The sequence below is a fragment of the Affinirhizobium straminoryzae genome, from assembly GCF_007004135.1.
GTDB lineage: Bacteria > Pseudomonadota > Alphaproteobacteria > Rhizobiales > Rhizobiaceae > Neorhizobium > Neorhizobium straminoryzae.
On record NZ_VJMG01000021.1, the window covers coordinates 1 to 55,229 of the forward strand.

Annotated in this window: 53 protein-coding genes and 1 pseudogene (1 of these 54 running past the window's edge); 34 read left to right on the forward strand and 20 right to left on the reverse strand. The window is 64.9% G+C overall.

Features of this window, described 5'->3' with window-relative positions; all coding sequences use genetic code 11:
* Positions 1-20: 20 nt before the first annotated feature.
* The 3 genes from FNA46_RS08955 to FNA46_RS08965 are packed head-to-tail and all read left to right on the forward strand — an operon-like array spanning position 21 to position 3,345.
* Positions 21-1,883 (forward strand): pseudouridine synthase, encoded by a 1,863-nt coding sequence (locus FNA46_RS08955; protein ID WP_425468700.1) that lies wholly within the window; start codon positions 21-23, stop codon positions 1,881-1,883.
* Positions 1,884-1,888: 5 nt separating this feature from the next.
* Positions 1,889-2,449: a 16S rRNA (guanine(966)-N(2))-methyltransferase RsmD gene (rsmD, locus tag FNA46_RS08960; protein ID WP_143124850.1), complete on the forward strand. Its 561-nt coding sequence runs from the start codon at positions 1,889-1,891 to the stop codon at positions 2,447-2,449.
* Between the two features lie 11 nt (positions 2,450-2,460).
* Positions 2,461-3,345, forward strand: coding sequence for a patatin-like phospholipase family protein (locus FNA46_RS08965; protein ID WP_143124851.1), 885 nt, complete (start codon positions 2,461-2,463; stop codon positions 3,343-3,345).
* A gap of 75 nt (positions 3,346-3,420) precedes the next feature.
* On the opposite strand, the gene FNA46_RS08970 is transcribed toward FNA46_RS08965, so the two are convergent.
* Positions 3,421-5,226: a monovalent cation:proton antiporter-2 (CPA2) family protein gene (locus FNA46_RS08970; RefSeq protein WP_143124852.1), complete on the reverse strand. Its 1,806-nt coding sequence runs from the start codon at positions 5,224-5,226 to the stop codon at positions 3,421-3,423.
* Positions 5,227-5,337: 111 nt separating this feature from the next.
* On the opposite strand from FNA46_RS08970, the gene FNA46_RS08975 reads away from it, so the two are divergent.
* The 6 genes from FNA46_RS08975 to lpxK all read left to right on the forward strand — a co-directional run bounded on the left by FNA46_RS08975 (position 5,338) and on the right by lpxK (position 11,080).
* Entirely contained in the window at positions 5,338-6,684 is a 1,347-nt protein-coding gene (locus FNA46_RS08975) for a TldD/PmbA family protein (protein ID WP_143125021.1), read from the forward strand.
* Position 6,685: 1 nt separating this feature from the next.
* Positions 6,686-7,486: a 3'(2'),5'-bisphosphate nucleotidase CysQ gene (locus tag FNA46_RS08980; protein WP_143124853.1), complete on the forward strand. Its 801-nt coding sequence runs from the start codon at positions 6,686-6,688 to the stop codon at positions 7,484-7,486.
* A gap of 60 nt (positions 7,487-7,546) precedes the next feature.
* Positions 7,547-7,786, forward strand: coding sequence for a DUF4170 domain-containing protein (locus tag FNA46_RS08985; protein ID WP_143124854.1), 240 nt, complete (start codon positions 7,547-7,549; stop codon positions 7,784-7,786).
* Between the two features lie 127 nt (positions 7,787-7,913).
* Positions 7,914-9,230 carry a lipid IV(A) 3-deoxy-D-manno-octulosonic acid transferase gene (gene waaA, locus FNA46_RS08990; protein ID WP_143125022.1) on the forward strand — a complete coding sequence of 439 codons (1,317 nt, stop codon included), beginning with the start codon at positions 7,914-7,916 and terminating at the stop codon, positions 9,228-9,230.
* Entirely contained in the window at positions 9,227-9,958 is a 732-nt protein-coding gene (locus FNA46_RS08995; protein WP_143124855.1) for an HAD family hydrolase, read from the forward strand. Before waaA ends, FNA46_RS08995 begins: the two co-directional genes overlap by 4 nt.
* 84 nt (positions 9,959-10,042) lie before the next feature.
* Entirely contained in the window at positions 10,043-11,080 is a 1,038-nt protein-coding gene (gene lpxK / locus FNA46_RS09000; protein WP_143124856.1) for a tetraacyldisaccharide 4'-kinase, read from the forward strand.
* Between the two features lie 27 nt (positions 11,081-11,107).
* Here lpxK and FNA46_RS09005 read toward each other — a convergent pair whose 3' ends face one another.
* Together FNA46_RS09005 and mutL are read right to left on the reverse strand one after the other, a co-directional pair.
* On the reverse strand, positions 11,108-11,344 hold the full coding sequence (locus FNA46_RS09005; protein WP_143124857.1) for a DUF2093 domain-containing protein: 237 nt from the start codon (positions 11,342-11,344) through the stop codon (positions 11,108-11,110).
* Positions 11,345-11,449: 105 nt separating this feature from the next.
* Positions 11,450-13,336, reverse strand: a complete 1,887-nt coding sequence (gene mutL, locus FNA46_RS09010; protein ID WP_143124858.1) for a DNA mismatch repair endonuclease MutL — start codon at positions 13,334-13,336, stop codon at positions 11,450-11,452.
* Between the two features lie 306 nt (positions 13,337-13,642).
* Here mutL and FNA46_RS09015 point away from each other — a divergent pair, with 306 nt between their 5' ends.
* Positions 13,643-15,322 (forward strand): response regulator, encoded by a 1,680-nt coding sequence (locus FNA46_RS09015; protein WP_143124859.1) that lies wholly within the window; start codon positions 13,643-13,645, stop codon positions 15,320-15,322.
* A gap of 87 nt (positions 15,323-15,409) precedes the next feature.
* A complete protein-coding gene (locus FNA46_RS09020; RefSeq protein ID WP_143124860.1) occupies positions 15,410-16,768 on the forward strand; it encodes a putative bifunctional diguanylate cyclase/phosphodiesterase in 1,359 nt (452 codons plus the stop codon).
* Positions 16,769-16,876: 108 nt separating this feature from the next.
* Here FNA46_RS09020 and FNA46_RS09025 read toward each other — a convergent pair whose 3' ends face one another.
* The 5 genes from FNA46_RS09025 to FNA46_RS09045 all read right to left on the reverse strand — a co-directional run bounded on the left by FNA46_RS09025 (position 16,877) and on the right by FNA46_RS09045 (position 20,950).
* On the reverse strand, positions 16,877-17,509 hold the full coding sequence (locus FNA46_RS09025) for a PRC-barrel domain-containing protein (RefSeq protein ID WP_143124861.1): 633 nt from the start codon (positions 17,507-17,509) through the stop codon (positions 16,877-16,879).
* Positions 17,510-17,710: 201 nt separating this feature from the next.
* On the reverse strand, positions 17,711-18,595 hold the full coding sequence (locus tag FNA46_RS09030) for an SMP-30/gluconolactonase/LRE family protein (protein ID WP_143124862.1): 885 nt from the start codon (positions 18,593-18,595) through the stop codon (positions 17,711-17,713).
* The gene (locus tag FNA46_RS09035) at positions 18,592-19,230 is read right to left on the reverse strand and encodes a 2-dehydro-3-deoxy-6-phosphogalactonate aldolase (protein ID WP_143124863.1); all 639 of its coding nucleotides are present in this window, start codon (positions 19,228-19,230) and stop codon (positions 18,592-18,594) included. The genes FNA46_RS09030 and FNA46_RS09035 overlap by 4 nt, the downstream gene beginning before the upstream one ends.
* Positions 19,227-20,165, reverse strand: a complete 939-nt coding sequence (locus FNA46_RS09040) for a 2-dehydro-3-deoxygalactonokinase (protein ID WP_143124864.1) — start codon at positions 20,163-20,165, stop codon at positions 19,227-19,229. The genes FNA46_RS09035 and FNA46_RS09040 overlap by 4 nt, the downstream gene beginning before the upstream one ends.
* Positions 20,165-20,950: an SDR family NAD(P)-dependent oxidoreductase gene (locus FNA46_RS09045; RefSeq protein ID WP_143124865.1), complete on the reverse strand. Its 786-nt coding sequence runs from the start codon at positions 20,948-20,950 to the stop codon at positions 20,165-20,167. The genes FNA46_RS09040 and FNA46_RS09045 overlap by 1 nt, the downstream gene beginning before the upstream one ends.
* A 120-nt stretch (positions 20,951-21,070) precedes the next feature.
* Between FNA46_RS09045 and FNA46_RS09050 the strand changes: the two genes are divergently transcribed.
* From FNA46_RS09050 to FNA46_RS09100, 11 genes are all read left to right on the forward strand, one after another.
* Entirely contained in the window at positions 21,071-21,880 is an 810-nt protein-coding gene (locus FNA46_RS09050; protein ID WP_143124866.1) for an IclR family transcriptional regulator, read from the forward strand.
* Positions 21,881-22,085: 205 nt separating this feature from the next.
* Positions 22,086-22,817, forward strand: coding sequence for a helix-turn-helix transcriptional regulator (locus FNA46_RS09055; protein ID WP_143124867.1), 732 nt, complete (start codon positions 22,086-22,088; stop codon positions 22,815-22,817).
* Between the two features lie 383 nt (positions 22,818-23,200).
* Positions 23,201-24,382: a P-loop NTPase gene (locus FNA46_RS09060; protein WP_143124868.1), complete on the forward strand. Its 1,182-nt coding sequence runs from the start codon at positions 23,201-23,203 to the stop codon at positions 24,380-24,382.
* A gap of 141 nt (positions 24,383-24,523) precedes the next feature.
* Positions 24,524-25,495, forward strand: a complete 972-nt coding sequence (locus tag FNA46_RS09065) for a magnesium transporter CorA family protein (RefSeq protein ID WP_143124869.1) — start codon at positions 24,524-24,526, stop codon at positions 25,493-25,495.
* A 13-nt stretch (positions 25,496-25,508) separates the two neighbouring features.
* Positions 25,509-27,422 carry a potassium transporter Kup gene (locus FNA46_RS09070; RefSeq protein WP_143124870.1) on the forward strand — a complete coding sequence of 638 codons (1,914 nt, stop codon included), beginning with the start codon at positions 25,509-25,511 and terminating at the stop codon, positions 27,420-27,422.
* A gap of 177 nt (positions 27,423-27,599) precedes the next feature.
* Entirely contained in the window at positions 27,600-28,733 is a 1,134-nt protein-coding gene (locus FNA46_RS09075) for a cell wall hydrolase (RefSeq protein WP_143124871.1), read from the forward strand.
* Positions 28,734-28,960: 227 nt separating this feature from the next.
* The gene (locus tag FNA46_RS09080) at positions 28,961-29,311 is read left to right on the forward strand and encodes an AtpZ/AtpI family protein (protein ID WP_143124872.1); all 351 of its coding nucleotides are present in this window, start codon (positions 28,961-28,963) and stop codon (positions 29,309-29,311) included.
* Between the two features lie 61 nt (positions 29,312-29,372).
* Positions 29,373-30,125 carry a F0F1 ATP synthase subunit A gene (locus tag FNA46_RS09085; protein WP_143124873.1) on the forward strand — a complete coding sequence of 251 codons (753 nt, stop codon included), beginning with the start codon at positions 29,373-29,375 and terminating at the stop codon, positions 30,123-30,125.
* A gap of 66 nt (positions 30,126-30,191) precedes the next feature.
* On the forward strand, positions 30,192-30,419 hold the full coding sequence (locus FNA46_RS09090; RefSeq protein WP_010026583.1) for a F0F1 ATP synthase subunit C: 228 nt from the start codon (positions 30,192-30,194) through the stop codon (positions 30,417-30,419).
* A gap of 84 nt (positions 30,420-30,503) precedes the next feature.
* On the forward strand, positions 30,504-31,112 hold the full coding sequence (locus tag FNA46_RS09095) for a F0F1 ATP synthase subunit B (RefSeq protein WP_143124874.1): 609 nt from the start codon (positions 30,504-30,506) through the stop codon (positions 31,110-31,112).
* A gap of 6 nt (positions 31,113-31,118) precedes the next feature.
* Entirely contained in the window at positions 31,119-31,604 is a 486-nt protein-coding gene (locus FNA46_RS09100; RefSeq protein WP_143124875.1) for a F0F1 ATP synthase subunit B, read from the forward strand.
* Between the two features lie 382 nt (positions 31,605-31,986).
* Here the strand turns inward: FNA46_RS09100 and FNA46_RS09105 are convergent, their stop codons facing one another.
* Complete coding sequence (locus FNA46_RS09105; protein ID WP_143124876.1) at positions 31,987-32,640, reverse strand: ribonuclease HII; 654 nt, start codon at positions 32,638-32,640, stop codon at positions 31,987-31,989.
* Positions 32,641-33,079: 439 nt separating this feature from the next.
* Positions 33,080-34,237 (reverse strand): PA0069 family radical SAM protein, encoded by a 1,158-nt coding sequence (locus FNA46_RS09110; protein ID WP_143124877.1) that lies wholly within the window; start codon positions 34,235-34,237, stop codon positions 33,080-33,082.
* A 131-nt stretch (positions 34,238-34,368) separates the two neighbouring features.
* On the opposite strand from FNA46_RS09110, the gene FNA46_RS09115 reads away from it, so the two are divergent.
* The gene (locus FNA46_RS09115; protein ID WP_143124878.1) at positions 34,369-34,884 is read left to right on the forward strand and encodes a glycosyl transferase; all 516 of its coding nucleotides are present in this window, start codon (positions 34,369-34,371) and stop codon (positions 34,882-34,884) included.
* Between the two features lie 6 nt (positions 34,885-34,890).
* Here FNA46_RS09115 and moaB read toward each other — a convergent pair whose 3' ends face one another.
* The 4 genes and pseudogenes from moaB to FNA46_RS09135 form a co-directional block, all read right to left on the reverse strand.
* On the reverse strand, positions 34,891-35,442 hold the full coding sequence (gene moaB, locus FNA46_RS09120; RefSeq protein ID WP_143124879.1) for a molybdenum cofactor biosynthesis protein B: 552 nt from the start codon (positions 35,440-35,442) through the stop codon (positions 34,891-34,893).
* 3 nt (positions 35,443-35,445) lie between these two features.
* A complete protein-coding gene (locus FNA46_RS09125; RefSeq protein ID WP_143124880.1) occupies positions 35,446-36,321 on the reverse strand; it encodes a 4-(cytidine 5'-diphospho)-2-C-methyl-D-erythritol kinase in 876 nt (291 codons plus the stop codon).
* A 277-nt stretch (positions 36,322-36,598) separates the two neighbouring features.
* A pseudogene (locus FNA46_RS09130) lies at positions 36,599-38,407 on the reverse strand (tetratricopeptide repeat protein); the annotation flags it as partial.
* Positions 38,408-38,553: 146 nt separating this feature from the next.
* Entirely contained in the window at positions 38,554-39,570 is a 1,017-nt protein-coding gene (locus tag FNA46_RS09135; RefSeq protein ID WP_143124882.1) for a polyprenyl synthetase family protein, read from the reverse strand.
* 104 nt (positions 39,571-39,674) lie between these two features.
* Here FNA46_RS09135 and FNA46_RS09140 point away from each other — a divergent pair, with 104 nt between their 5' ends.
* Together FNA46_RS09140 and FNA46_RS09145 are read left to right on the forward strand one after the other, a co-directional pair.
* Positions 39,675-39,905, forward strand: coding sequence for a putative signal transducing protein (locus tag FNA46_RS09140; protein WP_143124883.1), 231 nt, complete (start codon positions 39,675-39,677; stop codon positions 39,903-39,905).
* Entirely contained in the window at positions 39,898-40,662 is a 765-nt protein-coding gene (locus FNA46_RS09145) for a tRNA1(Val) (adenine(37)-N6)-methyltransferase (RefSeq protein ID WP_143124884.1), read from the forward strand. The genes FNA46_RS09140 and FNA46_RS09145 overlap by 8 nt, the downstream gene beginning before the upstream one ends.
* A gap of 19 nt (positions 40,663-40,681) precedes the next feature.
* On the opposite strand, the gene FNA46_RS09150 is transcribed toward FNA46_RS09145, so the two are convergent.
* Positions 40,682-42,025 carry an Nramp family divalent metal transporter gene (locus FNA46_RS09150; RefSeq protein WP_143124885.1) on the reverse strand — a complete coding sequence of 448 codons (1,344 nt, stop codon included), beginning with the start codon at positions 42,023-42,025 and terminating at the stop codon, positions 40,682-40,684.
* Positions 42,026-42,242: 217 nt separating this feature from the next.
* Between FNA46_RS09150 and FNA46_RS09155 the strand changes: the two genes are divergently transcribed.
* Both FNA46_RS09155 and FNA46_RS09160 read left to right on the forward strand, forming a co-directional pair.
* Positions 42,243-43,112: a S49 family peptidase gene (locus tag FNA46_RS09155; protein ID WP_143124886.1), complete on the forward strand. Its 870-nt coding sequence runs from the start codon at positions 42,243-42,245 to the stop codon at positions 43,110-43,112.
* A 15-nt stretch (positions 43,113-43,127) separates the two neighbouring features.
* A complete protein-coding gene (locus tag FNA46_RS09160; RefSeq protein WP_143124887.1) occupies positions 43,128-43,319 on the forward strand; it encodes a hypothetical protein in 192 nt (63 codons plus the stop codon).
* A 102-nt stretch (positions 43,320-43,421) separates the two neighbouring features.
* On the opposite strand, the gene FNA46_RS09165 is transcribed toward FNA46_RS09160, so the two are convergent.
* Positions 43,422-43,733: a type II toxin-antitoxin system RelE/ParE family toxin gene (locus FNA46_RS09165; protein ID WP_143124888.1), complete on the reverse strand. Its 312-nt coding sequence runs from the start codon at positions 43,731-43,733 to the stop codon at positions 43,422-43,424.
* Positions 43,730-44,008 (reverse strand): hypothetical protein, encoded by a 279-nt coding sequence (locus tag FNA46_RS09170; protein ID WP_143124889.1) that lies wholly within the window; start codon positions 44,006-44,008, stop codon positions 43,730-43,732. The genes FNA46_RS09165 and FNA46_RS09170 overlap by 4 nt, the downstream gene beginning before the upstream one ends.
* Positions 44,009-44,309: 301 nt before the next feature.
* Between FNA46_RS09170 and FNA46_RS09175 the strand changes: the two genes are divergently transcribed.
* On the forward strand, positions 44,310-45,245 hold the full coding sequence (locus FNA46_RS09175; RefSeq protein ID WP_185969788.1) for a glycine--tRNA ligase subunit alpha: 936 nt from the start codon (positions 44,310-44,312) through the stop codon (positions 45,243-45,245).
* A gap of 40 nt (positions 45,246-45,285) precedes the next feature.
* On the opposite strand, the gene FNA46_RS09180 is transcribed toward FNA46_RS09175, so the two are convergent.
* From FNA46_RS09180 to FNA46_RS09190, 3 genes are all read right to left on the reverse strand, one after another.
* A complete protein-coding gene (locus FNA46_RS09180) occupies positions 45,286-46,011 on the reverse strand; it encodes a pentapeptide repeat-containing protein (RefSeq protein WP_143124891.1) in 726 nt (241 codons plus the stop codon).
* Between the two features lie 64 nt (positions 46,012-46,075).
* Positions 46,076-46,477: a response regulator transcription factor gene (locus FNA46_RS09185; protein WP_143124892.1), complete on the reverse strand. Its 402-nt coding sequence runs from the start codon at positions 46,475-46,477 to the stop codon at positions 46,076-46,078.
* 62 nt (positions 46,478-46,539) lie between these two features.
* Complete coding sequence (locus tag FNA46_RS09190; protein ID WP_143124893.1) at positions 46,540-48,552, reverse strand: sensor histidine kinase; 2,013 nt, start codon at positions 48,550-48,552, stop codon at positions 46,540-46,542.
* 198 nt (positions 48,553-48,750) lie between these two features.
* Here FNA46_RS09190 and FNA46_RS09195 point away from each other — a divergent pair, with 198 nt between their 5' ends.
* The 6 genes from FNA46_RS09195 to FNA46_RS09220 form a co-directional block, all read left to right on the forward strand.
* Entirely contained in the window at positions 48,751-49,302 is a 552-nt protein-coding gene (locus FNA46_RS09195; RefSeq protein ID WP_143124894.1) for a LemA family protein, read from the forward strand.
* Positions 49,303-49,338: 36 nt separating this feature from the next.
* Complete coding sequence (aroA, locus tag FNA46_RS09200; RefSeq protein ID WP_143124895.1) at positions 49,339-50,610, forward strand: 3-phosphoshikimate 1-carboxyvinyltransferase; 1,272 nt, start codon at positions 49,339-49,341, stop codon at positions 50,608-50,610.
* Positions 50,611-50,614: 4 nt separating this feature from the next.
* Positions 50,615-52,549 carry a DUF2207 domain-containing protein gene (locus FNA46_RS09205; protein ID WP_143125023.1) on the forward strand — a complete coding sequence of 645 codons (1,935 nt, stop codon included), beginning with the start codon at positions 50,615-50,617 and terminating at the stop codon, positions 52,547-52,549.
* Between the two features lie 102 nt (positions 52,550-52,651).
* Positions 52,652-54,802: a glycine--tRNA ligase subunit beta gene (gene glyS / locus FNA46_RS09210; RefSeq protein WP_143124896.1), complete on the forward strand. Its 2,151-nt coding sequence runs from the start codon at positions 52,652-52,654 to the stop codon at positions 54,800-54,802.
* Positions 54,803-54,906: 104 nt separating this feature from the next.
* On the forward strand, positions 54,907-55,158 hold the full coding sequence (locus FNA46_RS09215; protein ID WP_143124897.1) for a type II toxin-antitoxin system ParD family antitoxin: 252 nt from the start codon (positions 54,907-54,909) through the stop codon (positions 55,156-55,158).
* On the forward strand, positions 55,151-55,229 hold the beginning of the coding sequence (locus tag FNA46_RS09220; RefSeq protein ID WP_143124898.1) for a type II toxin-antitoxin system RelE/ParE family toxin. Its footprint extends 221 nt past the window's final position; 79 of the gene's 300 nt are visible here — the first part of the coding sequence; the start codon lies at positions 55,151-55,153; its stop codon lies off the right edge, out of view. The genes FNA46_RS09215 and FNA46_RS09220 overlap by 8 nt, the downstream gene beginning before the upstream one ends.

A 55,229-nucleotide genomic window follows, 5' to 3' on the forward strand; every position in this document is an offset into this window, starting at 1 on the left:
CGCGTCCCGCGCCTGCGGCCTTGCGGGCCGCAGCGCCGGCCGCCGAGGCGACCGATGCCACCGCCGGCAAGCCGGAGCGCATCTCCAAGATTCTCGCCCGTGCCGGTGTCGCCTCGCGCCGCGACGTGGAGCGGATGATCATGGACGGCCGCGTGCGCCTCAATGGCCAGGTTCTCGATACGCCCGTGGTCAATGCCACGCTTTCCGATCGCATCGAGGTGGATGGCGAGCCGATCCGCGGCATCGAGCGGACGCGCCTGTGGCTCTACCACAAGCCGGCCGGCCTGGTGACGACCAATTCCGATCCGGAAGGCCGCCCGACCGTGTTCGACAACCTGCCGGAGGATCTGCCGCGCGTGATGTCGATCGGCCGCCTCGATATCAATACCGAGGGCCTGCTGCTGCTGACCAATGACGGCGGCCTGTCGCGTGTGCTCGAACTGCCGACCACCGGCTGGCTGCGCCGTTACCGCGTGCGCGCCCATGGCGAGGTGACGCAGGAGGCGCTCGACAAGCTCAAGGAAGGCATTGCCGTCGACGGCGTGCTCTACGGTGCGATCGACGCGACGCTCGACCGCCAGCAGGGCCACAATGTCTGGATCACCATGGGTCTGCGCGAAGGCAAGAACCGCGAGATCAAGAACGTGCTCGGCGCGCTCGGCCTCGATGTCAACCGCCTGATCCGTGTCTCCTACGGTCCGTTCCAGCTCGGCGACCTGCCGGAAGGCCATGTGGTGGAGGTGCGCGGCCGCATGCTGCGCGACCAGCTCGGCCCGCGCCTGATCGAGGAATCCAAGGCGAATTTCGAGGCGCCGGTCTACAGCAACCCGGTGGCCGACGACGAGAAGCCGCAGCCGAAGGGCCCCTCTGCCGGTCGCGACGACAAGCCCTGGGGCGCCGAGGAGCGCCGCGAGGGACGTGGGGATCGCGATGGTGACCGTTTTGGCGGCAAACCGTCGCCAAAGGGCAAGGGTCCCGCCAAGGGCAAGGATTTTGACAAGCGCGGCGGCAAGTTCGGTGGCGACGGTTTCGGCGAGGACAAGCCGAAGAAGCGCCTGCCGCTCGGCACTGCCCGTACCGCCAATGTCTGGATGGCGCCCGGTGCGCGTCCGACGGCCGATGGCGGCGCCAAGAAATCGGCGCGAGCCGAGGCCGAGCGCCTGTTCAGCAAGGGCGGTGAGGCCCCACGCCGTGCCTCCAGCGTCAATGTGAACCGCGTCGAAGGCGACAGCGACTGGATCCGCGCCGAGGCGCCCGCGCGCCGTCCGCGCGACGAGGATGAAGGCGGCTTCGGTCGTCGTGATCGTGGCGACCGTGCTGACCGTGGCGATCGGCCGGAGCGGGGCGAGCGTCGTGATCGCGGGGATCGTCCGGATCGTGGCCCACGCCCGGATCGGGCGGAGCGCAGCGACCGTTTCGAGCGCGGGGAGCGCAGCAGTGATCGCAGCGAGCGCAGCTTTTCGGACCGCCCGCGGGGCGATCGCAAGCCGCGCGAGGACGGCGATCGTCCGCGCTCCAAGCCCTATGGCTCAGGGGCCGGTCCCGGTCGTTCGGCGCGTGAAAACGCAGAACGTGCTTTCAGCCGGCCGGAAGGCGGGCGTCCCGAGGGGCGTCGCGCCGAGGGGGAACGCGGTGGCTTCGGCAGCAAGCCGGCCGGTGGCAAGCCGTTCGGCGGAAAACCCTCCGGCGGCAAGCCGGGCGCAAAGCCCTTCGGTTCCAAGCCGTCGTTTGGTGGCAAGCCCGTAGGCGGCAAGCCGTCCTTTGGAAGTAAGCCGGGCGGTGGCAAGCCGGGTGGCGGCAAGCCGGGTGGGCGTCCGGCGGGCGGTCGCGGGCCGGGGTCCGGTCCAAAGGGCGGTTCGCGTTCGAGAACACCGAGAGGGTAAGCGCCGTGCGGATCGTCGGTGGTGAGTTTCGGGGCCGGTCTCTGGCCACGCCCAAATCCAGCGCGATCCGGCCGACCATCGACCGGACGCGCGAAAGCCTGTTCAACATCATCGGCCATGTCTATCCCGAAGCGATCGAGGGCACCCGCGTCGTCGATCTCTTCGCCGGCACCGGCGCGGTGGGGCTGGAAGCCCTGTCGCGCGGCTGTCGCAGCGCGCTGTTTGTGGAAAACAGCGTCGAGGGCCGCGGCCTGTTGTGGGAAAACATCGAAAGCCTGGGCCTTCACGGCCGCGCGCGCATCCTGCGCCGGGATGCGACCCGGCTTGGGCCGGCCGGTACGATGGAACCCTGCCATTTTCTCTTTGCCGATCCGCCCTATGGTCAGGGGCTTGGAGAGGCGGCGCTGCTTTGTGCGCATCAGGGCGGCTGGCTGATGCCCGAGGCGCTGGTGGTGCTGGAAGAGCGGGCGGATGTGACGCTGGCCGTCGATCCCGTCTTCCAGCCGCTGGAGCAACGCATGTTTGGCGATACCCGGATCGACTTCTTCCGCTACCGGCCCGCCTGAGGACCAGGACCATGAGCACCCGGCTGTCGCTGCCCGTCGAGATGAAGCGCCCGCTCGGAACCAAGCCAAGGGTCGGGCTGGCGCTCGGCGGCGGCGGTGCCCGCGGCATCGCCCATATCGCCGTCATCGAGGCGCTGGACGAGATGGGCGTGAAGCCCGTGGCCATTGCCGGCTCCTCCATCGGCGCCATCTTCGGCGCCGGCATGGCCGCCGGCATGAGCGGCGCGGAGATCCGCGACTACACGGTGGAAACGCTCGGCAATCGCGGCACGGTGCTGGGCCGCCTGTGGTCGCTCGGGCCCGACAGCATGCGCGACATGGTGGGCGGCTTTCGCCTGGGCCATTTCAACCTGGAACGCATCCTCGCCGGCTTCCTGCCGCCGCAGGTGCCCGACACATTCGAGGCGCTGCCGATTCCGCTGAAGATCGCGGTCACCGATTATTACGGCCAGGCGGAGGTGATCGTGGAGGAGGGGGATCTGCGCACCGCCATCGCCGCCTCGGCCGCCATTCCCGGCCTCTTCATGGCCGTGCGCATCAATGGCCGCATCATGGTGGATGGCGGCATCTTCAACCCGGTCCCTTATGAGCACGTGGCCGATGCCGCCGACATCGTGATCGGCGTTGATGTGGTCGGCGGGCCGGAGGGCGATGGCACGCATCCGCCGAACCGGCTGGACAGCATGTTCGGCGCCAGCCAGCTGATGATGCAGGCCTGCATCGCGCTGAAGCTCAGGCTGCATCCGCCGCACCTCTTCCTGCGTCCGCCGGTCAACCGGTTCGGCGTGATGGATTTCCTCAAGGTGCGCGAAATCCTCGATGAAAGCGAAGGCATCAAGGACGAAGTCAAGCGCGGGCTGGACAGCCTGTTCGAAGCGGCCGCAGCGCCGCTCTGACGCCGTTCCGGTCGCGCCCTGCGACCGGTGATCGAGGCTGCGCGATGGCGCTCCCTCGGTCACCCGCGCCCCACATCAGATGGTGTCGGCCTCTTCCTCGGCCTCCGTAGCGTCCCGCACCGGCGTGCGCTTCGGCTTTGTCAGAGGCTCCGGGCGAACCGGGCGGGTGTGCAGCATGTGCAGCCCCGCCGTGATGCCCTTGGCGGCCTGGATCTGCAGGCGCTCCTCGTCGCGGCGGCGGATATCGTCGCCGATCTCGGCTGCCTCGGCTTCGGACTTGTCGAGCCCCTCCAGCATCTTGCGGCCGAACAGAAGACCGGATTCCAGCGTTTCGCGCAGTTCGTATTCCACCTCGCGGGCCCTCAGCGACAGCGAATGGATGCGGTCATAGGAGCGGACGAACAGGCGTGTTTCGGGGAACTCGGCGCGGATCAGGTCCACCACCTTGTCGGTGATCTCCTGCCTGTGGGTGCAGACGGCGACGATCTTGGCGCGTTCGATGCCGGCAGCGACCAGCACCTCTCGGCGCGTGCCATCCCCGAAATAGATGCGGAAGCCGAAGGTGGCGGCCTGTCGGATGCGATCCGGCGAATCGTCGATCACGGTCACGTCGCTGCCGCCGGCGAGCAGGATCTGCGCGGCGATCTGGCCGAAGCGGGAAAAGCCGACCATCAGCACGTCCGCGCCCGCTCCCTCGAAATCCTCGGCGATCTCCTCGCGGGTCTCGCGTACCATCAGACGCCGCGACAGCGCCGTGCCGAGTGGCGTCAGCGCCATCGACAGCGTGACGCTGGCAATCAGCAGCGAGGCGGTGGCCGGCGTCAGCAGGCTGGCGGATACGGCGGTGGTGAACAGCACGAAACCGAATTCGCCGCCCTGCGGCAGGAGGGCTGCGATGCTGACGGCATCGTCGTGGTTGGATCCCCATAGCCGCGACAGGGCGTAGAGGATGACTGCCTTGACGACCATGAAGAGCGGCACGCCGACGAGGATCAGAACGAGGTTGTCGAGAATGGCGTCGAGCTGCAGCGACAGGCCGACGGCGATGAAGAACATGGCGAGGAGCAGGCCGCGGAACGGCTCGATATCCGCCTCCAGCTCGTGGCGGTAGGAGGATTCCGCCAGCATCACGCCGGCGAGAAAGGCGCCCATGGCCATGGAGAGGCCGGCAAGCTGCATCAGGATTGCCGCGCCCAGCACCACGAGCAGGGCGGCTGCCAGCATCACCTCGCGCGCGCCGGTGCGGGCGATCACCTGGAACATCGGCGTCAGCAGATAACGGCCGGCGAGAATCAGCAGGCAGATGGCAACCGCCGCCTTGGCGAAATCGATGAAGAAGGTGTTGGCATGTGGTTCCGATCCGGCGCCGAGCAGTGTCACCAGTGCAAGAAGCGGCACGATGGCGAGATCCTGGAACAGCAGGATGGAGAAGGCGCGCCGGCCATAGAGCGTGTTGGATTCGCCGTTATCGGCCAGGATCTGCAGCGCAAAGGCGGTGGACGAGAGCGCCAGGCCGAAACCGGCAATCACGCTGCCTTGCCAGCTGGCGATGCCGGTCAGCCATGCCAGCCCGGTCAGCGCCAGGCCCGACAGCACCACCTGGGCGGTGCCGAGCACGAAGATGTCGCCGCGCATCTGCCACAGGCGCGACGGTTTCAGCTCCAGACCGATGATGAAGAGCAGGAAGACGACGCCCAGTTCCGAGACATGCAGCACTTCCTGCGGATCATTGATCATCCGCAGCACCGGACCGAGCACGATGCCGGCCGCGAGATAGCCCAGCACCGTGCCGAGACCGAGTTTCTTGAACAAAGGTGCAGCCAGGACGGTGCCGGCCAGCAGCAGAAGCGTTTCGTTCAACATCGGGTCGGTGGTTGCCATGCGGCCTCTCGGATTCTGCATCGCGGCAAGAATCACCTTGCCGCTCTTGATGCTTTCTTTCGTCCACAATACATGGTCTGGCAACGAAAGGCTCATCCCATGTCGTCTGAAATGCCCTCCGCAATTGATTCCAGTGCCCTGCTGTCCCGCGCGGCCGAACTTATCGATCTGGCCAGGAAGGCAGGCGCCGATCAGGCGGATGCCGTCGTGGTGCGCTCCCGCTCCCGCTCCGTCAGCGTCCGCCTCGGCAAGGTGGAAAATACGGAGGCCTCCGAAAGCGACGATTTTTCGCTGCGCGTCTTCGTCGGGCGGCGGGTCGCCAGCGTCTCGGCCAATCCGGGCTTCGACCTGAAACAGCTTGCCGAACGGGCGGTTGCCATGGCCAAGGTCTCGCCGGAAGATCCCTATGCCTGCCTGGCGGACGAGGCCAGGCTCGCCCGATCCTTCCCCGACCTCGATCTCTATGATCCGACCGAAGTGCCGACCGAGGCGCTGACCGAGGCGGCGTTGGCCGCCGAACAGGCGGCGCTGTCGGTGGCGGGCGTCACCAATTCCTCCGGCGCCGGCGCCTCCGCCGGCTCGGGCGGCCTCGTTCTCGTCACCTCGCATGGCTTTTCCGGCAGCTATATCGCCAGCCGCTTCGGCCGCTCCGTCAGCGTGATTGCCGGCGAAGGCACGAAGATGGAGCGCGATTACGATTATGACAGCCGCCTCTATGTCGCCGATCTCGATCCGGCAGAACTGATCGGCCGCCGCGCCGGCGAGCGCACCGTCCGGCGCGTCAATCCCCGCCAGGTGGACACCGGCAGCAATGTGACGGTCGTCTTCGATCCGCGCATCGCGCGCGGCTTCGTCGGGCATATCGCCGGCGCGATCAACGGCGCATCGGTCGCCCGCAAGACGAGCTTCCTGCGCGACCGGATGGGCCAGCAGGTGCTGAAGGCCGGCCTCAACATCACCGACGATCCGCTGATCGTGCGCGGCTCTTCCTCACGCCCCTTCGATGGCGAGGGCGTGACCGGCGAGCGGATGGTGATGATCGAGGACGGCGTGCTGAAGCACTGGTTCCTGTCCACCTCCACCGGCCGCGAACTCGGCCTTGAGACCAACGGGCGCGGCGTGCGGGGCGGCACCTCCGTGTCGCCCGCCTCCACCAATCTGGCGCTTGAGCCCGGCGAGATTGCGCCGGAGGACCTGATCCGCGGCATCGGTAACGGCTTCTACGTCACCGAACTGATCGGCCAGGGCGTCAACATGATCACCGGCGAATACAGCCGCGGTGCGACCGGCTTCTGGATCGAGAACGGCGAGCTGACCTTCCCCGTTTCGGAAGTCACGATTGCCTCCAATCTCAAGGACATGTTCATGCGCATGACGCCGGCAAACGACATCGATCGCAAGTACGGCGTTGCCGCACCGACGATTGCCATCGAGGGCATGACGCTGGCAGGGCGCTGAGGTGACGGACACGACCGCGAGCGACTGGACAGAGGACCTCGACCTGATCCGCCGCGCCGCGCGCGAGGCGGGCGACGTGGCGCTCGGTTATTTCGGCCGCTCGCCCGAAGTCTGGTGGAAGAACGAGGGCCGCTCACCGGTCAGCGCCGCCGATTTCGCCGCCAACGACCGGCTGGAAACGCTGCTGAGGACCGCACGCCCCGCCTATGGCTGGCTGTCGGAGGAAACCGACGATGATCCCGCGCGGCTTGCCTGCGAGACGCTGTTCGTTATCGATCCGATCGACGGCACGCGCGCCTTCATCAATTGTGAGGCAACCTGGTGCGTCAGCGTCGCAGTCGTGCATCTGGGGCGTCCGGTGGCGGGCGTTCTCTATGCGCCGGCCCTTGGCGAGGAATTCGTCGCAGTGGCGGACGGAGCGGCGCTGAAGAACGGCGTGGTGATCCGCACCTCGGAGCCGCGTGCGCAGGAGCTGCGCCGCATCGCCGCGCCCGAGGAGATGCTGCGCCGGTTCGAGCCGGGCTTGCGCAGCACGCTGCAGCGCATCCGCCACGTCCCCTCGCTGGCCTACCGGCTGGCCATGGTGGCGGATGGTCGCATTGACGGCACGGTGGTCATGCGCAACAGCCACGACTGGGATCTCGCCGCCGCCGATCTGATCCTCGAACGGGCCGGCGGACGCCTGGTCGGGCTCGACCGGCTGCCGCTTGCCTACAACCGGGATGCAGTGACCCACGGCGTGCTCTGTGCCGGTGCCGAACATCTGCTGGAAAGCCTTGTCCACGGCCTTGCATCGGGTTGACCTTTGGTGCGGAATGCCGCAGGAGAAGGGGGCGGGGGAGTTGATAAAAAGAGGCATAGAATGACCGTGCAGGGCGACAAGAAACAGCTTCTTCATCTCGTTTTCGGCGGTGAGCTGGAAAGTCTTCAGGGCCTGGATTTCAAGGATCTGAACGCGCTCGATATCGTCGGCATCTTCCCCGATTACGCCAGTGCTCTGGAAGCGTGGAAGAGCAAGGCGCAGATGACGGTTGACAACGCACACATGCGTTATTTCATCGTCCACATGCACCGGCTGCTCGACCCCGACAGCAAGGCCTGAGCGCCGCACGGGCGTCGGCCCTGACGCGGACGTGGCGCGTTTTTGACGCAATTGCGACGCATACACCAATGCAATTTCGGGCTGTGAACGGGACGATGCGGATGAGGGGTGATCGAGGGCGATGGCAGTGAGCAACGGCTTGGCGCGCATGGCCCTGTTCGGATACCGCGTGGCCGGTATCTGTGCCTATCCGCTGGCGTCCCCCTACCTTGCCTATCGCACGCTGAAGGGCAAGGAAGAGCGGCAGCGGCGGCTGGAACGCTTCGGCTATCCCAGCGTGCCGCGCCCGCATGGGCCGCTCATCTGGGTGCATGCGGCAAGTGTTGGCGAAACGCTGGCGGTCATTCCGCTGATACGCGAGCTGCGCCGCCGCGAAATCCATGTTCTGCTCACCACCGGCACCGTAACGTCGGCCGCCCTCAGCCGCACCCGGCTGGGCGACGAAGTCATCCACCAGTATGTGCCGCTCGACGTAAAGTTTCCGATCAAGCGCTTCATCGCCTACTGGCGTCCGGATGCGGCGATCACCGCAGAATCCGAGATCTGGCCCACCACCATGGCCGAACTCTCCCGCCGAAACATCCCGCAGATCCGCGTCAATGCCCGCATTTCCGACCGCTCCTACGAGCGCTGGAGCAATCGCAGCAAGATCGCCGAACTGCTGTTCGGGCGCCTTGCGCTGGTCGTGGCGCGCTCCGATCTCGACGCCGAGCGCTTCCGTGATCTGGGCGCCTGGCCGGTGGTGATCTCCGGCAATCTGAAGGGCGATACCGATCCACCGCCAGTGGATGAGGCGGTCCTTGCCGGCTACCAGTCGCAGGTCGGTGACCGGAAGACCTGGGCGGCGATCTGCACGTTCGAGGGCGAGGAAGAGGCGGCCGCCTTCGTGCATCGCGCCATCAAGCCGCGCAACCAGCAGCTCACCATCATCGTGCCACGCCATCCCGAACGGGGCGATGCGATCGAGGCCATGCTGCGCGAGAAGGGGCTGACGGTCGCCCGGCGCTCCCGCAACGATGTCATCACCCCCGAAACCGATATCTTTCTCGGCGACAGCATCGGCGAAATGGGGCTTTACCTGCGCCTCACCGAGATTTCCTTCGTCGGCCGCTCGCTGACGGCGGAAGGCGGGCAGAACCCGCTCGAATCGGCCATGCTCGGCTGCGCGGTGCTTTCCGGCCCCAACGTTCAGAATTTCCGCGAAACCTATCAGCAAGTCATCCGCAAGGGGGGTGCCCGCATGGTGCGCGACACCGAAATGCTGGCCAAGGCCGTGCATTACCTGATGACCAACGAGGTGGCCCGCCGCAAGATGATCGATTGCGGCCACGAGGCCGTGCAGGACATGCGCGGCGCTCTTTCCACCACGATCAAGGCGCTGGAACCCTATCTCAACCCGTTGACGGTGGCCGCCCGCTTGCGTCCGGCCGGCGGAGGCGCATGACCACAGACATTTCCGAGATCGCCGGCATCCTGTTCGACAAGGACGGCACGCTTCTGAGCTATGACGAGAGCTGGGGCCCGGTGAACCGCGAGGCGGCCCGCATCGCGGCCGCCGGGGGCGATTCCGCGCTGGAGGAGCGTATGCTGCGCGCCGCCGGCATGGATCCGGTGAGCGGACGCACGGCGGCTGACAGCCTGTTTGCCGCCGGCACGGCGGCGCAGATCGCGGCCGGCTTCGTGGCGGCCGGTTCGCCACTTGCCGTCGGCCCGCTGACGCAGGCGCTGGACGATCTTTTCGTGCGGGGTGCGCAGCATTCCGTACCGGTGACGGATCTGGCCGCCTTGTTCGCCCGGCTGAAGGCGCGCGGCTTTCGGCTCGGCGTCGCTTCCAGCGACAACGAACGCTCGATCCGCGAAACGGCGGAGCGGCTGGGCTTTCTCGATCATCTCGATTTCATCGCCGGCTATGACAGCGGCCATGGCTGCAAGCCGGAGCCCGGCATGGTGCTCGGCTTCTGTCGCGCTGTCGGCCTTCTGCCCTCGCAGGTCGCCATGGTCGGCGACAACAATCACGATCTGCACATGGCAGCGGCTGCCGGCTGCGGCTTGAAGGTGGCTGTGCTCACCGGAACGGGATCGGTTGCAACGCTTCAGGCGGCGGCCGATTGCGTGCTGGACGACATCACCGGGCTGGAAACGCTGCTGCCCGCCGGTCTCCCGCCGGCCTGATCCACGCCCGTCCGACGCCCGGGCTGCGGGTCGTCTTGTGGATTGCATGTATCATCGGTCGCCGAAAGAGAAGGAGGACGAGCCATGGTTTCGAAAGCGCCCTCCTTCTGGTGGCAAAGATCCGGCTGGCAGGCCTTCGGGCTCTGGCCGCTGTCGCGTCTCTACGGCCAGATTGCGGGGCGCCGCATGGCGCGCAAGGTGCGGCCTTCGGTGTCCGTGCCGGTCTTCTGCGTCGGCAATTTCACCGTGGGCGGGGCGGGCAAGACGCCGACGGCGATTGCCATTGCCCGCGCGGCAAGGGCACGCGGCCTGACGCCCGGTTTCCTCAGCCGCGGTTATGGCGGACATCTTCGCCAGACGGTGCTGGTCGATCCGGCCCGGCATGGCGCCGATGCCGTGGGTGACGAACCGCTGCTTCTAGCCCGCGAGGCGATGACGGTGGTTTCCCGTCGCCGGCTGGATGGGGCGAAGCGGCTGGTGGCGGAAGGCTGCGATCTCATTATCATGGATGACGGCTTCCAGAGCGCCCAGCTGGTGCTCGATTTCGCTCTTGTGGTGATCGATGCCCGCCGCGGCATCGGCAACGGCCATCTGGTGCCGGCCGGACCCGTCCGCGCGCCGCTGTCCGAACAGCTGCGGCAGATGTCCGCGCTGCTGAAGGTCGGCGAGGGGGAGGGGGCCGATCCGGTCGTGCGCCTTGCCGCACGCGCGGCCAAGCCGTTGCGCGTCGCAAGCCTTGTGCCACGCCCGGATGCGGCGATTGCCGGACAGCGCGTTCTGGCCTTTGCCGGCATTGCCGATCCCGCAAAATTCTACCGCACGGTGGCCGCGATCGGCGGCACGGTGGCCGCCCAACGCTCCTTCCCGGATCACCATCCCTTCACGGAGGCGGAGCTTCTCGACCTGATCGGCGCGGCGGAGCGCGACAGCCTCGTTCCCGTCACCACCACCAAGGATGCCGCACGGCTTGCCGGCCGCAAGGGAGCGGCCGAACGCCTGCTGGCGCTTGCCCGCGTGGTGGAGGTGGACATGGTGTTCGACGATCCGCACGCTCCCGGGCTGATGATCGAGGAGGCCATCGCCCATTGCCGCCGACGGTTGCTGGAAAACGGCAAGGGGTAGCCTTGGGCCGCGATGCGACGGCGTATGTCAGCCGCGCGACTGGTTGGGAAGAATGCCGGCGCGCTTGTCGGCTTCCAGCGAGGCCGCGCAATCCACATAGGCTTCCTGCCGCGCCACGCTCCAGTAGCGCAGTTCGTCGACGGGGATCGCCACGCCGGTGATGGCGCAGGGGACATGGGAGCCGGCCGTCAGGATCTGGTAGTCGCCATCGAGGTAACGGATCTTGGCCTCGCGGTTTCCACCCCCTTCGAATCGGTTCATCATACGTCTCCTGCGAAAAATCATGGTCCTCATCTACAGCATCGGGCCTGAAACCGCATCCTGCAAATCGCACCGGATCGCTCGGGCTGGCGATGCTTGCCACAGGTGTCAGCTGCGGCCGAACAGCCGCTCGATATCGCTCAGCTTCAGCTCGATATAGGTCGGCCGGCCGTGGTTGCACTGGCCGGAACCGGGGGTCGCTTCCATCTCGCGCAGCAGCGCGTTCATCTCCTCGGGGCGCAGCCGGCGGCCGGAGCGCACGGATCCGTGGCAGGCCATGGTGGCGGCCACATGCTCCAGCCGGCTCTTGAGCCCGCTTGCGGTGTTCCACTCGCCGATCTCGTCGGCAAGATCGCGGATCATCGCGGTCGCATCCACCTCGCCGAGCAGGGCCGGCGTTTCACGTACGGCGACGGCACCCGGGCCAAACCGCTCGATCACCAGACCCAGCCGCTCCAGATCGGCCGCATGCATGGTCAGACGGTCGCAATCCTCTTCCGGCAGGTCGATGATTTCGGGGATCAGCAGCACCTGCGAGGGCAGCCGCTCCGCTTCCAGCGCCTTGCGCATGGCCTCGAAGACCAGCCGCTCATGGGCGGCATGCTGATCGACGATGACCAGCCCGTCCTCGGTCTGGGCGACGATATAATTGGCATGAAGCTGCGCGCGGGCAGCCCCCAGGCGGTGGCGAAGCGCGGGCTCCGAGACGGCCGTGTCGGGTGTGGCCTGTGCCGGAACCGGCATCGCGTCGGCCCGTGCGCTGGGCGTCATCAGCGCATCGAAGGCGGACTGGCGCTGTTCGGCAAAGCCGTTTGCCTGCGGCATGGCCATCGGCCGGTAAAGCGAGGTCTCCGCCGTCCAGCCGACATTGGCCGGTCGCGGCGGCATGGACCCGCTGCCGAAGCTGCGGACCGGGCCGGCATCCGATCCTGACGGGACGCCGCCGCCAGGGCCGAAGCCGGGGCGAAAGGCGCGCATCAGGCCGCTGGCGCCGGTGGTGGCAGCCCGGTCGCCTTCCCGCGCGAGTGCCTCGCGCAGTGCGCCGACGATCAGCCCGCGCACCAGGCCGGGATCGCGGAAACGCACATCCGCCTTGGCCGGATGCACGTTGACATCGACCAGCGCCGGATCGAGCGCGATCGAGAGTACGGCGACCGGATAGCGCCCGGCCGGAATGGTTTCCGCATAGGCGCCGCGAATGGCCGAGAGGATCAGCTTGTCCTGCACCGGCCGACCGTTGACGAAGGCATATTGATGGGTGGAATTGCCGCGGTTGAAGGTCGGCACGCCGGCAAAGCCGGACAGCGTGACGTCCTCGCGCTCGGCGCGGATCTCGATGGCATTGTCGCGGAACTCCGCGCCCAGCACCTGCGCCATGCGCGCCAGGGGATCGCCGGGGGCGGCGGGAAATTCGAGCGTCGACCGGTCGCTGCCCGACAGCACGAAGCGCACCTGCGGAAAGGCAATTGCCATGCGCTTGACCACCTCGGTGATCGCGCCGGCCTCGGCCCGCTCGCTTTTCAGAAATTTCAGCCGGGCCGGTGTCGCAAAGAAAATATCGCGCACCTCCACCACCGTGCCCTGATTGGCCGCCGCCGGCCGTGCCGGGGTCAGGCGTCCGCCGGTGAGCGAGATCTCCACGCCCGTCTCGGAGCCCGCCGTCCGGCTGGTGATCGACAGCTTGGCGACCGAACCGATCGAGGGCAGGGCCTCGCCGCGAAAGCCGAGCGTGCGGATATCGTCCAGCGTCTCGGAAATCTTCGAGGTGCAGTGGCGGCGCACGGCGAGATCCAGATCGACGGCATCCATGCCGCAGCCATTGTCGGTGATGCGGATCAGGCTCTTGCCGCCGCCGGCGGTGGCGATCTCGATGCGGGTCGCGCCGGCATCGATGGCGTTTTCGATCAGTTCCTTGGCGGCACTGGCGGGGCGTTCGATCACCTCGCCGGCGGCAATCTGGTTGATCAGCGTTTCGGGCAACTGTTTGACGGGCATGCCCCCATTGTCGGGGATTCGACGCGACAAGAAAAGGCCCCGTGTCGAATTGTGGAAAAGGTTGCGCCGCCCGCTGCGTCGCAACCCGATCATTGAGCGTTAAGAGCAACTTAACGTGAAGCCGATATTGCTTCACAACGAGATGGCAAACGGCAGATTCGCACGCTTCGGCGACGGACATGCCGGCCGAACAGGTGGTGCGCCCGTGCGGTGGCCGCAAACAGGAAGCAAGAGGATGCAAGCGGTACGGATCGACAGTCGGCCCCCGGCAGCGGGTGCCTCCCGCGAGACAGGAAGCGCCTTGCGATGACGCAGACGGGCGCGCATCCGGACGGGCTGGCGCAGGCGGCCCTGCTTGACCTTCTGACGGAGGCGATGTCCGGTGCCGTACTCATCTACGACCGGAACGACACGATCGTCTTTGCCAGCACGCAGCTGCGCGCCTTTCTGCCTGCCCTGCCGCTGATGCCGTCTCCCGGCACGCGACTCAAAGATTTCCTGTCTCTGGTCTACGATCATGGCGGCTACTTCCCCGATGTCACCGGGCGTCTGCGTCATCCGCCGATGGGACGCGAGGAGTGGATCACCACCGAGATTGCCAGTCTCTGGCGCGAGCGTTCCGAAACCGTGGAGCGCCAGGCGCTTGATCGGTGGATGAGCCTCAGCAAGCGACGCATGCCCTCCGGCTACGGCCTCTGTCTGTTCCGCGACGTCTCCGAGCACAAGAAACGCGAGGACCAGTGGCGGTCCGATCTCGAGCGGGTACAGATCACAGAGGACATTCTCGACAACCTGCCCTTCCCGATCCTGGTGATGGATCGCAATTTCACCTATGTCGCAGTCAACAAGGCGACCTGCTCATTCTACAATCTCGCCGCGGACGAGATTCTCGGGCGCAAGAATGATGACATCCATCCGCCGGAGCTGGCAGCCCGCATCGATCGGGCCAGCCGGCAGGTCCTGGAGACTGGCATCCCTTTCTCCATCAGCGAGCAGGTGATCCGCCCCGACGGCAGCCGCACCGCCGTGCTGACCCGCAAGCTGCGGGCGGGCAAGCCCGGCCGCTATTTCGTGGTCACCGCCATGGAAGATATTTCAGAGGTTCTCTCGACCGGAGAGCAACCCGAATGGGTGTTCAACGGTTTGGAGGGCGTCGACTTCGTGCATTCCGACATGCGCCTCAAACGTTCCGAGCAGCCGGCGGCCGTGCCGGCGGAACGGACGGGGCGCCGCCGCGTGCTGCTCGTGACCGATGACGGCAAGGTGGAGGCGGACGGCGTGTCGCTTCTGCTGCGCGCCGGCTTCGATGCGACCGCGGCCCGCGACCTCAGGGAGCTGCGCGGCATCCTCGACATCGCCCGCGAGCGGCAGGTGGACATCGATCTCGTGGTGGTTGATTCGGCCATGGATATCGAATGCCTGGAAGAGGCGGAGGCCTCCGGCATCGATGTCCTGGTTCTGGAAGCCTTCCAGGTGGAGCGCGAGCTTCTGGTGGCTGTGCAGCGGCGTCTGGCGCGTCCGCGTCCCGCGCCTGCGGCCCGCAAGGCCGCCGAGGACGACTGGCAGATCTCATCGGTTGCCGCAATCGACGTCCTGGTGGCGGAGGACAATGAGGTCAACCAGATCGTCTTCTCGCAGATCCTCGAAGGCTTCGGCTATCGCTATGCCATTGCCTGCGATGGCGAGGAGGCGGTGCGCCTGTGGCGGGATCTCAAGCCGCGAATCGTGCTGATGGATATCACCCTGCCGATGCTGAACGGCTTCGAGGCTGCATCGCGGATCCGCGAGCTTGAAAGCGGAGGCGAGCGCACACCGATCATCGGCGTGCTGACGCCGGCCGTCGAGGGAGACCGCGACGCCTGCTGGGCTGCCGGCATGGATGACGTGGTGCTGAAGCCGCTGAGTCCCGATGCGCTGGACGAGAAGTTCCGTCGCTTCATGGGCGCCGGCGACCGCGAGACACGCCGGCGTGGCGAAGGGCGCTGAGACTGCACGCGTTTGTGATAAGCGCTATGCATTTGTTAATCTTTTGGCAGCATTCTGCGCGAAAACCCGACATGCGTGGAGCGCGTAATGACATCGGCCGGCCGTTCGTTGCCGCAGGTCAGCCAGAACGAATTGCAGGCCATGGCCTATCGCGATCCGCTGACTGGTCTTGGCAACCGCTACCGGCTGCGCGACAAGGTGCGGCTGATCGCTGCCGAACGCGCCGATGATCCCGCCCCCTTTACCGTCGGCATCGTCAACCTCGATGGCTTCAAGCCGATCAATGACCTGTTCGGTTCGCAGGCCGGCGATGACATTCTCTGCCAGGTGGCGCATCGCCTGAAGGCCTGCATTCCCGATGGCGCCACCGTGACACGCCACGACGGCGACGAGTTCGCCTTCCTGCTGCCGCTCGTCTTCGAAAAGACCAGCGCAGAACGTCTCGGCCAGATGATCAAGGAGGTGCTGTCTGCGCCTTACGATCTGGGAGACCGCAATGTGCGGCTGTCGGCTTCCTTCGGCTTTGCCGTCTATCCCTTTGCCGGGGAGGAGTTCGAGGAACTGATGAAGAGCGCCGAAACCGCGCTCTATCGCTCCAAGCGTCGCGGACGCGGCCAGATCACTGTCTATTCCCGCGAGATTGCCCAGGAAATGAAACGCTCCACCCAGCTGGAGCAGGCGCTGCGCAATGCCATCATTGCCGATTCGGTCGAGGTGCATTTTCAGCCGATCGTGCGCATCCGCGATGCTTCGGTGGTCGGTTTCGAGGCGCTGGCACGCTGGAACGATCCCGATCTCGGCTTCGTGTCGCCGGCCGTCTTCGTGCCGCTTGCCGAGGAACGCGGCTTCATCGATGCCCTGTCGGATACGCTGCTGCGCAAGGCGGCGGAGGCAGCACTCTCCTGGCCGCGCGAACTCTTTCTGTCCTTCAATCTTTCTTCCGCGCAACTGATGGACCCCGGCACCGCCGGAACGATTCTGGCAACGCTTGGCCGCGTCGGGCTTGATCCCGCCCGGCTGGAGCTGGAGATCACCGAAACCGCCGTCATGACCTCGGCCGATACCGCCGAGCGCATCATTGCGGAGCTGCGCCAGTCGGGTGTGCGTATTTCGCTCGATGATTTCGGCACCGGGCAGTCAAGCCTCGGGCGGCTTCGCGATTTTACCTTCGACAAGGTAAAGATCGACCGTGCCTTCATTTCCCGCATCACCACCGATCGCGCCTCCGAACATATCGTCAAGGCGATCATCGCCATGTGCGATGGCCTTGATCTGCAGGTGGTCGCCGAAGGCATCGAGGAATGGGCGGATGCGGAAAAGCTGAAGACGCTCGGCTGCGCCATGGGGCAGGGATATTACTATGGCCGCCCGGTGGATGCCGCCGCGACGCTGCGCTACCTCCAGACCCATCACCGCGATTTCCTGCCGACCCAGGAAACCGCCTGACACCTTTCCCGATTCACCAAACGACGAAGGGCGGCGCCGTAGCGCCGCCCTTGTCCGTATGTGCCCTGGTCAGGCGGAGCGTGGCACGCTCCAGACCACCGATGCGGATTAGGGCTTCGGGGTCGTCGACGGGGTTGTGGCGCCGCCGGCCGGGGCCGTGGTGGTGGCTGCACCACCGGTCGAAGACGTGGTGGTGTTGTCGGTCTGCTGCTGGTCCAGCGTCTTGAATTCCGGCGCGGCCTTCAGCGATTCAGCCGTTTCCATGGTCGTCAGGCGGACCTTGTTGTTGTTGTCTGCGTCGCGGCTGATGTTGATCTTGCTCATCGGCACGGCGACGTTCTTTTCGCCGATGCCAAGGAAGCCGCCGACGCCGACCACGGCTGCGACGATGCCGCCGTTTTCTTCCAGGATCAGGTCGTTGACGTTCCCGATGCTCTTGTCTTCACCGTTGTAGATGCTCTGGCCGATATAGTCGTTGGCGCTCACCTGCGTTTCCGTCTGCCGGGTCAGGTAATCCTGCGCGGCGGCGCTGGTGGATGCAGCGCCCATTGTGCCTGCTGCGGACGAACCGGTTGCCGGAGCCACAGCGCCATTGCCGGTCGCCGGCATGGTGGTATCGGTCTGGGCGTTCGGAGCGGCAGGCGTTGCCGAGGGAGCCGTCGTCTGGGCCAAGGCCGGTGCAACGGCGGTGGAAGCCATCAGGATGGCTGCTGCTGCCATGGTACCAAGGGTCTTTTTCATAACGAACCTACCTTTGTTCAATCCGGGTTGCTCCGACGCGCAGGGTGGAGGATCGCGTCGGTTCGACAGGGAAATGCCTGTCCGCGAGGATGGTTCCGAGGCGGGCTGCCAAAAAAATAGGCGAAAACGCCGGAACGTTTTCGCCTGTCGAAGGTTAGGGGCAACCCGCCACATGCGCGGATTTCCCCTGTAAAAACAATGTCAGAGACGATAGGCCGGTTCGACACGCCCGTTCACCGTGATGCCGAGATCGAAGAGGAAGCCGGCCTTGGTGTCGGAGGCCCGTTCGTCTGCGCTGGCACCCTCATATGCGGTTGTCACCGCCATGCGGTCTGCGGATTTGCCGAAGAAGGCCGGGCATGAGGCGCGCGATGTCGGGACGCTGTAGCGGGCCACGTGACGTCCGTCCGGTGCATACCGGTCCACAGCCCCGGCACCCCAGCGGGCGTTCCAGAGATAACCGTCCGCATCGCAGACGGATCCATCCGGACCGCCATCGGCGCCGGCAGGCACGAAGACGGTTGCCTCGCCGACCGGCAGCCCGGTTTCGGCATCGAGCGGCAGCCGCATGATGTTGCCGATGCGGGTGTCGGTGTAATAGCCCGTCGCACCGTCGGGGGAGAAGCAGATCGAATTCGGAATGCTGATGCCGGTGACGATGCGGGTCACCGCGCCCTTTGCCACGTGATAGATCGAGCCCGCGCCATTCTGGGCCTTCAGCCCCATGGTGCCGATCCACAGCGCACCGGAGGCATGCACACGCCCGTCATTGGAGCGGTTGCCCATATGCGCCGGCTCGAGTTCCACATAGGGAGTAAAGCCGCCGCTGGCGATGTCGCGGATCATCAGGCCCTGTTCTGTCGCGATCAACTGGCGATCCGCATCAATGCGGGCCAGCACACTGGCCTTGAAGGGCAGGGGATGAACGCGCCTTGCACCGCTTGCAAGGTTCAGTTCGTGCAGTTCCTTGCCGAGAATGTTGAACCACCACAGCGTATCGGTCGCCGCATCATAGGTCGGGCCTTCGCCGAGTTCTGAGGCATGGTCGGAGAGGATGGTTCCGGCGAAGTCGTGGATCTCGCTCATCGCACCGCCTCCAGCGCCCGGTCATAGGCCTCGATCGTCACCCTGGCGCGACGGATCACCTCGTTGGCGCTCATGCCCGCCTTGTAGAGGCTGGAGCCGAGACCGAAGGCGGTGATGCCACCCTTCACATAGTCTTCAAAGTTCGTGTCGGACACGCCACCGACCGCGGCAATCACCAGCTCCTTCGGCAGCACGGCGCGGATCGCGTTGATGCCGGAAGGGCCAAGCACGCTGGCGGGGAAGAATTTCAGGCCCGTTGCGCCGGCGCGTGCGGCAGACAGCGCTTCCGTTGCCGTAAAGCAGCCCGGCAGCGTCACCATGCCGCGCGCCGCAGCAGCCTCGATGACCGCCGGCTCGACATTGGGGCTCACCATCAGCCTGCCGCCGGCGGCATCGAGTGCGTCGACATCCTCGACGGTCAGCACGGTACCGGCGCCGATCAGGCAGTCCGCCGGCGCCAGCCGCACGGCGGTTTCGATCGACCGGAACGGATCGGGCGAGTTCAGCGGAATCTCGATGGCGGTGAAGCCGGTTTCGATCAGGCCGCCGACGATGGCTTCAGTCTCTTCCGGCTTGATGCCGCGGAGAATGGCGACCAGCGGCCGCTGCATGGAGGGAAAGGGAATGCGGGTCATGCGGGTATCCTTGCATGGCTGAGGAAAAGCGATTGGGCGGCGGCGGCAAGGCCCTGCCGCACGGCAAGATCGGCGTCGATCGTCTCGAAGGCAAGGCCAAGGGCTGCAAGGGCGCCTTCGTAGAGGCCCTGCAGCCGGCCGGAGGCAACGAGCCGCACCAGATCCGGGCGCCGGCCGGCCGCATGGATGCCGCCGGCGATTTCCGCCCCGATCAGCGTGCCGGAGAGGCGGGCGGCAGCGCCGGTGGCATCAAGCCCGTGCAGCAGCTGGCCGGAGCGCGCGGTAAAGATCAGGCTTGTCAGCAGTGCCGGCTCGGCCGCGGCCTTGACGACGGCGGCCTGGAAGGCCGGGTGGCTGGCGTCGAAGGCTTCCGCACCCGCCACCGCATGCTTCAGGATTGAATGCTTGGTGATCACGTCGAAGACTTCGCCGGTCATGAAGGAGGCGAAGCTGGTGACGCGGCTGTCTTCCACATTCACCCATTTCGAATGGGTGCCGGGCATGCAGACCAGCGCCTTGCCGGTGGAGGAGGGGCCGAGCGCGCCGAGCAGCTGGGTTTCCTCGCCGCGCATCACATCCGGTGCGGTTTCGGCGCGCTGGGCAATGCCGGGCAGAATGCGGATGTCGCGCGTTTCGCCGGGCACGCGCACGGCGCCGTCGAGAACGGCGGCGAGCGGCGCCGGGGCATCGACATAGCCGGCCTCCACCCAGCCCTGGCGGGCGCCGGCCATGCCGCAGATGATGACCGGCAGATCGGCACCGGCGGACACGGCGGCAAGATGAGTCTCTAGGACCTGGGAAAAGCCCGTTTCGGCGGCGGTGGTCATGCCTTCGCCGCTGCGCCGTTCGGCCAGCACGCGGTGGTCGCCATCCATGAGCCAGAGCCGGAAGCTGGTCGTGCCCCAGTCGACGGCGATATAGGCGGCCTCAGCCATCAGAGTGTTCCTCCATCTACGGTGATCCATTGGGCGCTCATGCCGGCCGATGCCGACGAGGCCAGAAACAGGCAGGGGCCGACCATGTCGGCGGCGGTCAGGCTGCGCTTGACGCACTGGCGGTCGATCATCGCGGCAATGCCTTCATCCGTCAGCCAGAGCGCCTTCTGCCGCTCGGTGACGATCATGCCCGGCAACAGCGCGTTGACGCGGATGCCGTCCGGGCCGAGGCGTCCGGCAAGGCTCTTCGTCAATCCCAGAATGCCGGCCTTGGCGGTGGTATAGCTCGGCAGACCGCCCATGTTCAGCAGGAAGGAGATCGAGGACAGGTTGACGACCGCGCCGCGCCCGTCCGCGATCAGATGCGGGGCGGCCGCCTGGGCACAGAAGAACATCTGCTTCAAATTGATTGCCTGGTTGCGGTCCCAGTACTCCTCCGTGACCTCCAGAAATTCGTGACGGTCGTCGAGGGCGGCATTGTTGACGAGAACGCCAATGCCGCCGAGCCGCTCGGCCGCCGCCGCGACTGCGGACCGGATCTGTGAGACATCGGAAAGATCGGCCTCGATGAACTCTACCGGATGGCGCGTCTGTCCGGAAAGGGTGGCAACCAGCGCAAGGCTCGGTTCGCGCGCGATGTCGAGAAAGGCGACGCGTGCGCCCTGGCGGGCGAAGGCTTCCGTGAAGGCTGCGCCAATACCCGATCCCCCGCCGGTGACCAGCACCGGGCGATCCTCCAGGTCGGCAAAGCGGAAGGCCGGCTGCGATGCTGCGACAGTGTCCATGATGATCCTCGATGTTCCATCATGTGGAACTGAGTTTGACTATATGGAATAAAGATTATAATCAGGAGGGACTGTCAAGCACCCATGCCGTGATGGCGAGGCTGCAGGAGGGAATGTTTGGTGACCCAGCATCAGGACACGGAGACTGGATCGGAACCGGACGGGCCGGACACGGGCACGCTCGGCAAGGCGATCGCCGTGCTTGACCTGATTGCCCGCGCAGAGGTGGCGCCGCGCTTCACCGATCTTCTGACGCTGAGCGGCCAGCCGCGCGGCAGCCTGCATCGCCAGCTCAGGCATCTTGCCATGGAAGGTCTGGTCGAACTCGGGCCGGATGGCGGCTATACGCCGGGCCTTCGCCTGCTGCAATTTGCCTCGCGCGCCTGGTCGCGCCACTCCTTCCGCCAGGTGGCCGAGCCGCACCTGAAACATCTGCATGAGCGGACCGGCGAGACGGTACATCTCGGCCTGCTGCGCGAGGACGAGATCATCTATCTCGACAAGATCGAAAGCCGGCAGGCGGTGCGCATGCATTCGCAGGTCGGCAATGCCGCGCCGGTCTATTGCACGGGCGTCGGCAAGGTGGCGCTCTCCTGCCTGCCGGACGAGCGTCTCGCGCAGATCGCGTCGCGGCTTCGCTTCCAGACCTTCACACCGGCCACGCTGGCGGATGCCGGCGCGCTGCTGTCGCAGGTCGAGGCGATCCGTGCCCGCGGCTATGCCTTCGATCTCGAGGAGCACCAGCCGGGCATCCGGTGCGTGGCCGCCGCCATTGCCGTTCCCGAGGCAAATATCCTCGGCGGCATCTCGGTGACGGCTCCTGCCTTCCGTGCCGACATGGATCAGCTGGAGGCCTGGGCGGACGATGTCTGTGCCGCGGCGCGCGCTATTGTTCAGGATGCTTTGCAGCGACTTGGGCCTCGTCGCTGAGCGCTGTTTTAGCATGCACTTTTCTTTGCCCGATACGGAATTGAGTGTTTGTCAAATCTCTCGGATCGTGGCATGATTCTGTCGTGATGATTGCGGCCATGATGGCACCACGCAAGACCGGTCTGATTGCTGCCGGTGCGCTGTCACTCGGAGGTTTGGCCTTGAGCCGGCTTTCGAGGCCTTCTAACCAAGATTGTCATGAACAATGGATAAGACCGAGAGCTTTGACGCCACCTATTCCGTGGCCGCCCTTGTGGCAGAACTGAAATCCCTCAAGACGCAGTTCGACATCTTCCGCTTCATGCGCCGGGTCACCGAGAGCAATGGCTGCCGCGCCTTCATGGTCTGCGAGCTGCCATCGATGACCACGCTGGAGCTGTCCGGCAATACAATCATCACCAACTGGCCTTCGGAACTGCTCGCGCACTTCGATCAGGCCGGGCTTCTGCAGTCGAGCCCCATCCTGCAGCGCCTGCGCGCGTCGACGCTGCCCTTTACCTATTCGATGGCCGATATCGCCCGTCAGCGCGGCGACACCGTATCCTTCGATCTCTTCCAGCGCTTCGGGCTGACGAGCGGCGTCTATTTTCCGGTGCATGATTCGTCCGGAAAGCGTGGCTGCGTCTCCTTCTGCGGCGATGGGGTGATGTTCACCGTGCAGCAGATGGTGGAACTCATGTATCTCTCGGTGCATGTCTACCAGGGGCTGGCGGAAATCCGCGACATCGACGTGCGCGTCAGCGACCAGCTCAGCGAGCGGGAGATCGACTGCCTCAACTGGACAGCCGCCGGCAAGACGAGCGCGGAGATTGCCGACATCCTCGAACTCTCCGAGCATACGGTCAATCACTACCTGAACCGCGCCACCAAGAAGCTCGATGCGGTGAACCGCAGCCAGGCGGTTGCCAAGGCCCTGCGGGCCGGCCTGATCAAGTGACGGGCAGTTTTTCCGCCTTGATTTCGGGCAGCGCTCAAGAATTCATCAGAAGCGTGGCGGAAGGCCGGTGTTGAACCGGCAATTGTGCCAGTTTATCGGAATTTCGGGATCTGGCACGCATCCTGCTTCTTCCTTCGCAGGTCCAGAGGGGACTTGAAAAGCGTCCCAAGAGACGCACCCAAGAAAAAGCCGTCGTCCGGGCATTGCGCGTCGTCAGATCGCCGCATGTCCCGGACGGCGGCTTAATACTTGTTGCTCCACCCCGGACGCACCACCTATAAGTCCGAGCCGGCACGACCGCGGGGCCGCCCTTGCGGGCCGGCGCGCGACACGAGAGGCCCGTGCCAACGACAGGGCCTCGGCAACAATTCTGGGAGTTCCCGATGGCTGATGTGACGAAGGACATGGTGATCCAGGCGCTGCGCCGGGTGCGCGGGCCGGATCTGGAGGGCGATATCGTCTCGCTCAACATGGTGTCCGATGTCTTCATCGCGGATGGGAAGGTCTATTTCTCCATCACCGTGCCTGCCGAACGGGCGCGCGAGCTGGAGCCGCTGCGGATTGCAGCCGAAAAGACGGTGACGTCCATCGAGGGCGTGCGCAGCGTGCTGGTGACGCTGACGGCCGATCGCAAGGCCGGTGCGGCCCCCGCCCGTCCTCAGCCGCAGGCTGGCGCTCATGATCATGGCGCCCATGCGGGCCATTCGCATGCGCCGCAGGCAAGGGCGCCCGGTCAGCCCTCAGCGCCGGCGCGTCCGCAAAAGGCGGGCGTTCCCGGCGTTGGCGCCATCATCGCGGTGGCCTCGGGCAAGGGCGGCGTGGGAAAATCCACCACCGCCGTCAATCTGGCGCTGGCCATGATGGCGAACGGCCTGAAGGTCGGCCTGCTGGATGCCGATATCTATGGCCCCTCGGTGCCGCGTCTTCTGAAGATTTCCGGACGTCCGCAGCAGATCGAAAACCGCATCATCGTCCCCATGGAGAATTATGGCCTGAAGGCCATGTCCATGGGCTTCCTGGTGGAAGAGGAGGCCGCGATGATCTGGCGCGGCCCGATGGTGCAGTCGGCCATCCTGCAGATGCTGCGCGAAGTGGCCTGGGGCGATCTCGACGTTCTCGTGGTCGACATGCCGCCCGGCACCGGCGATGCGCAGCTGACCATGGCCCAGCAGGTGCCGCTCGCCGGCGCGGTGATCGTGTCCACGCCGCAGGACCTGGCTCTCATCGATGCACGCAAGGGCATTGCCATGTTCCGCAAGGTGGAGGTTCCGCTGCTCGGCATCGTCGAGAACATGAGCTATTTCCTGGCGCCCGATACCGGCAAGCGCTACGACATCTTCGGCCATGGCGGCGCAAAAGCGGAGGCCGCGCGCATTGACGTTCCGTTCCTCGGCGAGGTGCCGCTCACCATGGATATCCGCGAGCGATCCGATGCCGGAACGCCGGTGGTGGTCTCGGATCCCGATGGCGCATCTGCCGCGATCTACAGGGATATCGCCAGCCGCGTGTGGCAGCAGCTTACAGGCCGCACGCCGCGCACGGCGCCTGCAATCGTCTTCGAATGACCGTCATCGGGACTTCGTGTCTCTTGCATTAATCTTTCGGTGGTCTTATACGCGCGTCTCGCTTGGGACGAGGGAACTGCAGATTGGCCCCTTACGTTCAATTGTGCCGGTAAATCCGGGCGCCGGCACGGAGACGTCGCATTGATCAATGCCTATGGTTCCAATGGCTCCCCATCGGTGCTGACCGCTGTCCAGCCCGTTGGCTCACTGTCTGAGGACATCGTCTGGATCGATCTCTTCGAGCCCACGCGCGAGGAAGACAGCTATGTCGAGCAGCTGCTCGACATCTCGGTTCCCACACGCGACGAGTTGAAGGACATCGAACCGTCCAGTCGTCTCTACACGGAAAAGAACGGCCTTTTCATGACCGGCTCCGTGGTCTGGAAAGCCGACAGCGAAGAACCGGAACTGACGGATGTCGCCTTCATCCTGGCCGGTGGCCGCCTGCTGACGGTCCGCTATGCCGAACCGCGTTCCTTCCGTCTGTTCACCGCAGCTCTTGGTCGCACTGCGCAAGCGCATCATACGGGCGCCTCCCTGCTGGCGCATCTGATCGAAACGATCGTCGATCGCACGGCCGAGATCCTGGAAGGTGCCGTCACCCGTGTCGATCGCCTGTCGATCGATATCTTTCGCGACCGCGAGAAGCGGCGGCCGCCGAAGTTTCTCGAGGGAAAGCTTGCCGACATCGCCGGCTGTCACCGGCTGGTCGGCAAGGTGCGCGACAGCCTCGGCTCGCTGTCACGCGTGCTGTCCTTCCTGATGAACGCACCGGCCATTGCGGCCGAAAGCGAACTGCACAGCCTCTGCGGCACGGTGGCCCGCGACGTGGCGACCCTGTCCGAACATGCCGCCTTCGTCGCCGGCAACATTGCCTTCCTGCTCGATGCTTCGCTCGGTCTCATCAATGTCGAGCAGAATGCCATCATCAAGATCTTCTCCATTGCCTCGGTCGTGTTCCTGCCGCCGACGCTGGTGGCGTCGGTCTACGGCATGAATTTTCGCATGATGCCGGAACTTGACTGGACCTTTGGCTATCCCTGGGCTCTTCTTGCCATGCTGGTCTCGGCCCTGGTCCCGTTCTACTTCTTCCGCTGGAAAGGCTGGCTCTAGGCCAGAAAACCGGATGTCACACGCAGCTGACGAACATTTGACTGAGGACAAGAGCCTGAAGAAGTTCCTGGCGGTCGCGCTGGGATCCGTCGGCGTTGTCTATGGCGATATCGGCACCAGTCCGCTCTACGCCTTCCGCGAAGCGCTGCGGCCCGTTTCCTATGACGGTGTCACGCAGGCCGAAGTGATCGGCATCATCTCGCTGATGATCTGGACGCTGACGATCATCGTCACCCTGAAATACGTGCTCTTCCTGCTGAGGGCCGACAACCACGGCGAGGGCGGGACACTGTCGCTGCTGGCCATGCTGATGAAGACGGCCGGCAGCAACAGGGCCGTGCTGATGATGCTCGGCCTGATCGGCGCCGCTCTCTTCATGGGGGATGCGATGATCACGCCGGCGCTCTCCGTCCTGTCGGCCGTCGAGGGCGTGAAGCTCATCACGCCCGCGCTCGACGAGGCGGTGGTGCCGATTTCGATCGTCATCCTGATTGCCCTCTTTGCCATCCAGTCGCATGGAACGGGGCTTGTCGCGCGCTTCTTCGGCCCGATCACCGCCATCTGGTTCCTGGTAATGGGCGCAGGTGGCATTGCCCATATCACCGATGATCTCAGCATCCTGTGGGCGCTCAACCCGCTGCATGCCGTCACCTTCCTCATCCAGGAACGCTTCGTCGGCTTCGTGGTGCTCGGCGCCGTCTTCCTGACGGTCACCGGCGCGGAAGCGCTCTATGCGGATCTCGGCCATTTCGGTCGTCGTCCGATCCAGTGGGCCTGGTTCGCGCTCGTCTTTCCGGCGTTGACGCTGAACTATCTCGGCCAGGGCGCGCTGATCCTGAAGCAGCCGGAAGCGATGTCCAATCCCTTCTACCTGATGTTTCCGAGTTGGGCGCTGATCCCGGTCGTGCTTCTGGCAACGGCGGCCACCATCATCGCCAGCCAGGCCGTCATTACCGGCGCCTTCTCGCTGGTGCGTCAGGCGATCCATCTCGGCTATCTGCCGCGCATGGAAATCCTCTTCACCTCGGAAACCAATACCGGGCAGATCTTCCTGCCGGGCGTCAACATGGTGCTGTTGATCGGCGTACTGGCGCTGGTGCTGGGCTTCGAAAGCTCGGATGCGCTGGCCACCGCCTACGGTATCTCGGTCACCGGCGCCATGGTGGTCACCACCCTGATGGCCTTCGAATTCGTGCGTGCCCGCTGGCACTGGCCGCGCTGGGTGGCGGCACTTGCGCTGGCACCGCTTCTGCTGCTCGAGATGGTTTTCCTCGGCGCCAATCTGCTGAAGATCCACGACGGCGGCTATGTGCCGGTGCTGATGGCTTCTGCCTTTACCGTGATCATGTGGACCTGGCGTCGGGGTACCGACATCCTGGCCGACAAGATGAAGCGCACCGACGTGCCGCTGGCGATCTTTGCCGAATCCATCGAGCGCTCGATCGAGAAGAAGAGCCAGAACGCCCCGGTCAGCGTGCCGGGCACGGCGATCTTCCTCACCAGCGATCCGGAATCGGCGCCGGCAGCGCTGATGCACAATCTCAAGCACAACCATGTGCTGCACGAGAAGAACGTCATCCTGACGATCCGCACGGTCAACAAGCCGCGCGTCTCGCAGGAACATTGCTTCCATGTGGAGAAGATGTCGGATCGCTTCGTGCTGGTCGAGCTGCGCTTCGGCTTCATGCAGTCGCAAAACGTGTCGCAGGCGCTCGCCTACTTGCGCAAATGTGGCTTCAAGTTCGACATCATGGCCACCTCCTTCTATCTGGGACGGCGCAAGCTGGTGCCGGATGCTGAATCGGGCATGCCCATGTGGCAGGACCGGCTGTTCATCGCGCTCGCCAATGCCGCCTCCGATCCGTCCGACTATTTCCACCTGCCGGCCAACCGTGTGGTGGAACTCGGCTCGCACGTCATCATCTGACGCATTTCGGGGCAGGTTCATCCGTCCTCGGGGCCGTAGCGCCGGCCCCGACCCCGGGAAAACCAGGGCGTTAACCCTCCATTTAGGTTAATATTAGATCCTTCGCGCATTCGAAAGATTGTGCGTTGGAGTTGCGGTGTGCGTCAAAAGCGTTCGAGAAGGAGGGGGGCCTCCCTGATGGACCGGTGGGCCTCGCCCATCGTCTTCGGCCTTGCCGCCTGGCTGATCGTACCCTCCATTCCGGCGCAGGCGGATCTGTCCGGCCTCTTGTCCGGCGATGTCCATCCCGGCAGCCAGTGGCGCATGGTGCTGACGGATTCGCCCGCCGGCTCGCTGCATGTCGCGGAGCTTGCCTTTCCCAAAAGCGAGGCGCGGATGGTCGAAGGGGCCGGCATGCTAATGCCGGACGGTCGCCGCATCGCCTTCACCGCGCCCGGCGAAAAATCCGGCCTCGTGCCGGATGAGGAGCGCGTCACCCGTGGCGCCAAGCGCGGCCGGGTGATTGCGGTGGAGCGCATGCAGCCGCCGAAGGATTTTACTGCCGGTTCCATTCTCCAGCGCAGCAGTTCGCTGCTCGCTCCGCCGGCCCAGGCGGCCGAGCGCGTCGCTTTCGCGCCCGCCGATCCGGTGCCGGCCATGGTCGAGATGGCCTCCTTCGAATTCTACCGGCCGAAACCCCGGCAGCTCGATCTCGGCCTCTCGCCGATGGTGGCCAGTCTCGTCACCAATCCGGGAGGCGACATCCTGGCGAGCGCCTATGCGCCTTCGATCGCCCGAAAGCCCGGCCGTTCCCCTTTCGATGCGCTGCTGGGCAAGCCGGCCGACGAAGGGCGCTTCGTGCCGGAGATCGGCCCGCATGACCATGCCTGGGCCGCAACTGCCCTGCCGGCCACTGTCTTTGCGCCGGAAGAGCAGCAGTGCCTGGCGTCGGGCATCTATTTCGAGGCACGCGGGGAATCGGTGAAGGGGCAGGCGGCGGTGGCGCAGGTCATCCTCAACCGCGTGCGCAATCCCGCCTATCCCCACACGATCTGCGGCGTCGTCTACCAGAACAAGGACTGGCGCAACCGCTGCCAGTTCTCCTTTGCCTGCGACGACATCCGTGACCGCGTCCGCTCCCGCGAGCACTGGGCAACCGCGCGCGAGGTGGCGATCGCCGTGACGGCCGGCAAGATCTGGCTGCCGGAAGTCGGCTCCGCCACTCACTATCACGCCGTCTATGTGCGGCCCTCCTGGGCCAGAAGCATGGAAAAGGTCGGCCGCATCGGGCTTCACGTTTTCTACCGCACCCATGGCGGCGGCTGGAGCTGAAATGTGTGATTCCCTCAACAACGGATCGCGACTTGATCCGGTTGTGACTTAAACGATTGAAAATTCGCGGTTAATTTGTTCTGGATGAGCGTCTTTTGACGCCTTGACTATGGGTGCGCGCAAAACTATGGTGCGCGCGACTTCGAAACGGGCCGGAAGGCGCTATTTCCCGGGCTTCGAGAGAGGCTTTGATCTTTCGGTCAGGGCAGGCAAGGCCAGGGGGATGCATGACCGGGGACCGCGACGACAGTCTGGAGCAGCGCCGCAAGGATCTTTCCGCCAAACTGGCAGAGAGGGCAAAAGGCGAGGCAGTGGGGAAGGCCAGGGAAAGCCGGTCCGAGGAAAGCCGTAAAGGCATGGCGCTCGGGCTGAAGATTTCATCGGAATTCATCGCTGCCATCGCCGTTGGGGCCGTGCTCGGCTATGTGGTCGACCGTTTTGCCGGGACGACGCCGTGGGGGATGATCATTCTTCTTCTTCTCGGTTTCTGTGCCGGAGTGCTGAACGTCATGCGGAGCCTGGGCGTGGTTGCCCAGCCGGGGCCTCTTCGGCCGGGTGACCGCAAGGACGATCGGTAAAACGACGTGATGAGTTAATCTGCCGATTGTGGCGGGTGCAAGGAAGAAAGAAGGTAGAGCGGTGTCTAACGATCCGACCCATCAGTTCCAGATCTCGAAGATCGTGCCGATTGAGATCGGTGGCATGGACTTCTCGTTCACCAATGCCTCGCTGTTCATGGTGGCCACGGTGGCCTGCGCCGCCGGCTTCCTGTATTTCTCGACGTCCAGCCGTGGCCTCGTTCCGTCGCGCGCCCAGTCGGTTGCGGAAATGTCCTACGAGTTCATTGCCTCCATGCTGCGTGAAGGGGCGGGCAGCCACGGGATGAAATTCTTCCCGATGGTGTTCTCGCTGTTCATGTTCGTGCTGACGGCAAACCTGCTCGGCATGTTCCCTTACTTCTTTACCGTGACCAGCCAGATCATCGTCACCTTCGCGCTGGCGCTGTTCGTCATCGGCACGGTTCTCGTCTATGGCTTCTACAAGCATGGCCTGCATTTCCTGAACGTGTTCGTTCCGAGCGGCGTTCCGGGCGTGCTTCTGCCGCTGGTGGTGGCCATTGAAATCATCAGTTTCCTGTCCCGTCCGATTTCGCTGTCGGTTCGTCTTTTCGCCAACATGCTGGCGGGACACATCACGCTCAAGGTGTTCTCCGGCTTCGTCGTGTCGCTCGGAGCCCTTGGCGCAATCGGAATCGGTGGCGCGATCCTGCCCCTGATCATGACGGTCGCTCTGACCGGTCTCGAATTCCTCGTAGCCTTCCTGCAGGCCTACGTCTTTGCGGTGCTGACATGCATGTACCTCAACGACGCGGTCCATCCGGGCGGCCACTGAGGAGCGACATTGGCGTATTGAAGCGTCAGTCATCCGCCGCAACAACCCATTCGAAGGAGCATTCACATGGAAGCGGAAGCAGCAAAGTTCATCGGTGCAGGTCTGGCTTGCTTTGGCATGGCCGGCACGGCTCTCGGCCTCGGCAACATCTTCGGCAACTACCTCTCCGGCGCTCTGCGCAACCCGTCTGCCGCTGACAGCCAGTTCGGCCGTCTGGTATTCGGCTTCGCCGTTACGGAAGCTCTGGGCATCTTCTCGCTGCTCGTAGCTCTCCTCCTGCTGTTCGCCGTCTGATAGCCGGCAAACCGTATGGGATCACGGCCGCGCGGTTCAACGGCGCGCCGTGATCTTCTCTATTGAATACCCCTGGAGGTGATGATGTTCGTGACACCGGCATTCGCGCAGGACGGCGCGCCGGCCAATGGCGAAACCCATGGAGCAGCTGGCAACGTGCACACGGAAACCGGCGTGGCCCATGGCGAACATGGTACCGGCGTATTTCCGCCGTTTGACCAGTCGACCTACCCGTCGCAGCTTCTGTGGCTGGTCATCACCTTCGGGTTCTTCTATCTGGTCATGCAGAAGGTGATCGTGCCCCGCGTCGGCGGCATTCTCGAACACCGCCATGACCGGATTGCCCAGGATCTCGATGAGGCCTCGCGCCTGAAGGCGGAAGCAGACGCCGCCGTCGAGACCTATGAAAAGGAACTCGCGGCTGCCCGCGCCAAGGCCGGCAGCATTGCCGATCAGGCCCGTGACGCCGCCAAGGCGAAGGCTGCTGCCGATCGTGCATCGATCGAAGCCGAGCTGTCCGCCAAGCTGTCGGCTGCGGAAGCCCGTATCGCCGACATCAAGGCCCGTGCCTTTGCAGAGGTCGGCTCGATTGCCGAGGATACAGCTGCCGCGATCGTCGATCAGCTGATCGGTGCCAAGGCAACCCCGGAAGACGTCAAGGCTGCAGTTGCTGCCGCCAAGGTGGAGGCGTGATCGACCATGGCATTTGATGCAACATTTTTCGCCTTTGTCGGCCTCGTTCTCTTCCTTGCCCTGATCGCCTATCTCAAGGTGCCGGGCATGATCGGCCAGGCCCTCGACAAGCGCGCCGACAACATTCGTGACGAGCTGGAGCAGGCCAAGCGTCTGCGCGAGGAAGCCCAGGCGCTGCTCGCCGAATACCAGCGCAAGCGCAAGGAAGCGGAAGCGGAAGCCGCCCACATTCTGGCTGTTGCCGAGCGTGAAGCCGCAGCGCTGACCGAGGAAGCACGGCAGAAGACGGAAGAGTTCGTCGCCCGCCGCAATGCACTCTCCGAACAGAAGATCCGCCAGGCCGAGGCAGACGCCATCGGCGCCGTGCGCTCCGCCGCCGTCGATCTGGCCGTGGCTGCCGCCCAGAAGGTGATTGCCGCCAAGGCTGATGCCTCGGTTCAGCAGTCGCTGTTTGCGCAGTCGGTTGGTCAGGTGAAGTCGCGCCTGAACTGAGATCGGTCCGGGCGCCATCCCGATGTGATTTGAAAGCCGGGCCTGGGGTCCGGCTTTTTCGTTTGCAGCATTTTCGGGGAACCGCACCATCCTCCTCGACCTGCTGCCGGTTCCCTTGGCTTTGGTCCTGTCGTCGCCGTCCGCAGATTTCATGCATGTTTTGCTGCAGATGATCGCATGTCGCCGGTTCCGGTCTGTGGGGCTTGCAAGCATTCTGACAGCAATATGGATCAGTGGACGGCAGTCTTGATCGCGGCACGAGGCGCGCGATCAAGACTGTCGCGGCTGGCTGCGACACAAATGGACCAGGACGCGCGGGCAGTCAGCGTCAGGCACACGTTGTCCCGTGGATGGTCAAAGGTTTGAGCAGGGACGAGCGCGCTCAATCCCGGCGCAGCGGGCGAAAGCTCATGCGGTGCAGCGGGCAGGGGCCGTCGCTCAGGATGGCGGCGCGGTGCCGGGCTGTTCCATAGCCGGCATGGCCGGCAAAGCCATAGGCGGGGTAGACGGCATGCGCGCGCTCCATCATGCGGTCCCGCATCACCTTCGCAATGATGGAAGCCGCCGCAATCGACAGCGAGCGGGAATCGCCCTTGATCACCGCGCGGCCCGGACAACAGATGCCCGGCGGCACATCGCGGCCATCGGCCAGAACCATCGCCGGCGCCACCGGAAGCGACAGGACAGCGCGGCGCATGGCGTCGAGGCTCGCTCGCAAGATGTTTTTTTCGTCGATATGCCGCGGGCCGGACGAGGCGATCGCCACATGGGCGGTCGCCATGATCTCGTCATACAGCCGTTCCCGCACTTTCAGCGACAATTGCTTGGAATCGTTGAGACCTAAGGGGATGTGATCGGGGTCGAGAATGACGGCGGCCGCCACGACAGGACCGGCAAGCGGGCCCCGACCTGCCTCGTCCGTGCCGGCAACCGGCCAGTGACCGGCTCGCCGGGCGGCAAGCTCCAGGCTGAAATCGGGAGCGAGAGGGACCTCGTCGAAGAGGCGGGGAGAATCGGGTGGCGTGTTCAGTGACATGCGGCGGAAACTGGCACGCGCACCCGACCCCCTGCAAGCCCCGGCCAAGCGTATCATGCGGCAACGCTTACGACCGCCCTAGGGGAAGGCGGGCCGGGGTGTTCCGGCACGGATGAGGCGGTGGACCGTGCCGAAGACCTTTGGTCTCATTCATTCCAGAGCCGTTCGGTGACAGCGGATGACACGAAAGGCTCCATTCTCTGTTGTCGCGCAGTCCGAACGCAAACCGCTGACGCACTTTTACCTGTGTGTTCCAGGCCGGGCCGCCGTCTCGGTCACTTCAGAGCATGGACAGTCGGGATGAGAACGCCACGTTGTCTGGGATTTCCCCCCTCCGAGGCTGGGGGAGACGGTATGATCCGCCACCACCTTATGTCCCTCCGGCGCGATGCCCTGCTTGCCCGCTGCCTGCGCCCAACACGAGGCGCGAATGCCTCCATCAGAGCAGCGACAGCTGCACGCCGCCGCCCGCCGGCGGCACGAACAGGTCGTCGCGCAGTGGCATGCCGCGGCGGCCGAGGCCGAGACGCTTGGTGGCCAGTTCAAAGCGCCGCGAGATCTGCCAGGCATAGGGACCGGCACCCTTCATGCGCTTGCCGAACTCGGCGTCGTAATCCTTGCCGCCGCGCATGGAGCGCACCAGCGACATCACATGGCGATAGCGGTCCGGATAGTGGCGCAACAGCCAGTCGCGGAAGAGGGGGCTTACCTCCAGCGGCAGGCGCAGCAGCACGTAGCTCGCTTCCGTCGCGCCCGCAGCCCTGGCGGCGTCAAGGATGCGTTCGATCTCGTGGTCGTTCAGCGCCGGGATGACGGGGGCCACCAGAACGCTGGTCGGGATACCGGCTTCCGTCAGCTGCCGGATCGCTTCCAGCCGCCGTGTCGGCGTTGCCGCGCGCGGCTCCATGCTGCGGGCCAGCTTGCGGTCCAGAGTCGTCACCGAAATCCCCACCTTGGCGAGCCCCTTGGCCGCCATCTCCGAGAGAATGTCGATGTCGCGCGTCACCAGCGCCGATTTCGTCACGATCATCACCGGATGGCCGGCCTTGGCGAGAACCTCCAGCATCTGCCGCATCACTCGCCATTCGCGCTCGATCGGCTGGTAGGGGTCGGTATTGGTGCCGATGGCGATCGTCCGGACCTTGTAGTCCTGCCGGCTGAGTTCCCGCTCCAGCAGTCTCGGCGCATCCGGCTTGGCAAACAGTTTTGCCTCGAAGTCGAGGCCCGCCGAAAGGCCCATATAGCTGTGAGTGGGGCGTGCAAAGCAATAGATGCAGCCATGCTCGCAGCCGCGATAGGGGTTCACCGAGCGGTCGAAGGGAATGTCGGGAGATTCGTTGCGCGTGATGATCGTCCGCGGCTTTTCCACCTGCACCTCGGTGCGGAAGGGCTCCAGCTCCTCCAGCGTCTGCCAGCCGTCGTCAAAGGCCTCGCGCCGTTCGCTCTCGAAACGACCGCTGGGGTTCAGCCCCGCGCCGCGCCCGCGCCGCCGGTCGATGTCGATCCTGAGCCCCGAGGATTGCACCAGGGCATCGGCAATATCCGCCGTGTGGGCAGGCGCAAGGGCGTCCTGCCGCAAATGGGACAGCTCGTTCATGGGAAACTCCTGCGGCCGATTCAACGATCACCGTGGCTCTATTGGTAGGGCAGAAAAGAGAACATTGCAAGAACAAATTCGGCATGACGGCTTTGTGGCAATTCCTGCTGCGATGCGATAAAGCAGGAGACATGCTGAGTGTGCTGATGGAATGCAAAGATCAGGAAACCGAGCTGGCGCAGACCCTGTCCGTGCTGGTGGCGGGTGCCGTGGAAGGTCTCGTCAGCGATGTCAGCGTGCTCGATCGCGGCTCGCAGGATGCCTCGTCAAGGGTCGCGGATGCCGCCGGCTGCCGTTTCCATGTGGACTGGCGGCTTGATGATGTGTTGCGTGCTACCCGCGGCGAATGGCTGCTGCTGATCGAGCCCGGCGCCCGCCCGCAGATCGGCTGGATCGACGAGGTGGCCGAACATATGGCGATGAACCGTCAGGCGGCCCGCTTTTCGCCGTCCCGCAATCACCGCCGTTCGCTGGTGGCGCGGCTTGTCACGCGGCCGGCCCCGCTGGAGCACGGCCTTGTCGTGCAGAAGGCGGAAGCCCTGGCGCGAACGCGCGCCGGCATGGGGCTTGCCGATCTCGCGAGAAGCCAGACGCGCGCCTTTCGGCTGGTGAGCGAAATGGTGCCGGCCTGGGCGGCCCGCGGTTGAGGCTGTTCAGCCCTTGCCACCGCGCCGCAGGTGTTCGTCCAGCCGCGGCATGATCTCCACGAAATTGCAGGGCATGTGCCGGTAGTCGAGCTGGGCTTTCAGAATGCCGTCCCAGGCATCCTTGCAGGCGCCGGGCGATCCCGGCAGCACGAAGATGAAGGTGGCGTTGGCAACACCGCCCGTCGCGCGCGACTGGATCGTCGAGGTGCCGATCTTGTCGTAGGAGATGCGGTGGAACACCTCGGAAAAGCCGTCCATCCGCTTCTCGAACAGCGGCTCCAGTGCTTCGGGCGTCACGTCGCGGCCGGTAAAGCCGGTTCCGCCTGTCGTGATCACCACGTCGATCCCGTCCGCCAGCGTCCAGTTGCGCACGGTCTCGAAAATGGCGTCGCGATCATCCGGCACGATGGCGCGCGTCACCAGCCGGTGGCCGGCCTCGGCAATGCGCGCCACCAGCGTATCGCCGGAGCGGTCGTCGGCGAGGGTCCGTGTGTCCGACACCGTCAGCACGGCAATGCCGACCGGAATGAAGGGGCGGCTTTCATCAAGACGGTTCATCACTCACTCTCCGCAAACGGTGCTCGTTGGCTGAACATACCAGAGCGGATGCTGTTCCGTCAGCCTGCGGGCGGCACGCTCCGCCTCGGCGGGTGCCGCATAGAGGCCGAAGCAGGTGGCGCCGGAGCCGGACATCCGCACCAGTGACGCTCCGCTGGCCGCAAGCGCTCCGGACACCGTGACGATTTCATCGACCAAGGCGCGGGCCGGCGGCTCGAGATCGTTGCGCTGGCTGGCGAGGAAAGCCGTCCAGTCGGCCTGCCGATCGACGGGCAGCGGCGGCATCGGATCGTTGTCGCGCCACTCCAGACGGCGAAAGATCTCCGGCGTCGAGACCGAGACCAGCGGATTGACCAGCACCAGCGCCAGGCTCGGGAGAGCCGGAACGGGGGTCAGCTCCTCGCCGATGCCGCGCGCCAGAGCGGGCCGGCTGGCAAGACACATCGGCACATCGGCCCCCAGCGACAGCGCCAGTGCCTTCATGGCGTCGTCCGGCAGGCGGATATTCCAGAGACGGCAGAGGCCGCGCAGGGTGGCCGCTGCATCCGCCGATCCGCCGCCGATGCCGGAGGCGATGGGCAGCGCCTTATCGAGCGTGATCGCCACCGGCGGCGTCGCGTGGCCGGTGGACCGAACGACTGTGCGCAAAAGGTCGCGCGCGCGAATGACGAGATTGTCCTGGGCTTCGCCGAGAAGCGCGCCGAACCGGCCCGTCACGCGAAAGCTATCCTCAGAAGCCGGGCTCAGATGCAGTCCGTCGCCATCGGTGGCAAAGGTCACCAGGCTGTCGAGCAGATGATAGCCATCCGCCCGGCGGCCGGTAACGTGCAGCGCCAGATTGATCTTGGCCGGCGCCGTTTCGCGGATGCTGCCTGTCATTGCCTCAGGATGTCACTCTGGTCGGAGGGTCTCAGTTGGCGGGGCCCGGCAGTTCCAGCACCTGGCCGGGGAACAGCCGGTCCGGGTTGCGACGAAGCGCCGGATTGGCCCGGATCAACTCGCGGAACCGGTCGCCGTCGCCGAGCTGCTCCACCGCAATCTTCCACAGCGTGTCGCCGTCATTGACCGTGTAGTTGGAGGGCTTTGCGTCGCTTGTCGCATCCTGCTGCGCGGCAACGGCAGGTGCGGTCGCCGCAGGCGAGGCCATGGCGGTCTTCACCGGCGGCGGGCCGGCATCGGCAAGACCCTCGCGGATCTTCTGCTCGATCTTCGGAATTTCCGTCAGCTCCGGCTTCATGGTCAGCGCGCGCTGCCACTGGTATTTTGCCTCGAGCTTGCGGCCCACGCGCCAGTAGGCATCGCCCAGATGGTCGTTGATCGCGGCATCGCCGGCGCGCAGTTCCACGGCTCGCTCCAGCTCTTCCACCGCCTCGTCGTAGCGGCCGAGACGATAATAGGCCCAGCCGAGCGAATCGACGATGTAGCCGTCATCGGGACGCAGCTCGACGGCCTTGCGGATCATCTCCAGGCCCTCGTCGAGATTGCGGTTCATGTCGACCCAGGAATAGCCGAGATAGTTGAGAACCGAGGGCTGGTCCGGATTTAGCTCCAGCGCCTTGCGGAAATTCGGTTCCGCCTTGTCCCATTCCTTCAACCGTTCATAGGCAATGCCGCGCTGGAAGAAGATCGACCAGTCGGACTGGCGCGGCACGGGGCCGACCACGTCGACGGCGCGGTCGTAGTTGCGCGCCATTTCCGCATAGTCCTTGGCATCGGAGAGAACGCTGCCATAGGCGATGTAGCTGCGAAGGTCGGTCGGGTCGGAGGCGATCAGGGACTGCAGGTGCTGGCGCGCCCCGGCCACATCGCCTGACTGGGCCAGCGTCAGGCCAAGCTGCAGCTCGGAAATGCGGCGCATGGGAGAGCCTTCCGGCACCCGGCCGTACAGCTCGATTGCCTGCTTCGGCTGCTCCAGCTTCTCGGCAATGCCGCCAAGCAGGATCAGCGTGTCGGCGCTCTTCGGATCGAGTGCATGCGACATTTGCAGATAGAGCGAGACCATTTCCTCCGCGCCCTGGCGGTTCAGCGCGCTGCCGACGGAAAACAGCACGCTGGCAGCGCCTTCCACGGCATTGGTCACCTGCTGCTCGGGCTTCTCGCCCTTTTCGATGCTCTGGCGGAGCGCCTTCAGCGGCGCGTAATTTGTCACCAGCCGCTCGGCCACGGAAATGGCATCGAGTGCCTGCTGCTTGCGGCCATCGGCGGCTTCCATCCGGGCGAGCGCCATCACGGCGCGCATGAAGGTATCCGGCGTGGTGGCCACACCTTCCTCGCTGGTGATCGCCGCCTTCAGATAGGTCCGGGCGGTCGCATCGTCGCCGGACATCAGCGCCATGCTGCCGATCTGGTAATCGGTGAACACCTTGAACCAGTCCGGCCCCTTGAGACCCTTGACGAGGCTGATGGCGTCCTTGCCCTTGCCGGCGCCAACCTTGGCCCAGGCGGATATCAGCGCCTGCGTCAGCCGGTCGAGATCGTTCAGGCCCTTGTAGGCCAGCACCTTCTCGGCTTCCTGATAATCGCCCTTGCGAATGGCATCGAGGCCACGCACGATCTTGGTGATGCGCTCCACCGAGGTGTCTTCCTTCAGCGCATCCACCTGCTTCAGGCTCTCGTCGAATTCGCCGTTCATCAGGAGCGAGATCATCAGCCGTTCGCGGATGTCGAGATTGGCCGGGTCGAAATCGAGCGCCTTGCGGTAAAGCGCGATGGCTGTTGCGTAGTCATGGTCGACATCGGCCGTGCGGGCAGCCAGGAAGGCGCCTGAAAAACTGTTCACGCGGCTGGCGTCGAAGGCGGGCTCTTCGGTTACCGGATCATTGGCGGGTGCGGCGACGGGCTGGGTGACGGCAGGTTGCTGCGTCTGGTCCTGTGCGCCGGCCAGATGAGGCGTTGCCGTCGCCAGCAGAAGCACGGCGCCGAAGGCCGCGCTGGAAAGCAGACGATGGGCGAGTTTCTGCCGCATGAAGGTGCCTCTCATGAAAAGCTGTCGGCAGCACTGTGGCTGCCATGGGAATCCTCGGCCGATGATTCACCACAGAATGGCTTTTTTAGAGCAGCTCCGCAAGAATCTCGCCGTTGCCGCGGGGGATCAAAAGCCCCCCGCAATGCTCAGTTTACGCGCTCGATGCAGAAGTCGATCACTTCCATCAGCGCGGCCTTGTGGGCCGATTCCGGCAACGGCGACAGCGCATCGCGCGCGATCGTGCCGTAATGCTTGGCCCGCGCAATGGTGTCGCCGAGGCCATTGTACTTGCCGATCAGGGTCAGGGCGCGCGCCAGGTTCTCGTCGGTGCTCTCGCCCTGTTCGATCGCCGTTTTCCAGAAGGCGCGTTCGTCGGCCGTGCCGCGACGATAGGAGAGGATGACCGGCAGCGTGATCTTGCCTTCGCGGAAATCGTCGCCGACATTCTTGCCGAGATCGGCAGCCTTGCCACCGTAATCCAGCACGTCATCGACCAGCTGGAAGGCGAGGCCGAGGTTCATGCCATAGGATTTCAGCGCGCCGCGGGTGGCCTTGTCGGTGGCCGCGATGATCGGCCCCACTTCCGCTGCGGCGGCAAACAGGGCTGCCGTCTTGGCGCGGATGACGGCCAGATAGTCATCCTCCGTCGTTTCCATGTTCTTGGCGACCGAGAGCTGCAGCACCTCGCCTTCGGCAATCACGGCGGCTGCGGAGGCAAGCACGTCGAGCGCGTCCAGCGACCCGACATCGACCATCATCTTGAAGGCCTGGCCGAGCAGGAAGTCGCCCACCAGAACGCTGGCCTGGTTGCCCCAGATCATGCGGGCGGTGGACTTGCCGCGGCGCATGTCGCTTTCGTCCACCACGTCGTCATGCAGCAGCGTTGCGGTGTGCATGAATTCCACGCTGGTCGCCAGCCGGATATGGCCCTCGCCCTCGTAGCCGAACATCTGGGCTGCCGCCAGCGTCAGCATCGGGCGCAGCCTTTTGCCCCCCGACGAGATCAGGTGATTGGCGACCTCCGGGATCATCTGCACATCAGATCCGGCCTTCGACAGGATCAGCTGGTTGACCCGATCCATGTCCGCCTTCGTCAGATCGACCAGCGGCTTGACGGATGCCTGCTTGTTTTTGCCCTCTTCGAGCGGAATAACGACGCCCAATGAAATGGCCTCCTGTTCAAAATTTGTGCCGGACAATAGAAAGGGGCGCATGGCCCGGCAAGGGGCAAACGGAATTATGACCTAGATTTGAGGGGGTTTGCCCCATGAAAGAACTGATCCGCGCCAATGACGCGGTCCTGCTCTCCTACGCGGCGAGTCTGCTGAAGGATGCCGGCATTCCCTGCCTGGTGGCCGATCAGTCCATGAGCATACTCGAAGGTTCGCTCGGCCTCCTGCCGCGCCGCCTTCTGGTGGAGACGGAGAGGGAGCCGGCGGCACGTCGGCTGCTCTTCGATGCCGGGCTCGGCGCCGAGCTGAGGGATGGCGATGACTGACACGCTGGACGCCTTCCATCGTGGCCGCTTCCACCTGCTGCAGCCGAAGAATGGCGGCCACCGGGCCGGCATGGATGCGATGATGCTGGCAGCACTGGTGGCAGACGAGCGGCCGGTGCGGGTGGCCGACCTCGGCGCCGGCGCGGGTGCGGCCGGTCTTGGCGTGGCCGCGCGGCTGCCGCGTGCCGAGGTGACGCTGGTGGAGCGCTCGCCGTTGATGGCCGACTATGCGCGCCGCACCCTGCAGCTTGCCGAAAACGCGTTCCTCGCGGACCGCGTGCAGGTGGTGGAGGCGGATGTGACGCTGAAGGGCAGGGCGCGCGTCGCGGCCGGCCTGCCCGACGATCATTTCCACCACGTCATCATGAACCCGCCCTTCAATGACGGGCGCGACCGGCGCACGCCGGATGCGCTGAAGGCGGAAGCGCATGCCATGACCGAAGCCCTGTTCGAGGGCTGGCTGCGCACCGCCGGTGCGATCATGGTGCCGGGCGGGCAATTGTCGCTGATCGCGCGGCCGGAATCGGTCGGCGAGATCCTTGCCGCCTGCGGCCGGCGTTTTGGCGGGCTGGAACTGACGGCGATCCATCCGCGCCCTGGCGAGGACGCGATCCGCCTGCTCGTCACCGCGATCAAGGGCTCGCGCGCCCGGCTGAAATGGCGTGCGCCGCTCGTCATGCATGCGCAGGAAGGCCACGCCTTCACGGACTTCGTGGATGACCTGAACAACGGCCGAACGGCCTATCCGCGCCGCTGACCGGTCGATTTCCGGGCCGTCAGCCGCCGGCACCCGAAAGCACATCGGCCACCAGCCTTACGTTCAGCCCGGTGATCAGCACGGCAATCGAAAGTGCTGCGAGCGTGACCCAGCGGGGGGCGGCAAGCGCGCCCATCTTGTCGCGGCTGGCGGTGAAGAAGACCAGCGGAAAGATCGCGAAGGGCAATTGCAGGCTCAGCACCACCTGGCTGAGGATCAGCAGCTCGGCGGTGCCCTTCTCGCCATACCAGAGCGCCACGAGGGCGGCGGGCACGATGGCAAGCGCGCGCGTTGCGAGCCGCCTGACCCAGGGTCTGACCTTCAGCCTGACGAAGCCTTCCATGACGATCTGGCCGGCCAGCGTCGCGGTGGTGGTGGAATTCAGCCCGCTGCACAACAGCGCCACGCCGAACAGCACCGGCGCCAGCGCGCTGCCGAGAAGGGGGGCGAGCAATGTGTGCGCATCGCCGAGTTCGGCCACATCGGTTTTGCCATGCGCATGGAAGGCGGCAGCGGCGAGGATCAGGATCGCCGCATTGACCAGCAGCGCGAAGGAGAGCGCCACGGTCGAATCCAGTGTGCTGTAGCGCAGCGCCTCGCGCTTGCCGGCCGTATCCTCAGGCAGCTGACGCGTCTGCAGGATGCCGGAATGCAGATAGAGGTTGTGGGGCATCACGGTGGCGCCGATGATGCCGATGGCGATATAGAGCATCTCCGGATTCTGCACGATGCCGCCGGAGGGCAGGAAACCCAGCCCGACGCCGGCCCAGTCCGGTTGCGCCAGAAACAGCTGGATGCCGAAACAGGTGCCGATGATTGCCGTCAGCGCGATCACGAAGGCTTCGATCCAGCGGAAGCCGAGCTTCTGCAGCATCAGGACCAGGAAAACGTCGAGCGCGGTGATCAGCACGCCGGCTTCCAGCGGAATGCCGAACACGAGCTGGATGCCGATGGCCGTGCCGATCACCTCGGCAATGTCGGTCGCGACGATGGCGATCTCCGCCAGCAGCCAGAGCGCGATGGTGACGGGGCGCGGATAGCTGTCGCGGCAGGCGCGGGCAAGGTCGCGGCCGGTGGCGATCGCCAGCCGTGCGGCCAGCGCCTGCAGCAGCATGGCCATCAGGCTGGAGGTGAGCACCACGAAGAGCAGCGTATAGCCGAATTGCGAGCCGCCGGCGAGCGAGGTCGCCCAGTTGCCGGGGTCCATGTAGCCGACCGCCACCAGATAGCCGGGGCCGATGAAGGAGAGCGCCTTGCGCCAGCCCGGCCCGTGCCGCCGCACCCGGATCGAGCCATGCACATCCGACAGCGCCGGTTCGCCCGCGTCTTCGCGCCAGCCTCTGCCGCCTGCCGCCTGATCCATGTCTGCCTCCGAATTCTGTCTCATGGTCAGACAATCATTAATGCAACTCATTCGCAATAGCATTTTCTCGCAATTCGTTTGGCAAGCGTGAGCTTCTTCGTACCAAGGTTGCTCCGGGCGGTGCGGGTTGCCGCTGACGCGGAATTTATGACGGCGGCCATTGCGCCTGCCGTTCCATTGCATACATCTCCGCAAACAGGTTGATGCAGGAGACGACATGGCAGGGTTCTGGACGCGGTGGATACCGAAGCGGCTGCGCAAGGAAGGTGTCACCATTCCCGTGGTTCGACTGCATGGCACGATCATGGCCGGCGGCAGCCAGTTTCGTCCGGCGCTCAACCTTGCCAATGTGGCGGGTTCCCTCGAACGGGCCTTCTCGCGCAAGGATGCGCCGGTCGTGGCGATCTCCATCAATTCTCCGGGCGGTTCGCCCGTCCAGTCGCGGCTGATCTACCAGCGCATCCGGGCGCTGGCGGAGGAGAAGAACAAGCGCGTGCTGGTCTTCGTCGAGGATGTCGCGGCCTCCGGCGGCTACATGATCGCGCTCGCCGGCGACGAGATCCTGGTCGATCCGACCTCCATCGTCGGTTCGATCGGCGTGGTGTCCGGTGGCTTCGGCTTTCCCGAACTCTTGAAGAAGATCGGCGTGGAGCGCCGCGTCTATACCGCCGGCGAGAACAAGGTGATCCTCGACCCCTTCCAGCCTGAGAAGGAAGGCGACATCGAATACCTGAAGACGCTTCAGCTCGAGATCCACAAGATCTTCATCGACATGGTGAAGATGCGCCGCGGCGAGCGGCTGGCCGATGATGCGACGATCTTTTCCGGCCTGTTCTGGACGGGGCTGCGCGGCGTCGATCTCGGGCTCGTCGATGGTATCGGCGAAATGCGCGAGGTTCTGAAGCGCCGCTACGGGCCGAAGACCCGGCTGGAACTGGTGGGCGCCAGCCGCGGCCTGTTCGGCCGCCGCGTGCCGGGCGTCCTCTTCGGCGGTGCTGATCGCGGTGGCGAGATTGCCGCATCGGCCGCCGCAGGGCTTGCCGCGACCCTCGAAGACCGGGCATTGTGGAGCCGTTACGGGCTCTGATCGCGGGGAGGTCTCATGCCGCAACTTCTGTTTATCGCCATCGTGGCCGGCGGCGGATGGCTTCTCTATCGCAAGTTTGTGGCCGACGCCGAAAAACTGGCGCGTCGGCGGCGCGAGCAGGAACGCGAGCGCCAGACCGGCGCCATCGGCACGCTGGTGAAGGATCCGGCGACCGGCGAATATCGCGTGCAGCGGGAAGAGGATTAGATTTCCGCGAGGTCAGGCCGGTGGCCGGCGGCTTTGCTGCGGGATGGCGAGAGACGAAAGGCGCTGGAGCACGGCCGGGACGTGCCGGTATCATAAACCTCATCAGCTACGGTCTTTGACGCGCCGCATCCAGTCACTGCCGGCGAAGCCGACGCAGAGGATCGTGACGGTCGCCGTCTCATCGTCTACGACGAAGCAGATCACGGCCTCGCGCACCGCAACGGCGCGTAGTCCGGGCCGGATGTCATGGCGCAGACTGCCAATCTTTGGAAAATCGCCGAGCCTGGTGATGAAGCCGGTAATGTCGTCGGTTGCCTTTCTGGCGCTTGCAAGCCCTGCAAAGGGGACGATGTAATCCACGATGTCGAAGATATCCTGCTCCACCTGAGGATGGCTAACGACATGGTAACTCATTCTGGGGAGCCGTACTTCTCGTCCAGCCGTGCCTTGATGCGTGCGGCCACAGAAGAGCCATCCCAGGTCACCCACTGATCCGCCGGCAAGGCGGCGCGGCGGCGAATCTCCTCGGCCATGTCGGTCAGCGGATCTTCGGCGTCCTGTTCGCCGAGCATCCGTTCCATGCTGTCGGTCAGCACGCTGTCGATCGAGGGATAGCGGCCTTCCGCCACCAGCCGTTCGGCATGTCGCAGCAGATGTTCGGGCAGTTCGATGGTGGTTTTCACGTTCATGTCGGGCCCTCGCCGGAAGAGGGCCAGTCTAGGCGAAAATCGCTTCGCTGTCGCCCCTGTGATCTGAACCGACCCGGGGGAGGGCTGCTGCCCTGCGGCTCTTTGCGAGCGGTTTTCTGGCACGGTACGACACAGAGACGCTGGAAGGTCCGAAATACAGTCTTGCCAGACCGTGAGGATGTGCCGGGTGCAGCGAGAATGCGTGACCCTGCTTGACCCTTCCGGCCCGCCGTGGCACCAGACGGCGCACGTTTCATAAAACAGGCCGGACATTGCCATGACCACGTCTCTTGCCCCGCACATGGACCCGAAGCGCTCCTTTCAGGCGCTGATCCTGACGCTGCACAATTACTGGGCCGACAAGGGCTGCGCGGTGCTGCAGCCCTATGACATGGAAGTGGGCGCCGGCACCTTTCATCCGGCCACCACGCTGCGCGCGCTTGGGCCCAAGCCGTGGAAGGCTGCCTATGTGCAGCCCTCGCGCCGTCCGTCCGATGGTCGCTACGGCGAAAATCCGAACCGGTTGCAGCACTACTACCAGTATCAGGTGATCCTGAAGCCGAACCCGTCCAACCTGCAGGAGCTTTATCTCGGCTCGCTCGCCGCCATCGGCCTCGATCCGCTGCTGCACGACATCCGGTTTGTCGAGGACGACTGGGAAAGCCCGACGCTCGGCGCCTGGGGCCTTGGCTGGGAATGCTGGTGCGACGGCATGGAAGTCTCGCAGTTCACTTACTTCCAGCAGGTCTGCGGCATCGAATGCTCGCCGGTCGCGGGCGAGTTGACCTATGGTCTGGAGCGTCTGGCCATGTATGTGCAGGGCGTCGACAATGTCTACGACCTCAATTTCAACGGCCGCGAGGGCGAGGAAAAGATTTCCTATGGCGACGTCTTCCTGCAGGCCGAGCAGGAATATTCCCGCCACAACTTCGAATTTGCCAATACCGAGATGCTGCTGCGCCATTTCGAGGATGCCGAGCGCGAATGTGCCGCACTTCTGGCGGCCGGCGCGCCGGGCGACAATGCCAACCAGCGCCTGCACAAGTGCGTGTTCCCGGCCTATGACCAGTGCATCAAGGCCTCCCACGTGTTCAACCTTCTCGATGCCCGCGGCGTGATCTCGGTCACGGAACGCCAGAGCTACATTCTCAGGGTTCGCACGCTCGCCAAGGCCTGTGGCGAGGCCTTCCTGCTGACCGATGCCGGCGGCATCAACATCGACAAAAGCGCGGCCTGACGCTCGTGAGCCCCGGCGGGGTCCTGCCGGGGTTTTCCGTTCAGTCTGCGGTGACGAGGCCGAGCGAGGCGAGCAGCGCCTCGTGCTGGTCGCGCGTCACGATCGTGGCGCGGAAGGATGCAAGCGAGGTCAGGTCGAAATCGTCGAAGCTCGCATGCGAAAGATCCGCATGGTCGAGCGTTGCTCCGGCAAGATCGATGTTGTGGAGGCTCGAGCCGCGAAAGCTGGCATGCCGCAGATTGCTGCCCGAAAGCGAGCAGTCGCGCAGATCGGAGCTTTCGAACACGCTTTCCTGAAAATCCGCAGCGGCGAAAACGGCATATTGCAGCTTGCATTTCATAAACTGCACGCCGCCGGCGATCACCTGCGTGCGGATCTTGCGCTGCGTGTCGAGATCGAGTTTCGCGCCTGAAAGCGCGCAGTCGGCAAAGGCAGTCAGATAGGCTGTGCTGCCGATCATGGTGTTGAGGCTGAGATTGCTGCGGCGGATCTCTGCCTTGGAGAGATCGCAATAGCGCCACTGTGTGCCGGTCTCGCCCTCCGAGAAAATGCAGTCCTCGATCACGCTGTCGCGAAAGCTGCAATGCTCGAAGATGCAGCCCACGAATTTCACACGGCGAAGTATCGCCTCGTCGAAACGACAGTTGGAAAACCGGCAGGCGCGAAATTCCGCCTCGCAGAGGTCGGCCTCCTGCAGTTCCTCCCCGTCAAAGCGCATGCCGCTGACAGGCTCCCTGTTTCGGATGGCATCGAGCAGTGCCTGCATCCCCGTCTCCTCCGTTCCCTGCCTTCATAGCGGAACGGGAGGCGGCATGTCACGGACTGGCTCTTCAGAACTCCAGCCCGGCCGCCACGCGATTTTCGATGCGCACCACCAGCCCGTGGATCTTGGCCATCAGCACGTCGAAATCGATCGGCTTGGTGAGATAGCTTTCGGCGCCGGCGCCAAGGCCCTCGATCATCTTCTCGCGGTCGGCCAGCGCGGTCAGGAAAATGAAGGGCATGTTGGAGAATTGCGGATAGTTGATCTGCAACTCGCCCAGCATGGCAATGCCGTCCATCTCCGGCATGGTGATGTCGGAGATCACGATGTCCGGGCGCTGCTCCAGGATCGTCTCCAGGCCTTCCTTGCCGTTTTCCGCCTGCAGCACATGCATGCCGGCCTCTTCCAGTTCCTCCACGATCAGTTCGCGGACGTCTTTTTCGTCTTCAACGCACAGAACGGTGATCATCTGCTTTTCCTTTGCGTGTGGTTGGCTTCAGTCTGTCACGTCTTGAGTCTGGCGGTTGCTGTTCAGAGTGCCTTCTCCTCCAGTTGCAGGCTGGTGCCCACCGTGACCGGACCGCGGATCGGCAGCCGGATGGTGAAGGTGGAGCCATGCCCGCGCCGGCTTTGCAGGACGATATCGCCGCCATGCAGCGTCACCACCTGCTTGACCAGCGAGAGCCCGATGCCGGTGCCGGCAATGCCGGTGGAGGTGCGGGCGCGGAAATAGGGCTGGAACAGCTTCGGAATGTCGTCCGCATCGATACCGACGCCCTGATCCTGCACCGAAATCATTGCGAATTCCCCCTCGCGCCAGCCGCGGATCGTCACGTCGGGCGCGCGTGGCGCGTATTTCACGGCATTGCCGAGCAGGTTGGTCACCACCTGCGAGATCGCCAGCGCATCGCAGCGGATTACATCCGGCAGATCCTCCAGAAAGCCCTGGAAGCGATGGTTCTGGGAAAACATCCGCTGGCGGTGGATGGCCTGCTCGATCAGTTTCTTCAGCGAACAGTCGACCAGCGTCAGTTCCATGCGGCCGGTATCGATGCGGCCGGCCGAAAGAATGCTCTCCATCAGGTCCACCATGCGCATCACGGCGGCGCGGATCTGGTGCGTCTTGTCGACCAGGAAGTCCGGTTCGATGCCGCCCTTCTTGCGCATCAGCCGCTGGGCCGCACCGTCGATGATGGCAAGCGGCGTGCGGAATTCGTGGCTGGTCATCGCCACGAACTGGCGCTGCATGGCATTGATGGTCTTTTCCTGTTTCAGCGCCTCTTCCAGTGCAGCTGCCTGCGCGGCGATCTCGGCCGTGCGCTGGCGCACGGTCGCCTCCAGCTCGTCGCGGTCCCGGATCAGTTCCTTTTCTGCGCGCTTGCGCAGCGTGATGTCGGTGTAGCTCAGCACATAGCCGCCGCCGCTCAAGGGTTCGGAGCGCACCGCCAGCACCTTGCCGCTCGCCCGTTCGCGCTCGAAACTGTAGGGAAGGCCGAGTTCGGCCTGCTCCACCCGCTCGCGCACCATGGCCTCCACGTTGCCATCGCCATATTCGCCACGCGTCGCGTTGTAGCGCAGGATGTCCTCGAAGCGGGAACCGGGCGGAAACTGCTCGGGCGGAATGTTCATGAGGTCGTAAAGCCGGCGGTTCGCCATCAAAAGGCGCGAGCGCTTGTCGAACACGCCGATGCCGCCGGGAATGGCGTCGAACACCTGTTCCAGCAGGCCGAAGGCCTTGCGCTGGTCGGCGGTCGTCACCGCCACCTCGGCATAGAAGTCGCCTTCGTCGCTGCGGATGCGCCAGGCCTGCACCTTGACGGGATAGACGGTGCCGTTGCGCCGCCGGTGGCGGGCGTCGAAGCAGATGCTGGTGCAACGGCCGCTCAGCAGCGGTTCGATCTGGGCCCGGTAGGCGGCCTCGCTCATATCCACCTTCAGCGCCGCCGGTGTCATCCGCGACAGGGTTTCCAGGCTGTGGCCGGTGCGGATGCTGGCCGTGTGGTTGGCCCGCACGATGGCAAGGCTCAGCGGATCGAAGATGTAGATCTCGTCGGTAGAGAGTTCGACGAGATCGATCAGGGTGCCGCTCGGGCCGCCGCGATTGATGATGATGCGGGCGATCTCCTGCGCCAGCGCCATCAGGATGGTCTGCTTCTGTGCGCTCATGCGCTTGGCGGTGCGGCCGAAGAACAGCGCGCTGCCGATGCTGCGTTCGCCCTCGCCGATGACCAGGGGCACCGGGTAGAAGCTGGCGCGGCCAAAGCCCTGCGGAAAACTGTCGCTGATGTTTTCGGGATCAATGACGAGGGGAAAGATCAGATCATCGCTGTGGCGATGGTAGAGCAGCCGATGGCCTTCCTGGCCGCATTCGCCGATGTAAAGGGCCGCGCTCGGTGCCAGATCGAGGTCGGAAAGCCCGGTGATGATGTCGGTGATCTCGTTGAGGATGTCCACCAGGCGGCGATTGGCGGTCGCGGCCCTCAGAATGTCACGGCAGGCCAGGAGGGCCCAGGGTGGCAGCTTGGTCCAGGTCTTTTGCGGCATGCCAGTCTCCGCGATGATTGTCCCGAAATCTGATGCTACTGCCTCGGACTTAACTTGACGCGCACGCAAAAGGTTACATTTGAAGGAGGGGGGTTACGAAAGGTTAAGGTCTTGGAGGCGTCGGGGCTGCCGAACGGGCATGACACGCCCTATCGAAAGCAGTAGGGTTCAGCCGCCCAAGAATGAGGGGGAAATGTCATGTATATTGCACTCGCCGTCCTGGCGGTTGCCGTGCTCTACGTCATCTTTACTTACAATGGTCTCGTGTCGTCGCGTCAGATGGTGGAGGAGGCGTGGTCGGGCATCGACGTGCAGCTGAAGCGCCGCGCCGATCTGATCCCGAACCTGATCGAGACCGTGAAGGGATATGCCAATCACGAGAAAACCACGCTGCAGGCCGTGGTGGACCTGCGCAACAGGGCCCAGGCCGTGCCCGCCGGCGATGTGGCCGGCCGCATCCAGGCCGAAAGCCTGCTGGGGCAGGCGCTTGGCCGGCTGCTGGCCGTGTCTGAATCCTACCCGGACTTGAAGGCGAACGAGAATTTCGCCGAACTGCAGCGTGCGCTGGAGCGGGTGGAGGGCGAGATCCAGATGTCCCGCCGCTATTACAACGGTGCCGCCCGCGCGCTGAACGTGAAGGTGGAAAGTTTTCCCTCCAATCTGATTGCCGGCCAGTTCGGTTTCGGCAAGAAGCCCTATTTCGAGATTGCCAACGAGGCGGACCGTGCGGTACCGACCGTCAGGTTCTGATGTTTTTCGCGCCGCCCGGCGCCAGCCGAGATCGACATGACCACCACTGACAAACTGACCATGCACCCGGTGACCGCGCCCCTGAAGGGCCGTGTCAGCCCGCCGGGTTCCAAGTCCATCACCAACCGCGCCCTGCTGCTGGCCGGTCTTGCCCGCGGCACCAGCCGCCTGACGGGCGCGCTGAAGAGCGATGACACCCGCTACATGGCGGAGGCGCTGCGCGCCATGGGCGTGACGGTGGAAGAACCGGATGCGACCACCTTCGTGGTGACGGGCACCGGCGAACTGAAGGCGCCCGCCGCGCCGCTCTTCCTCGGCAATGCCGGCACCGCGACCCGTTTCCTCACGGCGGCCGTCGCCAGCGTTGACGGCACCGTGGTGGTCGATGGCGACGAGCACATGCGCAAGCGGCCGATCGGCCCGCTGGTCGTTGCCCTGCGCTCGCTCGGCATTGCGGCGGATGCGCCGACCGGCTGCCCGCCGGTGACGGTCAAGGGCAATGGCCATTTCGGCACCGGCCGCGTCGAGATCGATGCGAACCTCTCCAGCCAGTATGTGTCGGCTCTGCTGATGGCCGCGCCGCTCGCACCGAAGGGCGCGAACCGGCCCGTCACGATTGCGCTCAGCGGCGCCGAGATCGGCGCGCGCGGCTATGTGGATCTGACGCTGGATGCCATGCGGGCCTTCGGCGCCAGGGTGGAGCAACTGGATGCGGCCAACTGGAAGGTCGAGCCGACCGGCTATACCGCGACCGATTTCCACATCGAGCCGGATGCCTCCGCCGCCACCTATCTGTGGGGCGCCGAAGTGCTGACGGGCGGCGCGATCGATATCGGCACGCCGGCCGCCGCGTTTACCCAGCCCGATGCCCGCGCCCATGCGGTGATTTCCGCCTTCCCGCACATGCCGGCCGTGATCGACGGCAGCCAGATGCAGGATGCGATCCCGACGATTGCGGTGCTGGCCGCCTTCAACGAGACGCCCGTGCGTTTCGTCGGGATATCCAATCTGCGCGTCAAGGAATGCGACCGCATCCGGGCGCTCTCCACCGGCCTGAATAACATTCGCGCGGGGCTGGCAACGGAGGAGGGTGATGACCTCTTGGTTGCGTCCGATCCGGGGCTTGCCGGCCAGCATCTGCCGGCCGAGATCGACACCTTCGCCGATCATCGCATCGCCATGAGCTTTGCGCTGGCCGGCCTCAAGATCGACGGCATCACCATTCTCGATCCGGCCTGTGTCGGCAAGACCTATCCCCAGTACTGGGATGCGCTTGCCTCGCTCGGCGTCGGCTTCGACCGGTCCTGACGCCATGCGGGCGGGGCTCTCGCAGGCAGGCTTGCTGCTCGCCCTGCTGCTGACCCTGCTTTTCGGCGCGGCGGCCGGAACGGCCGTCGCTGCCGAGATGATCGAAAGCTACCGCTCGGACATCGATCTCTCCCGTGACGGCACCGTGACCGTCACGGAGGTCATCACGGTCAATGCGGAGGGTCGCGAGATCAGGCGCGGCATTTTTCGCGATTTTCCGCTCTTCCTGCAGGATGCCAATGGTCGCCTGCAGCGGGTCGGATTCGAGGTTCTGTCCGTTGCGCGCGACGGGGCGCCGGAAGAGTGGCATACGGAAACCATCGAGGGCGGCCTGCGCATCTTCATGGGCTCTTCCGAGCGGCTGCTCTCTCCCGGTCGCCACACCTATGAGCTGACCTATCGCACCGACCGGCAGGTGCGCTATTTCCCCGACCACGAGGAATTCTACTGGAACGTGACCGGCACCGGCTGGATCTTTCCGATCAACCGGGCCTCTGCCGTCGTCAGCCTGCCGCCAGGTGTCTCCGCCACGGACACGACGGTCTATACCGGGCGGCAGGGATCGCGCGAGAAGAATGCCCGCATCGGCAGCAGCGCGACCGCGCCGCGCTTCGAGACCATCCGTCCGCTGGGGCCCCGGGAAGGGCTCACCATCGTCATCGCTGTTCCCAAGGGCTCGATCGCGCCGCCTTCCAGGGCGCAGCAGCGCGACTGGTTCCTGCGCGACAACCTCAACCTGATCATCGGCTTCGCCGGGCTTGCGATCGTCACCCTCTATTACGTCTGGTGCTGGCGTCGCGTCGGCCGTGATCCGCCGAAGGGCGTGGTGGTGCCGCGCTGGGATGCGCCGGACGGTCTTTCGCCGGCGCTTGTGAACTACGTGCACAACAGGGGCTTCTCCGGCGCCGGATGGGAGGCGCTCTCTGCCAGCTTCATCGAACTGGCCGTCAAGGGCCATGTCACGCTGGAGGATCTCGACAGCCGCATCGTCGTGCGCCGTACCGACAGACCGCTGACGGAAACCTTGCCGGCGGGGCAGGCCGTGCTGATGCGCGATCTCGGCGGCCCCGGCAGCACCTTCGTGATCGACAGGGATAATGGCGAGCGCGTGCAGACCGTGGCGCGCAATTTCCGCTCGGCCATCGAGAAGGAGCATCGCGGCCGCTACTACCGTCGCAATCTCGGTCCTGTGATCGGCGGGGCGTTGGTCAGCCTTCTCGTGCTCGGTGTCCTGCTCGTTTTCGGCAATGTGCACCCGGACAGCGTCGTGGCGCTCGCCGTTCCGGCTGTTGGCGGGGTGATATGGGGCCGTGCCGCGGTCAGCGCGGCCAGGGCCTTCATGCGCCGCCGCACCCTCTTCCTGCGGCTGATGGCGGCGATCGGCTTTGCCATCGTCGGCTTTATCGCGCTGAGCGCGGCCGGCTTCTTCGCCGTCAGTATTCTCGACAGCATCGACAATGGCGAATGGCCGGTCTTCGTCTCGGTCGGTGGTCTTTTCCTCGTCAACGGGCTGTTCTTCGTGCTGATGGGGGCGCCGACGCCGCTGGGCGCCCGGCTGATGGCCGGCATCGCGGGGCTGGAACTCTATCTGACGCTGGCGGAAAGGGATCGTCTCAACATGGCCGGCGCGCCAAAGATGTCGCCGCAGCATTTCGAAACCCTGCTGCCTTATGCGGTGGCGCTCGGGGTGGAAAGGCCATGGAGCGACGCCTTCAATCGCTGGCTGGCGACGGCGGCTGCCGGGGCTGCCGCCTATCAGCCGGTCTGGTATCATGGCGGATCGATCGGCGATTTCGGGTCCGGCATCGGCGCGTTCTCGTCCTCCATGGCCTCCAGCATTGCGTCCACCATCCCGCAAACCTCCTCGTCCTCATCCTCCGGCTTTTCCGGCGGCTCGTCCGGCGGCGGGGGCGGCGGGGGCGGGGGAGGCGGCTGGTAAGTCGTCATTGTCCCATCAGCGCACTCGGCTTTTCGAGTGACAAGCGCCGTCTGGCTTGCTAAGTCCGCCGCAGCCTGAACAACCAGCAAAAAGCCAATTTCCATGCCTGATCTTCTGCTCGAACTTCGCTCCGAAGAGATTCCTGCCCGCATGCAGCGCAAGGCTGCCGGCGACCTGAAGAAGCTCGTCACCGATGCGCTGGTGGAAGCGGGTCTGACCTATGAGGGCGCGCGCGAATACTGGACACCGCGCCGCCTGACGCTGGATATCCGTGGCCTCACCGCCCGCTCCGCCGATCAGCGTGAGGAGATCAAGGGCCCTTCCACCAAGGCGCCGGAACAGGCCGTGCAGGGCTTTCTGCGTAAGGCGGGGCTTGCTGCGGTGTCGGAGGCGCAGGTCGTTTCCGATCCGAAGAAGGGCGATTTCTATGTGGCCGTCGTCACCAAGCCCGGCCGGCCGGCGGAAGAAATCATCGGCGAGGTGATGCCCGGCATCATCCGCGCCTTCCCATGGCCCAAAAGCATGCGCTCCGGTGCCGCCTCGATGCCGAAGGGCATGCGCTTCGGCGGCATCGACGGCAAAGGCTCCGAAAGCCTGCGCTGGGTGCGCCCGCTGCAATCCATCGTCTGCCTGTTCGGGCCGGAGCATGACGAGACGCAGGTGATCCCTTTCGAGGTGGATGGCATCGTCGCATCGAACATCACCTATGGCCACCGCTTCCATGCGCCCGACGCCATCACCGTGCGCCGCTTCGACGACTACGTGACGAGCCTTGAAAAAGCGAAGGTGATGCTGGATGCCGAGCGCCGCAAGGATGTGATCCTGCATGATGCGCGCGATCTCGCCTTCGCAAGCGGCCTCGATCTCGTGGAAGACGAAGGCCTGCTGGAGGAAGTCTCCGGCCTTGTCGAATGGCCGCATGTGCTGATGGGCACCTTCGAGGAAGAGTACCTCGCGATCCCGGCCGAAATCATCCGCCTGACGATCAAGACGAACCAGAAATGTTTCGTCACGCGCCGCCAAGGCGGCGAGGGCCTGTCGAACCGCTTCATCCTCATCTCCAACATCGAGGCGAAGGATGGCGGCCAGGAAATCATTCACGGCAACGGCAAGGTCGTGCGCGCCCGCCTGTCGGATGCCAAGCATTTCTGGACGCGCGACCAGGGCAACCTGCCGGATCTCGACACGCTGAAGGCCGCTGCCGAAAAATTCGGCCTGGACCTGAAGAAGCCGCTCGACCAGCGCATGGCCAAGCTCGACGCGCTGAACGTCACCTTCCATGCCAAGCTCGGCACGCAAGGGCAGCGCGTGGCCCGTATCCGGGCGCTTGCTGCCAAGCTCGCGCCGCTGGTCGGTGCCGATCCGGCGCTTGTCGATCGTGCCGTGGTGCTGGCCAAGGCCGACCTGCGCACCGAAGCCGTCGGCGAGTTTCCGGAACTGCAGGGCCTGATGGGCCGCAAATATGCGGTTCTGCAGGGCGAGCCGGACGAGGTGGCGGCCGCCATCGAAGATCATTACAAGCCGCAAGGTCCCTCCGACCGCCTGCCGGAAGGCAAGGTGGGCCTCACCGTGGCGCTCGCCGACAAACTCGATACGCTCGTTGGCTTCTGGTCGATCGACGAAAAGCCGACCGGTTCCAAGGACCCTTATGCGCTGCGCCGCGCCGCGCTCGGCGTCGTTCGCATCCTGATGGAGCGCAAGGTGCGGTTGCGGCTGCTCTCGATCATCGGCGATGCCGACCTGCTCTCCTTCTTCCACGACCGCCTGAAAGTCTATCTGCGCGATATGGGCGCCCGTCATGACCTGATCGATGCCGTGCTGACGCCGGCGGCCGACGACCTGCTGCTGGTGGCGCGTCGCGTCGAGGCGCTGACGGCCTTCATCACGTCGGAGGATGGCAAGAACCTGCTGGCCGGCACCAAGCGCGCCACCCAGCTTCTCGCCGCCGAGGAGAAGAAGGGCGCCGTGGTTGCCGATGGCGTGTCCGACGAACTGCTGATGCTTGAGGCCGAAAAGGCGCTCTACACCGCCGTGCGCGCCGCCTCCGCCAAGGCCTCCGATGCCATCGTGCAGGAGGATTTCCGCTCGGCCATGGAAGCGCTCTCCACGCTGCGCGGCCCGGTGGACCGCTTCTTCGAAGAGGTTCTGGTCAACGACGAAAACCCGGCCATCCGCGCCAACCGTCTCGCCCTTCTTTATGCCGTGCGTGAAGCGACCGGCACCGTGGCGGATTTTTCGAAGATCGCCGGCTGAGTGTTGCATGACCCCGCTTCGGCGGGGTCTTTTGCTTCCACCTTCCTGTTTGTCGGCGTCGTATGTTACATTTGGCCCGTCAGGTTCAACGCTGGACGCTTCCGATGAACAAGCCCTTTCACATCATCCTGGATGAACCGCTTGATCGCTTCGTCGATGAGCAGGTGGAAAGCGGGCGTTTTTCTTCCCCGCAGCAGGTCGTCGAAGCAGGCCTGCGGCTGCTGGAGGAAGAGCAGGCAAAGCTGGAAGGCTTGCGCAAGGCCTTGATCGAGGGTGAGAACAGCGGTCCTTCCGTCGCTTTTGACCCGGAAGAGCTGATGGCCGCTGCGCGGGCGAGATGGAAGAGCCATGGCTGAGGTCCGCCTCAGTGCTGCCGCGCGGCAGGATTTCCTCGATATCGGCGACCAGACGCGGGATCGATGGTCCG

What these genes read in the sequence shown, in the direction of transcription:
- FNA46_RS08965 (WP_143124851.1), top strand. Translation starts at nt 2,461, where the DNA reads ATGAGCACCCGGCTGTCGCTGCCCGTCGAGATGAAGCGCCCGCTCGGA.
- FNA46_RS08970 (WP_143124852.1), bottom strand. Translation starts at nt 5,226, where the DNA reads ATGGCAACCACCGACCCGATGTTGAACGAAACGCTTCTGCTGCTGGCC.
- FNA46_RS08975 (WP_143125021.1), top strand. Translation starts at nt 5,338, where the DNA reads ATGCCCTCCGCAATTGATTCCAGTGCCCTGCTGTCCCGCGCGGCCGAA.
- FNA46_RS08985 (WP_143124854.1), top strand. Translation starts at nt 7,547, where the DNA reads ATGACCGTGCAGGGCGACAAGAAACAGCTTCTTCATCTCGTTTTCGGC.
- FNA46_RS08995 (WP_143124855.1), top strand. Translation starts at nt 9,227, where the DNA reads ATGACCACAGACATTTCCGAGATCGCCGGCATCCTGTTCGACAAGGAC.
- lpxK (WP_143124856.1), top strand. Translation starts at nt 10,043, where the DNA reads ATGGTTTCGAAAGCGCCCTCCTTCTGGTGGCAAAGATCCGGCTGGCAG.
- FNA46_RS09005 (WP_143124857.1), bottom strand. Translation starts at nt 11,344, where the DNA reads ATGATGAACCGATTCGAAGGGGGTGGAAACCGCGAGGCCAAGATCCGT.
- mutL (WP_143124858.1), bottom strand. Translation starts at nt 13,336, where the DNA reads ATGCCCGTCAAACAGTTGCCCGAAACGCTGATCAACCAGATTGCCGCC.
- FNA46_RS09015 (WP_143124859.1), top strand. Translation starts at nt 13,643, where the DNA reads ATGACGCAGACGGGCGCGCATCCGGACGGGCTGGCGCAGGCGGCCCTG.
- FNA46_RS09020 (WP_143124860.1), top strand. Translation starts at nt 15,410, where the DNA reads ATGACATCGGCCGGCCGTTCGTTGCCGCAGGTCAGCCAGAACGAATTG.
- FNA46_RS09025 (WP_143124861.1), bottom strand. Translation starts at nt 17,509, where the DNA reads ATGAAAAAGACCCTTGGTACCATGGCAGCAGCAGCCATCCTGATGGCT.
- FNA46_RS09030 (WP_143124862.1), bottom strand. Translation starts at nt 18,595, where the DNA reads ATGAGCGAGATCCACGACTTCGCCGGAACCATCCTCTCCGACCATGCC.
- FNA46_RS09035 (WP_143124863.1), bottom strand. Translation starts at nt 19,230, where the DNA reads ATGACCCGCATTCCCTTTCCCTCCATGCAGCGGCCGCTGGTCGCCATT.
- FNA46_RS09040 (WP_143124864.1), bottom strand. Translation starts at nt 20,165, where the DNA reads ATGGCTGAGGCCGCCTATATCGCCGTCGACTGGGGCACGACCAGCTTC.
- FNA46_RS09045 (WP_143124865.1), bottom strand. Translation starts at nt 20,950, where the DNA reads ATGGACACTGTCGCAGCATCGCAGCCGGCCTTCCGCTTTGCCGACCTG.
- FNA46_RS09055 (WP_143124867.1), top strand. Translation starts at nt 22,086, where the DNA reads ATGGATAAGACCGAGAGCTTTGACGCCACCTATTCCGTGGCCGCCCTT.
- FNA46_RS09060 (WP_143124868.1), top strand. Translation starts at nt 23,201, where the DNA reads ATGGCTGATGTGACGAAGGACATGGTGATCCAGGCGCTGCGCCGGGTG.
- FNA46_RS09070 (WP_143124870.1), top strand. Translation starts at nt 25,509, where the DNA reads ATGTCACACGCAGCTGACGAACATTTGACTGAGGACAAGAGCCTGAAG.
- FNA46_RS09075 (WP_143124871.1), top strand. Translation starts at nt 27,600, where the DNA reads ATGGACCGGTGGGCCTCGCCCATCGTCTTCGGCCTTGCCGCCTGGCTG.
- FNA46_RS09080 (WP_143124872.1), top strand. Translation starts at nt 28,961, where the DNA reads ATGACCGGGGACCGCGACGACAGTCTGGAGCAGCGCCGCAAGGATCTT.
- FNA46_RS09090 (WP_010026583.1), top strand. Translation starts at nt 30,192, where the DNA reads ATGGAAGCGGAAGCAGCAAAGTTCATCGGTGCAGGTCTGGCTTGCTTT.
- FNA46_RS09095 (WP_143124874.1), top strand. Translation starts at nt 30,504, where the DNA reads ATGTTCGTGACACCGGCATTCGCGCAGGACGGCGCGCCGGCCAATGGC.
- FNA46_RS09100 (WP_143124875.1), top strand. Translation starts at nt 31,119, where the DNA reads ATGGCATTTGATGCAACATTTTTCGCCTTTGTCGGCCTCGTTCTCTTC.
- FNA46_RS09105 (WP_143124876.1), bottom strand. Translation starts at nt 32,640, where the DNA reads ATGTCACTGAACACGCCACCCGATTCTCCCCGCCTCTTCGACGAGGTC.
- FNA46_RS09110 (WP_143124877.1), bottom strand. Translation starts at nt 34,237, where the DNA reads ATGAACGAGCTGTCCCATTTGCGGCAGGACGCCCTTGCGCCTGCCCAC.
- FNA46_RS09115 (WP_143124878.1), top strand. Translation starts at nt 34,369, where the DNA reads ATGCTGAGTGTGCTGATGGAATGCAAAGATCAGGAAACCGAGCTGGCG.
- moaB (WP_143124879.1), bottom strand. Translation starts at nt 35,442, where the DNA reads ATGAACCGTCTTGATGAAAGCCGCCCCTTCATTCCGGTCGGCATTGCC.
- FNA46_RS09125 (WP_143124880.1), bottom strand. Translation starts at nt 36,321, where the DNA reads ATGACAGGCAGCATCCGCGAAACGGCGCCGGCCAAGATCAATCTGGCG.
- FNA46_RS09140 (WP_143124883.1), top strand. Translation starts at nt 39,675, where the DNA reads ATGAAAGAACTGATCCGCGCCAATGACGCGGTCCTGCTCTCCTACGCG.
- FNA46_RS09145 (WP_143124884.1), top strand. Translation starts at nt 39,898, where the DNA reads ATGACTGACACGCTGGACGCCTTCCATCGTGGCCGCTTCCACCTGCTG.
- FNA46_RS09150 (WP_143124885.1), bottom strand. Translation starts at nt 42,025, where the DNA reads ATGGATCAGGCGGCAGGCGGCAGAGGCTGGCGCGAAGACGCGGGCGAA.
- FNA46_RS09155 (WP_143124886.1), top strand. Translation starts at nt 42,243, where the DNA reads ATGGCAGGGTTCTGGACGCGGTGGATACCGAAGCGGCTGCGCAAGGAA.
- FNA46_RS09160 (WP_143124887.1), top strand. Translation starts at nt 43,128, where the DNA reads ATGCCGCAACTTCTGTTTATCGCCATCGTGGCCGGCGGCGGATGGCTT.
- FNA46_RS09165 (WP_143124888.1), bottom strand. Translation starts at nt 43,733, where the DNA reads ATGAGTTACCATGTCGTTAGCCATCCTCAGGTGGAGCAGGATATCTTC.
- FNA46_RS09170 (WP_143124889.1), bottom strand. Translation starts at nt 44,008, where the DNA reads ATGAACGTGAAAACCACCATCGAACTGCCCGAACATCTGCTGCGACAT.
- FNA46_RS09175 (WP_185969788.1), top strand. Translation starts at nt 44,310, where the DNA reads ATGGACCCGAAGCGCTCCTTTCAGGCGCTGATCCTGACGCTGCACAAT.
- FNA46_RS09180 (WP_143124891.1), bottom strand. Translation starts at nt 46,011, where the DNA reads ATGCAGGCACTGCTCGATGCCATCCGAAACAGGGAGCCTGTCAGCGGC.
- FNA46_RS09185 (WP_143124892.1), bottom strand. Translation starts at nt 46,477, where the DNA reads ATGATCACCGTTCTGTGCGTTGAAGACGAAAAAGACGTCCGCGAACTG.
- FNA46_RS09190 (WP_143124893.1), bottom strand. Translation starts at nt 48,552, where the DNA reads ATGCCGCAAAAGACCTGGACCAAGCTGCCACCCTGGGCCCTCCTGGCC.
- FNA46_RS09195 (WP_143124894.1), top strand. Translation starts at nt 48,751, where the DNA reads ATGTATATTGCACTCGCCGTCCTGGCGGTTGCCGTGCTCTACGTCATC.
- aroA (WP_143124895.1), top strand. Translation starts at nt 49,339, where the DNA reads ATGACCACCACTGACAAACTGACCATGCACCCGGTGACCGCGCCCCTG.
- FNA46_RS09205 (WP_143125023.1), top strand. Translation starts at nt 50,615, where the DNA reads ATGCGGGCGGGGCTCTCGCAGGCAGGCTTGCTGCTCGCCCTGCTGCTG.
- glyS (WP_143124896.1), top strand. Translation starts at nt 52,652, where the DNA reads ATGCCTGATCTTCTGCTCGAACTTCGCTCCGAAGAGATTCCTGCCCGC.
- FNA46_RS09215 (WP_143124897.1), top strand. Translation starts at nt 54,907, where the DNA reads ATGAACAAGCCCTTTCACATCATCCTGGATGAACCGCTTGATCGCTTC.